This window comes from Autumnicola patrickiae, from assembly GCF_031846525.1.
Classification (GTDB): Bacteria; Bacteroidota; Bacteroidia; order Flavobacteriales; family Flavobacteriaceae; genus Autumnicola; species Autumnicola patrickiae.
This window is the reverse complement of sequence record NZ_JAVRHM010000020.1, coordinates 1-57,671: the sequence shown is the minus strand read 5'-3', so window position 1 is coordinate 57,671 and position 57,671 is coordinate 1. Positions and strand designations below refer to the sequence as shown.

Annotated in this window: 51 protein-coding genes (1 of these 51 running past the window's edge); 34 read left to right on the top strand and 17 right to left on the bottom strand. The window is 39.0% G+C overall.

What is annotated here, in order from left to right:
* Together RM549_RS15435 and RM549_RS15430 are read right to left on the bottom strand one after the other, a co-directional pair.
* A protein-coding gene (locus RM549_RS15435; RefSeq protein WP_311686426.1) for a fumarate reductase/succinate dehydrogenase flavoprotein subunit crosses the window boundary here: on the bottom strand, positions 1–1,582 show its 5' portion. 422 nt of this gene lie to the left of the window's left edge; 1,582 of the gene's 2,004 nt are visible here — the first part of the coding sequence; it begins with the start codon at positions 1,580–1,582; its stop codon lies off the left edge, out of view.
* A gap of 3 nt (positions 1,583–1,585) precedes the next feature.
* Entirely contained in the window at positions 1,586–2,302 is a 717-nt protein-coding gene (locus RM549_RS15430; RefSeq protein WP_311686424.1) for a succinate dehydrogenase cytochrome b subunit, read from the bottom strand.
* 274 nt (positions 2,303–2,576) lie between these two features.
* Here RM549_RS15430 and RM549_RS15425 point away from each other — a divergent pair, with 274 nt between their 5' ends.
* The 5 genes from RM549_RS15425 to RM549_RS15405 all read left to right on the top strand — a co-directional run bounded on the left by RM549_RS15425 (position 2,577) and on the right by RM549_RS15405 (position 6,434).
* On the top strand, positions 2,577–3,488 hold the full coding sequence (locus RM549_RS15425) for a DnaJ C-terminal domain-containing protein (RefSeq protein ID WP_311686422.1): 912 nt from the start codon (positions 2,577–2,579) through the stop codon (positions 3,486–3,488).
* Positions 3,485–3,778, top strand: coding sequence for a chaperone modulator CbpM (locus RM549_RS15420; protein WP_311686420.1), 294 nt, complete (start codon positions 3,485–3,487; stop codon positions 3,776–3,778). Before RM549_RS15425 ends, RM549_RS15420 begins: the two co-directional genes overlap by 4 nt.
* A gap of 188 nt (positions 3,779–3,966) precedes the next feature.
* Entirely contained in the window at positions 3,967–5,259 is a 1,293-nt protein-coding gene (locus RM549_RS15415) for an aminopeptidase P family protein (protein WP_311686418.1), read from the top strand.
* Between the two features lie 79 nt (positions 5,260–5,338).
* Entirely contained in the window at positions 5,339–6,103 is a 765-nt protein-coding gene (locus tag RM549_RS15410; protein WP_311686449.1) for an alpha/beta fold hydrolase, read from the top strand.
* A 73-nt stretch (positions 6,104–6,176) separates the two neighbouring features.
* Complete coding sequence (locus tag RM549_RS15405; RefSeq protein ID WP_311686416.1) at positions 6,177–6,434, top strand: DUF1660 family phage protein; 258 nt, start codon at positions 6,177–6,179, stop codon at positions 6,432–6,434.
* Positions 6,435–6,487: 53 nt separating this feature from the next.
* On the opposite strand, the gene RM549_RS15400 is transcribed toward RM549_RS15405, so the two are convergent.
* Positions 6,488–6,946: a hypothetical protein gene (locus RM549_RS15400; RefSeq protein ID WP_311686415.1), complete on the bottom strand. Its 459-nt coding sequence runs from the start codon at positions 6,944–6,946 to the stop codon at positions 6,488–6,490.
* A gap of 89 nt (positions 6,947–7,035) precedes the next feature.
* Between RM549_RS15400 and RM549_RS15395 the strand changes: the two genes are divergently transcribed.
* Complete coding sequence (locus RM549_RS15395) at positions 7,036–7,896, top strand: hypothetical protein (RefSeq protein WP_311686414.1); 861 nt, start codon at positions 7,036–7,038, stop codon at positions 7,894–7,896.
* A 3-nt stretch (positions 7,897–7,899) separates the two neighbouring features.
* On the opposite strand, the gene thiL is transcribed toward RM549_RS15395, so the two are convergent.
* Entirely contained in the window at positions 7,900–8,961 is a 1,062-nt protein-coding gene (gene thiL, locus RM549_RS15390; RefSeq protein WP_311686412.1) for a thiamine-phosphate kinase, read from the bottom strand.
* A 302-nt stretch (positions 8,962–9,263) separates the two neighbouring features.
* Here thiL and RM549_RS15385 point away from each other — a divergent pair, with 302 nt between their 5' ends.
* From RM549_RS15385 to RM549_RS15320, 14 genes are all read left to right on the top strand, one after another.
* Positions 9,264–9,593 (top strand): HesB/IscA family protein, encoded by a 330-nt coding sequence (locus RM549_RS15385; protein ID WP_311686410.1) that lies wholly within the window; start codon positions 9,264–9,266, stop codon positions 9,591–9,593.
* 90 nt (positions 9,594–9,683) lie between these two features.
* Complete coding sequence (locus tag RM549_RS15380; RefSeq protein WP_432264719.1) at positions 9,684–10,031, top strand: four helix bundle protein; 348 nt, start codon at positions 9,684–9,686, stop codon at positions 10,029–10,031.
* 23 nt (positions 10,032–10,054) lie between these two features.
* Entirely contained in the window at positions 10,055–11,500 is a 1,446-nt protein-coding gene (gene sufB / locus RM549_RS15375; protein WP_311686407.1) for a Fe-S cluster assembly protein SufB, read from the top strand.
* 27 nt (positions 11,501–11,527) lie between these two features.
* The gene (locus tag RM549_RS15370; RefSeq protein WP_311686406.1) at positions 11,528–11,911 is read left to right on the top strand and encodes a hypothetical protein; all 384 of its coding nucleotides are present in this window, start codon (positions 11,528–11,530) and stop codon (positions 11,909–11,911) included.
* Between the two features lie 54 nt (positions 11,912–11,965).
* The gene (gene sufC / locus RM549_RS15365; RefSeq protein WP_311686404.1) at positions 11,966–12,718 is read left to right on the top strand and encodes a Fe-S cluster assembly ATPase SufC; all 753 of its coding nucleotides are present in this window, start codon (positions 11,966–11,968) and stop codon (positions 12,716–12,718) included.
* Positions 12,719–12,820: 102 nt separating this feature from the next.
* Positions 12,821–14,134 (top strand): Fe-S cluster assembly protein SufD, encoded by a 1,314-nt coding sequence (sufD, locus tag RM549_RS15360; RefSeq protein ID WP_311686402.1) that lies wholly within the window; start codon positions 12,821–12,823, stop codon positions 14,132–14,134.
* A 56-nt stretch (positions 14,135–14,190) separates the two neighbouring features.
* The gene (locus tag RM549_RS15355) at positions 14,191–15,429 is read left to right on the top strand and encodes an aminotransferase class V-fold PLP-dependent enzyme (RefSeq protein ID WP_311686400.1); all 1,239 of its coding nucleotides are present in this window, start codon (positions 14,191–14,193) and stop codon (positions 15,427–15,429) included.
* A gap of 10 nt (positions 15,430–15,439) precedes the next feature.
* On the top strand, positions 15,440–15,868 hold the full coding sequence (locus RM549_RS15350; RefSeq protein WP_311686398.1) for an META domain-containing protein: 429 nt from the start codon (positions 15,440–15,442) through the stop codon (positions 15,866–15,868).
* A complete protein-coding gene (locus tag RM549_RS15345) occupies positions 15,861–16,289 on the top strand; it encodes a SufE family protein (RefSeq protein WP_349254677.1) in 429 nt (142 codons plus the stop codon). The genes RM549_RS15350 and RM549_RS15345 overlap by 8 nt, the downstream gene beginning before the upstream one ends.
* Position 16,290: 1 nt before the next feature.
* The gene (locus RM549_RS15340) at positions 16,291–16,614 is read left to right on the top strand and encodes an iron-sulfur cluster assembly protein (protein ID WP_311686396.1); all 324 of its coding nucleotides are present in this window, start codon (positions 16,291–16,293) and stop codon (positions 16,612–16,614) included.
* A gap of 34 nt (positions 16,615–16,648) precedes the next feature.
* The gene (locus RM549_RS15335; protein ID WP_311686394.1) at positions 16,649–17,161 is read left to right on the top strand and encodes a DUF2480 family protein; all 513 of its coding nucleotides are present in this window, start codon (positions 16,649–16,651) and stop codon (positions 17,159–17,161) included.
* Between the two features lie 2 nt (positions 17,162–17,163).
* Positions 17,164–18,063 carry a DUF3078 domain-containing protein gene (locus tag RM549_RS15330; protein WP_311686393.1) on the top strand — a complete coding sequence of 300 codons (900 nt, stop codon included), beginning with the start codon at positions 17,164–17,166 and terminating at the stop codon, positions 18,061–18,063.
* Between the two features lie 123 nt (positions 18,064–18,186).
* Positions 18,187–19,410: a GTPase HflX gene (hflX, locus tag RM549_RS15325; protein WP_311686391.1), complete on the top strand. Its 1,224-nt coding sequence runs from the start codon at positions 18,187–18,189 to the stop codon at positions 19,408–19,410.
* 42 nt (positions 19,411–19,452) lie between these two features.
* Complete coding sequence (locus RM549_RS15320) at positions 19,453–20,178, top strand: DUF4488 domain-containing protein (RefSeq protein ID WP_311686389.1); 726 nt, start codon at positions 19,453–19,455, stop codon at positions 20,176–20,178.
* A gap of 265 nt (positions 20,179–20,443) precedes the next feature.
* On the opposite strand, the gene RM549_RS15315 is transcribed toward RM549_RS15320, so the two are convergent.
* Entirely contained in the window at positions 20,444–21,247 is an 804-nt protein-coding gene (locus tag RM549_RS15315; RefSeq protein ID WP_311686388.1) for a Rossmann-fold NAD(P)-binding domain-containing protein, read from the bottom strand.
* 37 nt (positions 21,248–21,284) lie between these two features.
* The gene (locus RM549_RS15310) at positions 21,285–23,603 is read right to left on the bottom strand and encodes a M28 family peptidase (RefSeq protein ID WP_311686386.1); all 2,319 of its coding nucleotides are present in this window, start codon (positions 23,601–23,603) and stop codon (positions 21,285–21,287) included.
* A 135-nt stretch (positions 23,604–23,738) separates the two neighbouring features.
* On the opposite strand from RM549_RS15310, the gene RM549_RS15305 reads away from it, so the two are divergent.
* Positions 23,739–24,206: a CBS domain-containing protein gene (locus tag RM549_RS15305; protein WP_311686384.1), complete on the top strand. Its 468-nt coding sequence runs from the start codon at positions 23,739–23,741 to the stop codon at positions 24,204–24,206.
* Here RM549_RS15305 and RM549_RS15300 read toward each other — a convergent pair.
* Positions 24,203–24,550, bottom strand: coding sequence for a hypothetical protein (locus RM549_RS15300; protein WP_311686383.1), 348 nt, complete (start codon positions 24,548–24,550; stop codon positions 24,203–24,205). The two genes, RM549_RS15305 and RM549_RS15300, sit on opposite strands and share 4 nt — an antisense overlap.
* Positions 24,551–24,816: 266 nt before the next feature.
* On the opposite strand from RM549_RS15300, the gene RM549_RS15295 reads away from it, so the two are divergent.
* The 4 genes from RM549_RS15295 (at position 24,817) to RM549_RS15280 (ending at position 34,700) form a co-directional block, all read left to right on the top strand.
* Positions 24,817–28,131, top strand: a complete 3,315-nt coding sequence (locus RM549_RS15295) for a CRTAC1 family protein (protein WP_311686381.1) — start codon at positions 24,817–24,819, stop codon at positions 28,129–28,131.
* A gap of 156 nt (positions 28,132–28,287) precedes the next feature.
* Complete coding sequence (locus RM549_RS15290; protein ID WP_311686379.1) at positions 28,288–31,320, top strand: SusC/RagA family TonB-linked outer membrane protein; 3,033 nt, start codon at positions 28,288–28,290, stop codon at positions 31,318–31,320.
* A gap of 12 nt (positions 31,321–31,332) precedes the next feature.
* A complete protein-coding gene (locus RM549_RS15285) occupies positions 31,333–32,799 on the top strand; it encodes a RagB/SusD family nutrient uptake outer membrane protein (RefSeq protein ID WP_311686377.1) in 1,467 nt (488 codons plus the stop codon).
* A gap of 236 nt (positions 32,800–33,035) precedes the next feature.
* Positions 33,036–34,700: a glycoside hydrolase family 2 protein gene (locus RM549_RS15280; protein WP_311686375.1), complete on the top strand. Its 1,665-nt coding sequence runs from the start codon at positions 33,036–33,038 to the stop codon at positions 34,698–34,700.
* Between the two features lie 93 nt (positions 34,701–34,793).
* Here the strand turns inward: RM549_RS15280 and RM549_RS15275 are convergent, their stop codons facing one another.
* The 7 genes from RM549_RS15275 to RM549_RS15245 all read right to left on the bottom strand — a co-directional run bounded on the left by RM549_RS15275 (position 34,794) and on the right by RM549_RS15245 (position 45,354).
* Complete coding sequence (locus RM549_RS15275) at positions 34,794–36,017, bottom strand: redoxin domain-containing protein (RefSeq protein ID WP_311686373.1); 1,224 nt, start codon at positions 36,015–36,017, stop codon at positions 34,794–34,796.
* Positions 36,018–36,077: 60 nt separating this feature from the next.
* A complete protein-coding gene (locus RM549_RS15270) occupies positions 36,078–36,833 on the bottom strand; it encodes a ThuA domain-containing protein (RefSeq protein WP_311686371.1) in 756 nt (251 codons plus the stop codon).
* A 27-nt stretch (positions 36,834–36,860) separates the two neighbouring features.
* A complete protein-coding gene (locus tag RM549_RS15265) occupies positions 36,861–38,201 on the bottom strand; it encodes a glucuronyl esterase domain-containing protein (RefSeq protein ID WP_311686369.1) in 1,341 nt (446 codons plus the stop codon).
* Positions 38,194–40,716, bottom strand: coding sequence for a glycoside hydrolase family 9 protein (locus RM549_RS15260; RefSeq protein ID WP_311686367.1), 2,523 nt, complete (start codon positions 40,714–40,716; stop codon positions 38,194–38,196). Before RM549_RS15260 ends, RM549_RS15265 begins: the two co-directional genes overlap by 8 nt.
* A gap of 219 nt (positions 40,717–40,935) precedes the next feature.
* Positions 40,936–42,093: an MFS transporter gene (locus tag RM549_RS15255; RefSeq protein WP_311686365.1), complete on the bottom strand. Its 1,158-nt coding sequence runs from the start codon at positions 42,091–42,093 to the stop codon at positions 40,936–40,938.
* A 640-nt stretch (positions 42,094–42,733) separates the two neighbouring features.
* Positions 42,734–44,239, bottom strand: a complete 1,506-nt coding sequence (locus RM549_RS15250) for a vWA domain-containing protein (protein ID WP_311686363.1) — start codon at positions 44,237–44,239, stop codon at positions 42,734–42,736.
* 233 nt (positions 44,240–44,472) lie between these two features.
* Positions 44,473–45,354, bottom strand: a complete 882-nt coding sequence (locus tag RM549_RS15245) for an acyltransferase family protein (RefSeq protein WP_311686361.1) — start codon at positions 45,352–45,354, stop codon at positions 44,473–44,475.
* A 180-nt stretch (positions 45,355–45,534) separates the two neighbouring features.
* Between RM549_RS15245 and RM549_RS15240 the strand changes: the two genes are divergently transcribed.
* From RM549_RS15240 to RM549_RS15215, 6 genes are all read left to right on the top strand, one after another.
* On the top strand, positions 45,535–45,999 hold the full coding sequence (locus tag RM549_RS15240) for a (2Fe-2S)-binding protein (RefSeq protein ID WP_311686359.1): 465 nt from the start codon (positions 45,535–45,537) through the stop codon (positions 45,997–45,999).
* 25 nt (positions 46,000–46,024) lie between these two features.
* Positions 46,025–48,301 carry a xanthine dehydrogenase family protein molybdopterin-binding subunit gene (locus RM549_RS15235; protein WP_311686357.1) on the top strand — a complete coding sequence of 759 codons (2,277 nt, stop codon included), beginning with the start codon at positions 46,025–46,027 and terminating at the stop codon, positions 48,299–48,301.
* Between the two features lie 17 nt (positions 48,302–48,318).
* Positions 48,319–48,654: a winged helix-turn-helix domain-containing protein gene (locus RM549_RS15230; RefSeq protein WP_311686355.1), complete on the top strand. Its 336-nt coding sequence runs from the start codon at positions 48,319–48,321 to the stop codon at positions 48,652–48,654.
* A 74-nt stretch (positions 48,655–48,728) separates the two neighbouring features.
* On the top strand, positions 48,729–49,883 hold the full coding sequence (locus RM549_RS15225) for a cysteine desulfurase family protein (protein WP_311686353.1): 1,155 nt from the start codon (positions 48,729–48,731) through the stop codon (positions 49,881–49,883).
* Positions 49,880–51,034 (top strand): XdhC family protein, encoded by a 1,155-nt coding sequence (locus tag RM549_RS15220; protein WP_311686352.1) that lies wholly within the window; start codon positions 49,880–49,882, stop codon positions 51,032–51,034. Before RM549_RS15225 ends, RM549_RS15220 begins: the two co-directional genes overlap by 4 nt.
* Complete coding sequence (locus RM549_RS15215) at positions 51,031–51,639, top strand: nucleotidyltransferase family protein (protein ID WP_311686351.1); 609 nt, start codon at positions 51,031–51,033, stop codon at positions 51,637–51,639. Before RM549_RS15220 ends, RM549_RS15215 begins: the two co-directional genes overlap by 4 nt.
* Positions 51,640–51,659: 20 nt before the next feature.
* On the opposite strand, the gene RM549_RS15210 is transcribed toward RM549_RS15215, so the two are convergent.
* Positions 51,660–52,238 (bottom strand): DUF4468 domain-containing protein, encoded by a 579-nt coding sequence (locus RM549_RS15210; protein ID WP_311686349.1) that lies wholly within the window; start codon positions 52,236–52,238, stop codon positions 51,660–51,662.
* 1,334 nt (positions 52,239–53,572) lie between these two features.
* Between RM549_RS15210 and RM549_RS15205 the strand changes: the two genes are divergently transcribed.
* The 3 genes from RM549_RS15205 to RM549_RS15195 all read left to right on the top strand — a co-directional run bounded on the left by RM549_RS15205 (position 53,573) and on the right by RM549_RS15195 (position 55,034).
* Positions 53,573–53,929 (top strand): BfmA/BtgA family mobilization protein, encoded by a 357-nt coding sequence (locus RM549_RS15205; RefSeq protein WP_311686344.1) that lies wholly within the window; start codon positions 53,573–53,575, stop codon positions 53,927–53,929.
* Positions 53,930–53,993: 64 nt separating this feature from the next.
* A complete protein-coding gene (locus tag RM549_RS15200) occupies positions 53,994–54,272 on the top strand; it encodes a helix-turn-helix domain-containing protein (protein ID WP_311686342.1) in 279 nt (92 codons plus the stop codon).
* A gap of 12 nt (positions 54,273–54,284) precedes the next feature.
* A complete protein-coding gene (locus RM549_RS15195; RefSeq protein WP_311686340.1) occupies positions 54,285–55,034 on the top strand; it encodes a hypothetical protein in 750 nt (249 codons plus the stop codon).
* Between the two features lie 270 nt (positions 55,035–55,304).
* Here RM549_RS15195 and RM549_RS15190 read toward each other — a convergent pair whose 3' ends face one another.
* Together RM549_RS15190 and RM549_RS15185 are read right to left on the bottom strand one after the other, a co-directional pair.
* Positions 55,305–56,195 (bottom strand): outer membrane beta-barrel protein, encoded by an 891-nt coding sequence (locus RM549_RS15190; protein WP_311686338.1) that lies wholly within the window; start codon positions 56,193–56,195, stop codon positions 55,305–55,307.
* A 39-nt stretch (positions 56,196–56,234) separates the two neighbouring features.
* A partial coding sequence (locus tag RM549_RS15185; RefSeq protein WP_311686336.1) for a T9SS type A sorting domain-containing protein occupies positions 56,235–57,671 on the bottom strand: 1,437 nt, incomplete at its 5' end.

Here is a 57,671-nt window from a genome sequence, read left to right as displayed (position 1 = left end):
CAGATTTTGTTCCTTTAGTATTAATTAATTTCTCCAGTCTTGCACGAACTTCCTGCTCTGCAGCTTCGAATTCGGCAGTTTCCGTAGAAATTTTTCCGGTACTGATATCATCTGCAAGATAATTACCAATAGTATATGGAAGAACAAAATATCCATCGGCCAGACCTTGCATTAAAGCCGAAGCTCCTAGTCTGTTTGCGCCGTGATCTGAGAAGTTTGCTTCTCCGGCAGCAAAACAACCAGGAATAGTGGTTTCCAGGTTATAATCTACCCAAATACCGCCCATAGTATAATGTACAGCAGGATAGATCATCATTGGCGTTTCGTAAGGATTTTGATCTACAATTTTCTCGTACATCTGGAAAAGGTTTCCATATTTTGCCTCTACGACCGCTTTTCCAAGCTCTTTAATTTTTTCTTCTGAAGGATTATCAAGGTGCTGTGTATTTGCTTCTTCTCTACCATAGCGCATAAAGGCTGCACCAAAATCAAGAAAAACAGCTTCTCCTGTTTTATTTACTCCGTAACCTGCATCGCAACGTTCTTTTGCAGCTCTGGAGGCTACATCACGAGGTACGAGGTTACCAAAAGCAGGATATCTTCTTTCCAGGTAATAATCCCTGTCTTCTTCTACTATTTCTGTAGGTTTAAGCTTTCCGGACCTTAATCTTTCGGCATCTTCTTTTTTCTTCGGAACCCAGATCCTTCCGTCATTCCGAAGGGATTCAGACATCAAGGTCAATTTTGACTGATGGTCTCCTGAAACCGGAATACAGGTTGGGTGAATTTGCGTGTAACAGGGGTTAGCAAAGTATGCTCCTTTTTTATGAATTTTCCATGAAGCGGTAACATTACTTCCCATCGCGTTTGTGGAAAGGAAAAATACGTTTCCATAACCCCCGGAAGCAATCACCACGGCATGTGCACTGTGTCTTTCAATTTCTCCTGTCACCAGGTTTCTGGCAATAATTCCACGGGCTTTACCGTCTACAATCACAATGTCCAGCATTTCGTGACGGTTGTAAGGCTTAATTTTACCACGGTTAATCTGCCTGTTCATAGCAGAATATGCACCAAGTAATAATTGCTGGCCCGTTTGTCCTTTTGCATAAAAAGTCCGGGAAACGAGTACACCACCAAAAGAGCGGTTGTCAAGTAACCCACCGTATTCACGGGCAAAAGGAACTCCCTGTGCCACACACTGGTCAATAATATTTCCTGAAACTTCAGCTAAACGATAAACGTTGCCTTCGCGGGAACGGTAATCACCACCTTTAACCGTATCGTAGAAAAGACGGTAATTGGAATCACCATCACCCTGGTAGTTTTTTGCAGCGTTAATACCTCCCTGTGCTGCGATAGAGTGCGCACGTCTTGGAGAATCCTGGTAACAAAAAGTTTTAACGTTATAGCCCAGTTCAGCCAATGTTGCGGCAGCGCTACCTCCTGCAAGGCCGGTACCTACAACAATAACATCAATATTTCTTTTATTTGCGGGGTTTACAAGGTTGATTGTATTCTTATGTTTGGTCCACTTATCTGCCAATGGGCCTTTTGGTATTTTTGAATCTAATATTCCCATAGCCTATATTTTATCTAATACAAAGTGAATATATACCGGAATTACTGCAAATGCCAACGGAATTAATATTGCAAAGGCATATCCGAATTTTCTGATGAACCCATTGTATTTAGGATGGTTCACTCCTAAAGACTGAAAACCGCTGCCGAAACCATGAATAAGGTGGAAAGCGATTGCTATCATGGATAGTACGTAGAAAATGACAATTATCAGTCCCCATTCCGAATCCTGAAAAGTTTGAAGTGTTAAGGTGTAAAGATCTTTTACCCTGGCGCCACTTTCCGTGGTGTAAATAGTGTGGTCCAGACTTCCAAATTTCATTTTTGCCCATAAGGCGCTCATATGAACGATAATGAATGCTAAGATAACCGTTCCCAGGATCCCCATGTTTCTCGAAGCCCAGATGGTATTAGTAGAAGGCCTGAAGCTCACGTATTTTTGAGGTCTGGCTTTACGGTTGTTGATTGTTAATACCAGCCCGTCTATGGCATGAAAAAGAATACTTATATAAGTAACATAAGATAGTATAAGTACCAGCGGATTAGTGGTCATGAACACTGCATATTCGTTAAATTGATCACGTGCCGCTTCACTAACAGGTAGTAGAAGCTGTAAATTTCCCAGAAGATGACCTACTAAAAACGTGCAAAGAAAGAGGCCTGTGAAAGCCATCCAGTATTTTTTCGCCAGAGATGACTTTATTAGCGCAGATTTTGCCATAAAATTTCAGATTGTTTTAATAAAAGTGAGGCAAAAATACACCTCATTCTTAATTATAGCAAACTTTAGCTGGTATTTTAGGATGAATTTAGAAAGAGTTTAAAGAATCATGAATTTCTTCTGGATTGTAAGGTTCAGGAAATTATGAATTTCATTTTGAGAAAGCATTATACAGGATCTTCTCTTGTTTTTGCAAAAGCTTAACGGCTAATTATTCCGAATTTCGTAATTTCAGGCTGGGAAAAATTTTCCGAAAATTAAATTCGATTGATAAATGGAATTTATAGACTACTACAAATTACTGGAGTTGGAGAAATCTGCAAGTCAGGCAGATATTAAGAAGGCTTATCGCAGACTGGCTAGAAAATATCATCCAGATCTTAATCCTAATGATAAAGAAGCGCAGGCGATATTTCAGCAAATAAATGAGGCGCATGAAGTTTTAAGTGATCCCGAGAAGCGAAAGAAATATGATGAATATGGAAAGGACTGGCAGCATGCAGATCAATATGAACAGGCAAGAGCCCAACAGCAACAGGCCGGCGGCACAGGTTTTGGCGGAGGTCGGGGCTATTCCTATTCAGGAGATTTTGAAGATGACACTTTTTCAGATTTCTTTGAGCAGATGTTTGGAGGTGGCGCGAGAACCCGCGGAGCAGGTAGAGGAGCCCAGTTTAAGGGACAAGATTTTAATGCCGAACTTCAGTTAAACTTAAGTGATGTTTATACGAGTCAGAAACAAACTCTTACTGTAAATAGAAAGAAAATACGACTTACCATTCCGGCAGGTGTAGAGAATGGCCAGACGATAAGAATCAAAAATCATGGAGCGCCGGGGATTCAGGGTGGTCCAAAAGGAGATCTTTTTATCACCTTCAACATTATCAATAATACAAAATTTAAGAGGGAGGAGGAGAATCTTTACAGTACAGAAGAAATTGATTTGTATACAGCGCTGCTGGGAGGAGAAGTCACTGTAGATACTTTCGACGGAAAGGTGAAATTGAAGGTAAAGCCGGAAACCCAGGCAGATACAAAAGTGAAATTGAAAGGCAAGGGTTTTCCGAAGTACAAAAAGGAAGGCCAGTTTGGAGATCTTTTTATCACTTATAAGATTAAAATGCCTATTCATTTAAGTGAGAGGGAGAAGGAACTTTTTAGAGAACTACAAAAACTACGCGCATGATTTCAGACGATTTAATACCGGCAGAAGAAATTTGCTCACTATATAAAGTGGAACGTACTTTTATAAGTTCCCTTTATGAGAGCGGACTTATCGAAATAGTTACGGTGGAGCGGAAGGAATATCTGCCCTGCAATCACCTGCGGAATTTTGAAAAATTGATGCGGTTGCATAAGGATCTAAATATTAATGTTGAAGGCCTAGAAGTAATACACCATTTACTGGATCAGGTTCAGAAACTGCAGAAACAGAACGTGAGGCTTAGAAATCGTCTTTCTCTATACGAAAGCTGATGAAGTTCCACAATCTGTAGACATTTAGCGGCAGTTTGACAGCATTTAAGTCAGAGGTTTTTATTTTTGTGCAAAAGTGTTCACTTCAAATTAAAAAAGAGAAGGCTGAAAGCTTTTTAGACAAGAGGATTAAAAAAATCTCCTGAACAAATTTTAAATAGTACAATTCGAATATATAAATAAAGTAAATGAAATATCACCAAATTGACTCTCAGCTTTTTATAAAAAACCGCAAAAACTTTATGCAGAAAATGAAGCCGCAGAGTCTTGCAGTTTTTAACTCTAATGATGTTTATCCAATCGGTGCCGATAGCACAATACCCTTTGAGCAAAACAGAGATTTGTTCTACCTGAGTGGTGTGGACCAGGAGGAGAGTATTCTTGTCTTATTTCCGGATGCGCCAAAGAAAGAGCACCGGGAAATCCTCTTTTTAACTGAAACAAACGAGCATATTGCGGTTTGGGAAGGAGAGAAACTTACCAAAGATAGAGCTCTGGAGGTAAGTGGCGTAGAGACGGTCTACTGGATGAAAGATTTTGAAAAAATATTTTTTGAAGTAATGACGCAGTGTGAAATGGTTTATTTTAATACAAATGAACATTATCGTTCTGCACATAAAACGGAAACCCGTGATATGCGCTTTATCAAGTGGTGCAAAGAAAAATATCCTGCGCACCAGGTGGCAAAGAGTAATCCAATACTTCAGCGGTTGCGATCTGTTAAAGATCCTGTTGAACTTGCACTTATGCAAAATGCGTGTGACATCACCGAGAAAGCTTTCCGTAGAACTCTTGGGTTTGTAAAACCCGGTGTTTGGGAATATGAAATCGAGGCGGAATATTATCACGAGATGATCAGGAACCGCTCCCGGGGCTTTGCCTATACACCAATTATCGCCAGCGGAAATAATGCCAATGTTCTTCATTATATAGAGAACAACCAGCAGTGCCAGGCAGGGGATTTGATTCTGCTGGATACAGGAGCCGAGTATGCTAATTATGCCAGCGACCTTACCAGGACGATTCCGGTTTCAGGAAAATATTCCGAAAGGCAAAAGCAGGTTTACAATGCAGTAAACCGGGTAAAGAAAGAGGCGACAAAAATGCTGGTTCCTGGTACCATGTGGGCAGAATATCATAGGGAAGTAGGGAAATTAATGACATCAGAATTATTGGGTCTTGGCTTGTTAGATAAAGCCGATGTGCAAAAAGAGGATCCTGATTGGCCGGCATATAAGAAATACTTCATGCACGGTACTTCTCATAATATAGGTTTGGATACTCATGATTACGGAATTCTTACAGAGCCTATGCAGGCGAATCAGGTTTACACTGTAGAGCCGGGAATTTATCTTCCCGATGAAGGATTTGGTATTCGGCTGGAAGATGACGTGGTTATTCAGAAAAAAGGAGAGCCGTTTAACTTGATGAGAAATATTCCTATTGAAGTAGACGAAATTGAGGAATTAATGAATGCTTAGCATTTACAAATCATAAATTTTTTTATAGCCACGAGCACATTATATTAGTGTTTCGTGGCTTTTCACTTTAATTATGAAGATAACTTACAGAGATACTGAAATATATTTTTCTTCTGAAGGAACAGGAAATCCTCTAATTCTTTTACACGGCTTTATGGAGTCTTCGAAGATCTGGGAAGATTTTGTCCCGTCCCTTGCGGCGAAGAGGCAGGTTGTATGTATTGACCTTCCCGGCCATGGAGGATCGGGATGCTTTAATGAAATTCACAGCATGGAAGAAATGGCAAAGGCGGTAAAAGAAGTTCTTAGGCATTTAGGGATAGAAAAGGCAGCAATTGCGGGTCATTCAATGGGAGGTTACGTTAGTTTGGAATTGTCAAAAATTTTTCCTACCCTGTTAAAAAGTTTAACACTGATTAATTCTACTCCTGAAGGCGATAGCGAGGAGAGGAAGATTAACCGCGACCGCGCGGTGCGGTTGGTAAATAAAAATAAAAGTGCATTCGTAAAAATGGCAATTTCTAATCTTATGCTGCCAGAGAACTCAAAGAAATACCAATCAGAGGTTCAGGATTTAATTTTTGAAGCTTTGAGAATGAGCGTTAAAGGTATAACCGCAGCTACAAAAGGTATGAAAATTCGTTCAGATAATGTTAACCTCTTTTCTTCATTGGAAATTGAAAAAAATATAATTGCAGGAAAAAATGATCCCATTCTTAATTTGGTTGAGTTGAAAAAGGTGGCTATTGAAGGGAATGCAAATCTTTTTTTGTTGGAAGGAGGGCATTTATCTTTTGTTGAAGATAAACGGGCATTAAGAAAAATTTTGCATTTAATCGAGTAATTTTAACTTTTTACCGAATTATTTAACTTTTTTGTTTAATTTTAGAATTAGAAAGAAACAAAATCAAATCTTTATGAAGAATAGCAACCCTAAACTATTTTCATTTTCAAAGGTTTTTTGCAGCATATTTGGACATCAGCTTAAGGTGTCCAAGAATGTTACTGAGCATATTCATGAATATCAATGTGCTAAATGTGGAATGGAAATGACTGATACGGCTAATGGATTTCTAGCCAGGCTTACCCCTAAATTCAAAGAGACCAACAATTATCTGGCGAAGATTCATCAAAAGAGAAGGAATCGCAAAAATTTATTTGCTGAAGCTTCTTAAGCTTCTTTTTATAATTTATTATCTAATTTCCGGCCGGAAAAGAACCTATACAGTTATAAGGAATTAATGGTTTCCTCGCCGGTTTCAAAATTGTAAAAAACAGAGACAGCTTCCGGTGATGATGAGGTATATTTGACGATGGGATAATAATTCACAAGATCATAAATCTGAATAGTTACCTCTTTTATATTCTCTCCTGGAAAGAATTCAATTCCCGTTGTTTTATAAGCTTTTACTGCTACTCGATGAAAATAAGTATTAGGAGATGCCGGGCCGGTAGTCGAGCTATTAAATGCCCAACCTTCCCTAAGGAGCTTATTATATCCATTTGTTTCAAAAGTTACCGTCCTGAAAGAAAAATCGGCTTCTGGATCTTTAAGATTTACCTCTACTTCAATGATATAATCGTCGTGCCGGGAAAGATCCTGAAAATCGTATAAATTATCCCCGCTGCAGGAGCTTAAAATAAAGCTTGCGAGGCAAATATAGAAACAGGTAATTTTCTTTTTCATAGGGATAAAGGAAACCGTGACAAGATAGTATTATTTAGAAGATTCAGAAAATAATGGTATTCTTGTGATTCCATTAAAAATTTCCAGCATTGGGAAAAATACTCACACCATTTTTACCTGCTTTGTTTATTTTCGTTTTTTGTTTACCTGGCAACTGCCGGGCGCAGGAAAACGATTTGCAGGCAGGTTTATTAAATATAGGTGTTGGAAGTGTGATTGGTGGTGTAGGGGCGTTAATCAATAAAAGCCCCGAAGATAAATTCGGCAGGACTTTTCTCAAAGGTTTGGGTCAGGGTGCCTTGGGAGGATACCTGGTTTTTGAAAGTAAAAGGTTAGTAAGGGAATTTGCTGAAACGGGAGACTTCGGTTATGTATGGCCGTCGAAAATTGTCAATTCAGCCGGTAGTTCTATTATAGAAAATGCCGCGGCAAACAGGGATTTCTGGGCAAGATGGCATCTTAATATCGGTTTCAACCGGTTGGAAATAGATACAAAGAATAATTTTAAATTCAGTTACAGGATAATGCCTTATAGCCTTATTGCTACTGCTACAGCTGCCGTAGACTCCAGGCTGGATGTAAATTACAGCTTAAAAACCGGTACCTTTGTTTTCAGATCTTCAGAAATAGATAGAAACATCGACATTTATGGGCAGGTGCGCGTAAATACAATCACCCTTTTAGATGATTACAGAGGTGTTGCTGCCTTGCCTCATGAAGTGCTGCACACCTATCAGTATGAAGAACTCTCAGGGATCAATTCTTTTTTCATTAAACCCATGAACTGGCTTTCAGAGAAAAGTAAAATCGTTAATTTGTATAATCGAATATTTTTCACTGATTTTCATGCTCTGCTTACCGGCGCATTGCACCATTACGGGAAATCCTATTTTGAAGGGGAAGCGGAGTATTATACTGACACGCTTCCAAGGGAAAGAATGATTCGGTAAAGATTAATCTTCTTCCTCTTCTTGTTCCATGGAATTCCAGCCCCGGGCGATCAAAGGAATCTTAGTGTTTGCGCGAGTAATTAGGTGCATGCCCTCATTCTCCTCGGTCATATGGCCGATAATTGTCAAATTTGGATTGGCTTTAATTTTATCAAAATCATCCTGAGAAATGGTAAAAAGCAACTCATAATCTTCCCCGCCGCTTAAAGCTATAGTGGTGCTATCAATATTAAATTCTTCGCACACGGCTATTACCGCCGGATCGAGTGGGATTTTCTCTTCAAAGAGGTTTACACCGGTTTTAGAATTTTTACAGAGATGGATTACTTCAGAAGATAACCCATCGCTGATATCAATCATAGAAGTGGGTTTCACGCCAAGTTCTTTCAGCAACGGCGGAATATCTTTTCTTGCTTCAGGTTTTAATTGTCTCTCAATTAAATAAGAATATTGGTCAAGATCGGGCTGTGAATTTGGATTTGCTTTATAAACCTGTTTTTCCCGTTCCAGTACCTGCAGGCCCATATAAGCAGCTCCCAGATCCCCTGATACAACAAGTAAATCGTTGGGTTGAGCTCCACTTCGATAAACAATATCTTCGCTTTTAGCGGTTCCCAGGGCGGTGATGCTAATTACCAGTCCCGATGTGGAAGATGTGGTATCTCCACCAATAACGTCGATATTATAAATATTTGCTGCCAGTTCTATTCCGGAGTATAATTCCTCCAGGGCTTCTACAGGAAAACGATTGGAAACTGCAATAGAAACTGTAATTTGAGTAGCCTTGCCGTTCATGGCATAAACGTCTGATGCGTTTACCATAACGGCTTTATAACCTAAATGCTTCAATGGCATATAAGCCAGGTCAAAGTGCACTCCTTCCACTAAAAGGTCTGTAGTTACAATGCATTGCTGGTCCTCAAAATCAAGCACCGCGGCGTCATCGCCAATTGCTTTTTTTGTAGATGTCAATTTCGGTACGAAACTTTTTGTAAGATGCTTTATTAGGCCAAACTCTCCTAATTCCGAAAGCTTTGTTCTTGTTTCCTCACTATTTCCAAACATAAGACTCAAATTTAAATTGCAAAATAAGTGAATATTATTTCAACTGAAGCTTCTTCCGCAGAGTTTCTGGGATTAAGGAATTCAGCTTTTAATTTAATGTCCCGGGAAAAAATTTCTAATTATAAAAAGCATAAATTAAATGAATTAACTCTCTGTAGTACAATTAAATAGTCCTTTCTTATCAGAGTTAGCGCTGATTGAATCATCCTATTAACCTATTCTTAAAACATATGCTCATACTATGGTAAACCGCTTGTTTTGTAGTATATTTGTACCCAATTTAGAATTAATCTGTTTAAGCTATGATAAAAGTAAGCGAGGGCGCTAAAAAGAAGATCGCCGCTTTGATGACCGAAGAGGGTTATGACAGTGTCCAGGACTTTGTGCGCGTTGGTGTGAAGAGTGGTGGCTGCTCAGGTTTGTCTTATGAATTAAAATTTGACAAAGCTAAGGCCGAAGAAGATAAGCTTTTTGAAGATAACAACGTAAAAATAGTAGTAGATAAGCGCAGTGTTTTATACCTCGCCGGCACAATTTTAGAATATTCCGGTGGGCTTAATGGAAAAGGCTTTGTCTTTAACAATCCCAATGCCCAGCGTACCTGTGGTTGTGGAGAGAGTTTTTCATTATAGAAGGAAAAGAGGTTAAAGAGGTAAGAGTAAATGAGTGCTTACAAGTCTTTTGAAGATTTAGAAGTTTATAAAAAAGCGATCTCATTTACTGTGAAAATCTTTGAACTTCAAAAGAAGGAAGAATTGAAAACTGAGTTTGCTTTAAAAGATCAGCTTAAAAGAGCAACTCTTTCGATTTCAAATAATATTGCTGAAGGCTTTGAGCGGGAAATGGATAAAGAGTTTATTCGATTTCTATATTTTTCCAAAGGCTCAGCAGGCGAAGTTAGGAACATTTTGAATGTGATGAAAGAAACAGAAGTTTTGGCTGATGAAGAGCATGTTGTTCTGAAAAATGAAATTATATCCATTTCAAAACAGCTTTCTAACTATATAAAATTATCATTAAGAGGAATGGGAAAGTCGCAGGTTAAAATGTTTAGCTCGTTTTCTCTTTAACTCTTTTACTGAATTAGAAAATTATGGCATATACTGAAGATGACTTAAAAAAAGAACTCGAAACCAAAGAGTATGAGTATGGGTTTTATACTGATATAGAATCTGATACTTTTCCTGTTGGTTTAAACGAGGATATTGTTCGGGCAATTTCGAAAAAGAAAGAAGAACCGGAATGGATGACACAATGGAGACTTGACGCTTATCGCGAGTGGGAGAAAATGGAGGAGCCGGAGTGGGCTAACGTGCATTATGAAAAACCCAACTTCCAGAATATATCTTATTATTCAGCTCCCAATAAAAAGCCGAAATATGACAGCCTGGATGAGGTGGATCCGGAATTACTGGACACCTTTAAGAAACTGGGTATTTCTGTAGATGAGCAAAAGAAGCTTGCGGGTGTCGCGGTAGACATCGTAATGGATTCTGTTTCTGTAACCACTACTTTTAAGAAAACACTTGCTGAAAAAGGTATAATTTTCTGCTCAATTTCTGAAGCGATCAGAGAGCACTCAGATTTGGTGAAGAAATACATAGGAAGTGTAGTGCCGCAGAGAGACAATTATTACGCAGCACTTAATTCTGCTGTTTTTAGTGATGGTTCTTTCTGTTACATCCCGAAAGGAGTACGTTGTCCAATGGAGCTTTCCACTTATTTCAGGATAAACCAGGCAGGAACCGGACAATTTGAGCGTACGCTTGTAATTGCCGAACCGGGTAGTTATGTAAGCTATCTGGAAGGCTGTACAGCCCCAACGAGGGATGAAAACCAACTGCATGCTGCCGTTGTAGAGCTAATCGCGCTTGATGATGCTGAAATTAAATACAGTACGGTACAAAACTGGTTCCCGGGGAATAAAGAGGGAAAGGGTGGTGTTTATAATTTCGTAACCAAACGTGGCTTGTGCGAGAAAAACGCTAAGATCTCCTGGACACAGGTAGAGACAGGGTCTGCAGTTACCTGGAAGTATCCTTCCTGTATCCTTAAAGGTGATAATTCTGTAGGGGAATTCTATTCAATTGCAGTAACAAATAATTATCAGCAGGCCGATACCGGAACGAAGATGATTCATTTAGGTAAGAATACAAAAAGTACAATTATTTCAAAAGGTATTTCTGCAGGACATTCCCAGAATTCCTACAGGGGGTTGGTTCAGATAAATGCTCGCGCAGATAATGCCCGTAATTTCTCACAGTGTGATTCTCTGTTGATGGGGAACGAATGTGGAGCGCATACTTTCCCTTATATCGAGGTGAAAAACAAATCTGGGCAGGTAGAGCATGAAGCTACCACCAGTAAAATTGGGGAAGACCAGATATTTTATTGTAACCAAAGAGGTATAGATACAGAAAAAGCGATTGCTTTAATAGTAAATGGTTTCAGTAAGGAGGTGTTGAATAAACTTCCTATGGAATTCGCTGTAGAAGCCCAGAAATTACTGGAAATCTCCCTGGAAGGATCAGTAGGATAATAAACAGCATTTAGGAAAAGAAGGATTATGAAGAAGTTGCTGAGTCTCTTTGCCGTACTGTTAATGATGATTAGCTGTCAGGATGAAGATGAACGGGAAATTATTACCGAAGCTGAACCCGAAGAAGTAGTAGATAGTATTCCCACCCTTACCGGTGAGTTTATTTATGTTGCAGATGCCGGGGTCTTTCGGGGACGGGATTTTGTTTACGGAGTTAGAATCGATTCCATGGCACAAGTGCTGGCTGATGAGGTAAAGCCTTATCAAAAGGAAGATTTTGATATGGTGAAGGTGAAAATTAAAGGAAAAATTGAACCCAGCAGGCGGCAGGAAGGCTGGAAGGAAGTTGTGGAAATTCGGGAGATATTAGAAATACTTGAAGAGAAAGAAGCTTCAGAAATTAATAAATAGAACAAGAATAGTTTAAATCAATTCCGGGTTATCCGGGATGTATATCAGAAAATTATGCTTAAAATAAAGAATTTACACGCGAGTATAGACGATAAAGAAATTTTAAAAGGAATTAATCTTGAAATTAATCCCGGTGAGGTTCATGCTATTATGGGACCAAACGGTTCGGGAAAAAGTACTTTATCTTCTGTTATTGCAGGGAAAGAAGAATTTGAGGTGACAGAAGGAGAGATTCTTTTTGAAGGAAAAGATCTTTCTGAACTTGATCCTGAAGAAAGAGCCCATAAAGGTATTTTTCTATCATTCCAATATCCTACAGAGATTCCCGGAGTATCAGTGACCAACTTTATGCGGACATCCATAAACGCTCATAGAAAGGCGCAGGGACTGGAAGACATGCCGGGAAATGAAATGCTGAAACTTATCCGCGAGAAATCAGAAATGCTGGCAATTGACAGGAAATTTTTGTCAAGGTCTTTGAATGAAGGTTTTTCAGGAGGGGAGAAAAAGCGTAATGAAATTTTTCAGATGGCTATGCTGAATCCAAAGTTATCGATCCTGGATGAAACAGATTCCGGTTTGGATATCGATGCCTTGAAAATAGTTGCAGATGGCGTGAACAAACTTAGGAATGAGAATAACGCTGTTCTGGTAATTACCCACTATCAGCGTCTATTGAACTATATCGTGCCAGATGTGGTACATGTTCTTGTAGATGGCAGAATTGTGAAGACCGGTGGTAAAGAACTGGCTTTTGAACTGGAAGAAAAAGGTTACGACTGGGTTACGCCTGAAAAAGCCGTATAAACAATTTGAAATTTTGAAAATTTTTCAATTTTGAAAATTGAAGAGTTTAAAGTTTGAAAGCGAAGGCTTAGAGCTTTAAACTGAATACTTTAAACTTAAGAAATGGAATTAAAAGATAAATTAGTATCATCATTTATGGCTTTTGAAGAAGATTTTGGAAGCGATAGTGATGTTCACCAAATAAGAAGCCAGGCAATTCGGGATTTCGAGACGCTGGGTTTTCCAAACAGGAAGCAGGAAGATTGGAAATATACTTCCCTTAACTCTGTCTTGAAGCATGATTATAGCGTATTTCCTAAGAAGGAAGAAGCTATAGATTATAAGGATATTAAAAAGTATATTATCCATGATATAGATACTTACGATCTTGTGTTTATTGACGGGATATTTTCATCACATCTTTCTCAAACCACACACGATAAAATTGATGTGTGTTTGATGTCTTCGGCCTTAAATAATCCGAAGTATAAACCGGTGATTGATAATTACTTCAACAAAATCACTCCAAAATCCGGCTTAAATTCGCTTAATACCGCATTTGCCAAAGAAGGAGCATACATTCATATTCATAAGAACAAACTGGCTGATAAGCCAATTCAGATTATAAACTTTTCCACAGGAAATGAGTCTGCATTACTGGTGCAACCACGTAATTTAGTTGTGGTAGATGAGAATTCCCATGTTCAGATAATCGAGCGTCACCAGAGCCTTACAGATCATCCGGTACTGACGAATTCAGTTACTGAAATATTTGCAGACAAAAGAGCAATAGTAGATTACTACAAGATTCAAAACGATAAATCTTCAGCTTCTTTAATTGATAATACCTTTATTGAACAGAAGTCTGAGAGTCATGTGTCTGTCCACACCTTTTCTTTTGGAGGGAAGCTAACCCGTAACAATCTCAATTTCTATCAGAGAGGGGAAAACATCGACTCTACAATGAAAGGGGTGACGATTATAGAAGGTAAGCAGCATGTAGATCATAATACCCTGGTACACCATATCGAGCCTAATTGCGAAAGTCACCAGGATTACAAAGGCATTTTTTCCGAAAAATCTGTTGGTGTTTTTAACGGAAAAGTTGTTGTGGAAAAAGAGGCGCAGAAAACAAATGCGTACCAGTCTAACAATAATATTTTAATCGATGACAAGGCTACAATTAATTCCAAGCCTCAACTGGAGATTTTTGCAGATGATGTAAAATGTAGCCACGGATGTACAATTGGGCAACTGGACGAAGATGCTTTGTTCTATTTACGTTCCAGGGGAATTCCGAAGAAAGAAGCACGCGGATTATTAATGTATGCTTTTGCCAATAACGTATTGGAAAGTGTTAAAATCCCTGAAATCAAGAAAAGGATCAATAAACTTATTGCTCTGAAATTAGGAGTGGAATTAGGTTTTAATCTTTAAGAACTATTGTTTTTTGCAGTAGTCTGAAGCAGATCCTGAAATTTAAAAATGATAGAATGAGTATTGCTACTGAAAAAAATATTTTCGATGTAGAAAAGATCAGGAAAGACTTTCCTATTCTTCAGAGAGAGGTAAATAATTATCCTTTGATCTATTTCGATAATGCGGCTACTTCCCAAACGCCGCAACAGGTTATAGATGCTATAGTTGACTACTATTCCAACTATAATGCAAACATACATCGTGGAGTGCATACACTTTCACAGGAAGCTACAGATAAGTATGAAGCGGCCAGACAGAAGATTCAGAAGCATTTTAATGCGGAAAAGTCTCATGAAATAATTTTCACTTCGGGCGCAACTCACGGGATAAATCTGGTGGCAAGTGGCTTTGGAGCTATTCTTAAAGAAGGAGATGAAATTTTGGTTTCAGCTTTGGAGCACCACTCGAATATTGTGCCATGGCAAATGATTTGCGAAAAAACCGGTGCAAAACTGAAGGTGATCCCGATGAATGAAGACGGAGAATTAATTTATTCCGCTTTTGAAGAATTGCTGTCAGAAAGGACGAAAATTGTCTTTTTAAACCATGTATCTAATGCATTAGGGACGGTAAATCCTATTAAAAAAATTATTGATAAAGCACATGCGGCAGGAGCAGCGGTTTTAATTGATGGAGCACAGGCAGCACCACATATTAAAGCAGATGTTCAGGCTCTGGATGTCGATTTTTACGTAGTTTCTGCGCATAAAATGTGTGGACCAACAGGAGTTGGAGTTCTTTATGGAAAGGAAGAATGGCTAAAGAAACTACCTCCTTATCAGGGAGGTGGTGAAATGATTGCTACAGTTACTTTCGAGAAGACAACGTACGCAGATTTACCACATAAATTTGAAGCCGGAACACCAAATATCTGCGGTGGGATCGCTTTTGGAGCGGCCATTGACTATCTTGATGCTATAGGTTTTGATGCAATTGCTGCCTACGAACAGGATCTGCTCGAATACGCAACTGAAAAATTGCTTAAGATCGATGGGATGAAAATCTATGGAATTTCCAAAGAGAAAACTGCGGTGGTTTCATTTAATATAGAAGGTTTACATCCTTATGATATAGGAACAATTGTAGACAAATTAGGAATTGCAGTACGTACCGGTCACCATTGTGCACAGCCAATTATGGATTTCTATGGAATTCCTGGTACGGTAAGGGCTTCCTTTTCGTTTTATAATACAAAAGCCGAAATAGATCGTTTCATAGAAGCTGTAGAAAAGGCTAAAGCAATGCTTTCTTAAGTAAGGAGTAATGAAAAGAATGATAACCCTACTCAGTATATTTTTAATTATTTCCTGCGAAAATTCAGAAGAGAAATTTTCAGAAGATCCTGCAGATTTAAAGTCCATTGATGCCGCTTACAATTTGGTGGAAATGGATGGGGAGGATATTTCTTCCGAAGGTTTTATCCTTAATTTCGACGGAGAGAACCAACGACTTTCAGGAAAAACAGGCTGTAATAATTTTGTGGCGACCTACAAAAGTGAGGGTTCATCTATTATATTTAATCCGCCACTAGGGACAAAGATGTACTGTGAAGGACAGATGGAATATGAAGATCTTTTTAATGAGATACTGTTGGATATCAGGAATGTAAGGAGTAGCGATAAAAATTTAATATTTTTATCAAAAGATAATCAGGAGCTTTTAAGCCTTGACAAAACAGAGACAAGTGAGTAAAAATATAAAGGAAATACAGGAAGAGATTGTTGATGAATTTGCGATGTTTGACGACTGGATGCAGCGTTATGAATACATGATAGAGCTTGGAAAATCGCTTCCGCTTATCGACGAAAAATATAAGATTGAAGAAAACCTGATTAAAGGCTGCCAGAGTAAAGTATGGGTGCATGCAGAACTGGAAGGTGACAAACTTAGGTTTACGGCAGATAGTGATGCCATTATTACTAAGGGGATCGTTGCAATTTTAATACGGGCATTTTCTAATCAACATCCTGCAGATATAATCAAGGCCGATACGCAGTTTATTGATGAAATCGGATTAAAGGAGCATCTTTCACCCACTCGCGCAAACGGATTGGTGAGTATGATCAAACAGTTAAAAATGTATGCTGTGGCATACCAAACGCAATTAAATTAAGATGGAACAGGAAATAGATACTGATGCATTAGGGGAAAAAATCGTAAAGGTTCTTAAAACTATTTATGATCCGGAAATCCCTGTGGATATATATGAACTTGGGTTGATATACGATGTTATGGTGAGTACAGATTATGAGGTGAAAATCCTCATGACGCTTACCACCCCTAACTGTCCTGTGGCCGAAAGTTTACCTCAGGAAGTGGAAGAAAGGGTAAAATCATTGGATATGGTGAAGGATGCCGAAGTGGAAATCACTTTCGATCCACCATGGACTCAGGATTTAATGAGTGAAGAAGCTAAACTCGAACTGGGACTTTTGTAATTAAAAGTTTTTCAGCAAGTTTAAAATTTAAGATATGTCTACAGAAATAGTAAACAGAGTAGCCAACAGTAAGTTGGTCACCTTTGATCTTGAAGACTATTATCCTTCAGGAGAACGGGTGCTTTTTGATATCAAGGACTGGCTGCTGGAGGGACTTGTCCTTCGGGAAGGTGTATTTAGGGAAAAGGCAGCTCAACACGACTGGAGGCAGTATAAAGATTCTTATGTGGCGCTTACCTGTACAACAGACGCGATAATTCCGGCGTGGGCTTACATGTTGCTGGCTACTTATCTTCAGCCGTACGCAAAAAAAACAGTTTCCGGAAATCTCGAGGACCTGGAAACCGTTTTATATACTGAAATTATTCAGAAAATGGATGTTTCAGAATTAGTAGATAAACCAGTTATTGTCAAGGGATGTTCCCATAAACCAGTACCTAAGAATGCCTATTTACTGCTTATAGAAAAATTGCAACCGGTTGTAAAAAGCCTTCTGTATGGAGAGGCTTGTTCTTCTGTGCCTCTTTACAGGAAACCAAAGAAATAAGAATGGTGAGATTTTTAATTGTAGCTCTAAGTCTAATATCTACATTAATAGTACAGGCACAACAAGAAATGCAAAAGGACTCTGTTCCACCAAACGGTTGGGATACAGAGGGAAATGTTCAGCTACTTTTTAACCAGTCTGCTTTTAATGCTGAATGGACTGGTGGGGGAACTTCCAGTATCGCCGGAAATCTCACAGCAAATTATCATATTAATTACCGGAAGGATCGTTTCACCTGGAGAAACACTATCCTTGGAAATTACGGACTTACAAAAGTGCGAACAGATAAATTTCCGAGGAAAACCAGTGACAGGCTGGATGTAAATTCTATTGCGGGGCTGGAAATCAAAGAATCCGGTTTCTATTATTCGTTCTTCCTTAATTTTAGAACGCAGTTCGACAAGGGTTATAAATTTAGTGAAAATGCTGAAGGGGAAACCACAAGAACAGAAACCACGCATTTTCTGTCCCCGGCATACCTGCAGGCAGGTCCCGGTATGATGTACAAAAAGAACGAAAATTTTGTAATCAATCTCGCACCTGCAACTTCACGTTTTATTTTTGTAGATGATCGTTTTACATCGGGTCCCGACTATAGGGACGGCCAGTATTTTGGAGTGGATAAAGGTGAATCTATGAGATTTGAATTTGGTTCCTCCCTGAATATACTCGCTAATTTTGAGCTGTTGGAAGATGTCGTGATGAGCAATTCCATTAATTTCTACAAAAACTACCTCGATAAACCGGGGAATATTGATATAGACTATTTGATGGATCTGGAGATGGGTATCAATAAATATCTATCTGCAAACCTGCTGTTTCAGGCAATTTATGACGATAATGCCGTAGCAGCTTTCCAAATACGGGAAGTGTTTGGAGTAGGCATAAATTACGGGTTCTAAGATATTCACAAATACATTTGGAAAAAGCCCGTCACAGAAATGGCGGGCTTTTCTGCGTTAAATTTTTGTTGAATAAACAGCACTAAAAATCACAATAACATTCAATTATGTAACTTTGCCTTTATGATTGAAAAAACCGATTTACAATACGAAAAAACGGTTCTTATAGGAATCGTCACCAAAGAACAGGGAGAAGATAAGCTTGAAGAATATCTCGATGAGCTGGAATTTCTTACCTATACGGCCGGAGGTGAAGTTTTAAAACGCTTTACACAAAAAATGGATAAGCCCAATCCAAAAACATTTATTGGTTCGGGTAAGATGAATGATGTAAAGGAATTTGTGGATGAGAATGAAATAGGAACGGCCATTTTTGATGACGAACTTTCTCCCGCACAACAAAAAAATATTGAAAAAATCCTTAAGTGTAAAGTACTGGACAGGACCAACCTTATTCTGGATATTTTCGCGCAAAGGGCACAAACCAGCTATGCAAGGACCCAGGTAGAACTGGCGCAGTACGAATATTTATTACCTCGGCTTGCAGGAATGTGGACCCACCTTGAGCGGCAGCGTGGTGGTATTGGAATGCGTGGTCCCGGTGAGACAGAGATTGAGACAGATAGACGTATCGTCCGTGATAAAATTGCCCTTCTTAAAAAGAAAATCGAGGCCATAGATAAGCAAATGGAAGTGCAGCGTGGTAACCGTGGTCAGTTGGTACGCGTCGCTCTTGTTGGATATACAAACGTGGGGAAATCCACTTTAATGAACGTGATTAGTAAGAGCGAAGTTTTTGCTGAAAATAAATTATTTGCAACGCTGGATACTACTGTACGTAAAGTAGTAATACGAAATTTGCCATTTTTACTAACCGATACTGTAGGTTTTATCCGGAAGCTGCCAACTCAGTTAGTCGAATCGTTTAAAGGAACACTGGATGAAGTGCGTGAAGCAGACTTGCTCTTGCATGTGGTGGATATTTCCCATCCCAATTTTGAAGAACATATAGATTCGGTAAACCAGATCCTGACGGAAATTAAAAGTTCCGATAAGCCAACGTTGATGGTTTTTAATAAAATAGATCAGTACAAGCCTGAAGTTATTGATGAAGATGACCTGGTCACCGAAAAAACTACAGCCCACAATACCCTTACCGATTGGAAAAGGACGTGGATGAACCGTATGGGTGAGGATGTTTTGTTCATTTCGGCACTGGAAAAAGAGAACATAGAAGAATTTCGGAAAAAAGTCTATGAAGCAGTAAGGAAAATCCACATTACAAGATTTCCTTATAACAATTTCCTGTACCCAGAATATGATACCTACGGGGAAGAGCAGGAATAGTCGAGATTTTGCTTAAGCTGAATTTTTTAAAATCCTATAAATATGAAAAAGCTAATTATTCTACCGCTGTTGATCATTTGTTTTTCGCTGAATGCACAAAGTTTGGAAGGTTCCTGGAAACTTGTGGAGGAGAATGGACTGGAAGTTACCGACAAAGAGGTCGTTAGGATTTATCAGGATGGTTATTTTGCTGAAGGTGCCAAAAATTCTGAAACTAATGAATTTCTGTGGGCACTTGGCGGTGAATATTCTGAAGCTGATTACAGGGAAATGTCAGATTTTAACACTAAAAATCCTGAAGCTATAGGAAAAACTTTCGATCCTAAGCTTAGTTTTATGAGCGATAATAGTCAGATTAAGATTGACAATGTAACTGAAGTACAGGTTTGGGAAAGAATATCTTCAGAAGAAGATGATCTTAGCGGCAACTGGGTGATTACCGGTCGTAAGAGGGGTAGAGAAATGAGTACAATGACTCCCGGCAACCGCAGAACGGTAAAAATTCTTGGCGGCGGACGTTTTCAATGGATTGCCTTTAACTCAGCTACAAGAGAATTTAGCGGTACAGGCGGCGGTACTTATTCTGCGGAAGACGGTAAGTATATAGAAAATATTGAATTCTTCTCCCGTGATAGCAACAGGGTAGGAGCCAGTCTCGATTTCGAATATGAAGTAAGAGATAGCGAATGGCATCACCAGGGCAAAAGCTCCAAAGGCGATCCCATCTACGAAATCTGGTCCCCATATTCAGAAGCTTATACGAAGTAGAATTTTAGTATATAAAATAGCGGTCATGCTGAGCCTGCCGAAGCCCATTCACATTTCGGCAAGCTGAAAACCAAACAACGCCAGTCCGGCTGAGCCTGTCGAGGCCTCATTCTGTTTCATTTAGACTCTCCCATTAGCACATTAGCAAATTTTCACATTGTTAAATTAACTTCAGTTCTCGTTCCCGACTCCACTCCTGAATTTACAAAAAGAACTCCAAACAACGAACTTACCGAAGTCGATATTTGGCATTTTCAGGCATCGGCTATATTTTGTGCTTAAATTCAAATCTAAGCACTTCCTCCAATCTTTCAGAAGCTATAATTTTTCCTTTTGAAGCAGATTTTTGATCATATTCTGGTTCGGGAAGTAAGTTTTGAGTGGCCTTTTCGGAATAATAAGATTCTTTTTCAGGATGTTCGGGAAAAACAGCATTAAAAACAGTTCCCCAGGCCTCTCTTTCGATAATTTTCTGAATCATTTCAATGCAATCCTCCTGCTGAAGCAAATTTACGGGTGCTTTGGGATTTTTAATGCCCGTTCTACCGGACAACATGTTCACCGGATGACGATCTGCACCCAGAAGACCTCCAAATCTTACAATTGTAGTGCGAAAATTGCTATTTTCGGTCAGTAGTTTTTCTGCAGCTATAATTTCTACAGCGGCAGGAGAATTGCCGTTTGGAGGCGAAGACTCCAAATAAACCGGAAAACCTTCAGTGTCTTTATAAACCGAAGTGGAACTCACAAAAAGCACATTTTTGATGCTACTTTTTGTCAAATGCTTCAGAAGTTCCTTAATTTTTCCACTAAAATCTGTTTCAGGATCGCGGCGAACTCCCGGTGGAATATCCACAATTAGAATTTCAGATTTAGACAAAAAAGCATCAATATCTCCCTGAATTCCTTCAGGAAAAAGCTCAATCTGATAAGGCAAAATCTGCTCTTCCTGTAAATCAATGACTTTTTCCCTGCGTGTGGTAGATCCTTTTACGGTATGTCCTTTATTTATTAAAGCTTTTGCCAATGGAAGGCCCAGCCAGCCACAACCCAAAATAGAAATATTCATAATTGTAAAATTTTATGTATCACTGAAGTTCCGGTTCTTAATTATTTTTCCTCTTTATGGTCTTCTTTATAATCACTGCATCATTAACCACAAAAGGCCGCGGAATCATCCAATCCTGTCTTTTAGGAACATTTAATTCTGAATTTTCCAGTAAGTCATAACTGGATTCGTAAAGCACGAATTCCGGTTCTTTATCTTTTGGCAGACTAAAATGAATTCGTAAAGTATCTTTACCGGCAGCGTGATAAAGTAATAATTTTTTGTTCCATCTTTTTTTGAAAACGTGAAAGCTTTCTTCCCCAAGCTTAATTCGATCTGCGGTCTTTCCGTTTACCTTAAATTCTTCAAAATCCAGATCAGGATCTGCAAATAGTTCTAGTCTGTTCACCTCTCTGTTTGAAGCGATCTTCAGAGAATAACCGTTTGTATTTGCAGAACTGTTAGTTAACTGAAGCAAAATGCCCGGCTCTTGTAAATCTATTTTTGGCGCAGGTGCCCTATAGGTAAATGTACTGCCGTACTTGCTATCGAAATTGGCCATTTTTGAAGGGTAGATCACCGGCTCTTCACCAAAATAATTTGTGGTCCATTCATCTGGCATACGGTCATAGGAAAACCATCTTGCTTCATCTGTATCTACGTCTAGAAGGTAAACCAGGCTGTTAGGCTTTGGTCTTTCCGTAGAAAAATCAGATTTAAAGTGAGCAATTAAGAAAAGAATATTAAAAACAACAAAAGAAAGTACAGCCAGCGCTTTATTTCTTCGGAAATAGCCAAAAACAGGGAGCAGTAAAGAAAACAGAAGTACAGTTAAAATCGCTGCAACAAATAAAATTTTTAGCCCGAGAGCAACAGGGAATGCATCAACAAACGGCATAAGAATGAGGATTGCCGGTAAGGACAACACCGCCATCAGTAGCAAATTCGGATGTTTTTGCCTTAGCATCACAAATAATTGCAAGATTCCGAAGAAAATCGGAATTATAAAATATGCGGCACCTTTCAGCACAAAGGCAAGCAAGGCGCATAACAGCAGCCAGAAAAATAGCGGAGCAACGAACAGGGAAGCAGTATATTTTGATTCAGAAGTTTTCCGGTAGATATAAAAACAAACGGTTAAACTCAGGAAAATCGAGGCGTAGATGTAGTAATATCCGTTATAGGTGAATCCCTGTTCCATTTCAGAATATTCGGGATAAATCAGCAAACAGAATTGCCAAAGCAAATACACCAGTACTCCTGAAATTGTAAGACTTAGTAAGAATGGTATAAATCCTTTTAAGACCGGCTTTAATTTTAGTCGTTTTGTGGTAAATCCATAAGTAATGAGTGTGAGAAAAAGAATTCCGGCAATTAGTAGCATTGGAAAAATCCACGAGAAAGGATAAGAAATTATTTTCCCGAAGGGCAGATCGAAATAGAGAAAATCTTCAGTAGAATCAAGAGAAAGTTCGGCATCTTTAAAATGGTAGAGCAACGGCATAAGGTAACTCCCCTGTTGCGCCAGACTCTCCTTGTCGAGGTTTTCCGGGATATCTGTAGCGGTGTGATAATCGAAATGATCATCGATAAAAGCAAAATTGAATCCGTTAATGTTTCCCTGCTCACGCAATACCGTCAGGTCAGTATCGTTGGGAAGCATTTTATAAACGCTGTAGGCGAGGGAATTAGTGACCGGAAACTGCGGATTTGCTTCTTTAAAAGCTTTGATTAGAGCCGAATTGGTATTATTGGTTTCCAGCAGCATAAACGAATTTCCTCCACTTCCGCGGGATTCAAAATTGAGCGCCAGTTTTGCATCTTTAACCCATGGATGCTCATTAACAAAAAGCCCGGCGCCATTCAGGCCCAGTTCTTCCGCATCTGTAAACAACAGGATAATATCATTGTCGTGGGAGGTGTTGCCGGCAAGAAAAGCCCTTATTCCTTCAAGGATAGTTGCGACACCACTACCTGCATCGCTGGCTCCAAAAGAAGAATGTGGGTCACTGTCGTAATGGGTCATAAGCACGAGCGCCTCTCCACTTCCGGAGCCTTCTATACGGCTAAGGATATTTTGAGGACGTGCCATTTCTCCGGTATTATTCAGGTTGTAACCTTCCTGTACCTGCACCTGTAAATCCATTTCCTGAAGCTGGTTGATGATATAGTTGCGTACCCGGCTGTGCGCTGCACTTCCAACATAATGCGGCTGTTGGGCGATTTGCTCTACATGGGAAAAAGCACGTGTGGTAGAAAATTCAGTTTCTGGAGTTGCTTCAGATGGATCATAATATGGCTGATTGCTGTAATAATGTAGCCAAATGGCAAGTACAATAAGAAGAAAGGCGAAAACTGCAGAAAATCTATTCAGCATATTATGGAAAGGTTGCTGTTATAATGAGGTCTAAAGTTACTTAAGATTTATATCAAAAAAGAAAAATTTGTTCAGGCAATCAGGCTGTTTAAATTTTCACTATATTTAATTACTTAACAATCAAAAACTTAAACTATGGGTATTAAAAGTTTTCAGGGGAAGCGCGCTGAGCCGGAAAAACCGGTCGAGGAGCCAATACTGGTAGAAGATTACATGACTACTTCGCTTATTACTTTCACGAAAGAAGAAAAAATAACAGATGTTATTGCCAAATTGGTGGCAAACCGGATTTCCGGAGGTCCTGTTGTAAATGAAAAAGATGAACTGTTGGGAATTATTTCTGAAGGTGACTGTCTAAAGCAGATTTGTGATAGCCGATATTATAATATGCCTATGGAAGATTTGACGGTGGAGAAACATATGACCTGCAACGTGGAGACAATAGATGGTAAGATGAATGTGCTGGATGCCGCTAAAAAATTTATAGAATTAAAGCACCGCCGTTTTCCCATAGTCGAAGATGGTAAGCTTGTGGGGCAAATTAGCCAGAGCGATATTTTAAAAGCGGCAATGGAATTAAAAGGGGATACCTGGAGAACCTAATTCCGTTTTACCAGCGCATAGAAGTCATTTTCAAGGGGCAAATATCCCTGGTCATACACGAAATAATACACTGTCCCGGTCTTTGTAGTGTAGATACCTGTTATAAATTCAAATTTAAAACCTTTAGCCAGTAATTTAGATTTGCTGGTTTTTGTTTTATTATCCGGGTTTAATTCCTGTAGAATGCGATAGTTTCTGCGCAATTGATTGTTGGTGTTCCTAACAAGATTATTGCTTTCCTTGTTTACCTTATTATGATGTGCATTGCGGCAATGGTCGCTACAGAATTTTTTATCCTCACGACCTACAAGTTTCTCGCCACATTCTAAACAGGTTTTTTGCATCTACTAAAGGTAGTAAAAAAATTCTTTCGCTGTTTTTTTGCAAATTTTAAACGCTATTCTAAAAAGTTTTCTTAATTAACTTAGAATCCGCAAAATATTACATTTTGCTAGGGTCATAGGAGGAAATGGTACTAATTTTAATCTGGTGTTGGGGATTATATAGTAATCCAATAATTTCAGAAAATTTGCCTGAAAAAATTAGGAATTTCTTACATTACGCCCGTTAATTTAATGTTAATAACATTTCTCTATAAATAGCATCTTAAATGAATATTTTTTCAAAAATTATAGCAATTGCCACTTTAGTTTTACTGAGTAGTTGTAAGCAAGAGGAGGATGTGGCGGCATCTGAAACTTCAGAAAATAAAATTTTCAATAACATTTCTTCGGAAAGTTCCGCAATCGATTTCAGTAATAATTTAACTGAAAACGATTCCCTTAATTATTTTAGCTATTCCTATATATATATGGGGGGAGGTGTAGCTGCCGGGGATATCAATAATGACGGCTTGCAGGATCTTTACTTTACCGGAAACCAGGTGTCCAATAAACTATACCTGAATAAAGGCAACCTTGAATTTGAAGATATTACTGAGGCTGCGGGAGTTGGCGGAGATGAGCGTTGGTATACGGGCGTTACAATGGCAGATGTGAATGGCGATGGTTTTCTGGATATATATCTTTCTGTAGGTGGAAAGTTCGGGCCTAAAAATAATCAGCTTTTTATAAATAACGGCGACGGGACTTTTGAAGAAAAAGCAGAGGAATATGGATTGGATGATGCTGGTAACAGTGTGCAGGCCACTTTTTTCGATTATGACAAAGATGGTGATCTGGATGTCTATATTGCCAATTATCCCCCAACCCGATTTGATTCTCCAAATTTTATCTACGAATATAAAATGAAGAATGTAAGTGATCTTGAATCCGATCACTTACTGCGCAATGACGGTGGTAAGTTTACAGATGTTACCGATGAAGCCGGCGTTAGAAGCTTCGGATTAACCTTATCTGCTACTGTGGGCGATTTAAACAATGATGGCTGGCCGGATATTTATATTTCCAATGATTTTAGTTCTCCCGATTTCTTATACATGAACAACGGGGACGGTTCTTTTAGAGAGGTTGTTAAAGAAGCTACTTCACATACTGCTTTCTATGGTATGGGTGTGGATATTGCCGATTATAATAATGATGGAAATTTGGATATTTATCAAGTCGATATGTCTGCAAAAGATAACCGGCGGAAAAAAGCTAATATGGCAAGTATGAATCCGGATTTGTTCTGGAGTACCGTTGATGCCGGATTCCATTATCAATATATGCAGAATACCCTTCAAACAAATACCGGTGTTTTTGAAGGTGAGGATCCGTTTTTTGCTGATTTGTCCCGGATAACAGGATCTTCTTCTACAGACTGGAGCTGGGGGCCTTTATTTGCCGACTTTAATAATGATGGGCATAAAGATCTCTTTGTGACCAATGGAACGAGAAGGGAAATTAACAATAATGATTATTTTAATAACCTTAAGCAGACGCGGGTAGTAGAAGAAAATCAGCTGGAGAAGAGCCTGAACATTCCTTCTGAAAGGATTGATAATTTTATGTTTCAGAATAATGGGGATCTGTCTTTTGAAATAGCAAATGAAAAATGGGGAATTGAATTTGAAGGATGGTCGAACGGAGTGGTGTATGCAGATTTGGATAACGACGGTGATTTGGAAATTGTCATTAATAATATAGATGATAAAGCTTCTTTCTTTGAAAACACAAGTTCAGACCATAATAATTTTGTTCAGATACAATTTGAAGGTAATGAGGAAAACCGGTTCGGGTTGGGAGCCAGAGCTTATGTAAAGACAGATGAAATGGAACAAATGCAGGAACTTACACTTTCAAGAGGTTTTCAATCTTCTGTTGCTCCCCAGTTGCATTTTGGTTTGGCAAAAACCGAAGTTGTTGATGAAATTAAGATTGTATGGCCAGATGGTAAAGCTGAAAGTATAAAGGATGTTGATGCTAACCAGCGACTCACCTTCAGTCATAAAAATGCAATAGAAGTATCAGAAGATGAAGTTGCCAACAGCAACCTTCTTTTTACAACAATTAAGGATACTACTTCTTTTCCTCTTTACAAGCATGTAGAAAATGAGTATGATGATTTTAAAGAAGAGATTCTTTTACCTCACCGAACATCTACATTTGGACCGGGTGCTGCAGTTGGCGATCTAAATGGAGATGGTAAGGAAGATTTCTTTATTGGTGCTGCTTCTACTTATGAAGCAGGCCTTTATTTCCAGACAGCAACTGGTTTTGAAAAGCAGCAAAGTCAGGCCTTTGAACAGGATAAAAAATATGAGGATTTAGGCGCATTGATTTTTGATGCCAATGGCGATGGATACAATGACATTTATGTAGTTAGTGGTGGAAATGAATTTGAACCTGACTCGGAATTTCTGCAGGACAGGCTCTACATAAATAATGGTGAGGGTAAATTTGTTAGGGATAAGTCGGCATTACCTGAAATGCGTACAAGTGGGTCAAGAGTTTATGAGGCAGACTTTGATAAAGATGGAAAGAAAGATCTTCTGGTGCTGGGGCGCCTGATACCCGGACATTATCCTTTACCTGCAAAATCATACATTTTAAAGAACGTGGGGGGAAATGGAAAAGCAAAATATCGAGATATTACTAAAAATATAGCGCCGGAATTTCAGTCTTTAGGTATGGCGACCAGTGCTGAAATTGTAGATATCGATCAAGACGGTTGGGAAGATATTGTTGTTGTAGGAGAATGGATGCCTATAAGGGTTTTTAAAAATTCAGAAAAAGGCTTTACAGAAATTTCTGAAGACCTTGGATTAGCAGATACTACTGGTTGGTGGTGGAGTGTAAAAGCGGGAGATTTTGATAATGATGGGGATCAGGATTTTCTGGTTGGAAACCTTGGTCGCAATTACAAATACACTGCTAATGAAGATGAAACTTTTGATATCTACTTCAACGACTTCGACGAGAATAGTAAACAGGATATTGTACTAAGTTACTATAACGACGGGGAAAAATTTCCTTTAAGGGGAAGGGAATGTTCTTCGCAACAAATGCCAGGAATAAAAAATAAATTTCCAGATTATCAATCTTTTTCAACTGCAACCCTGGAAGATGTATACACGGAAAAAGAATTAGAAAATTCTCTTCACTACCAGGTTAAGTCCTTTGCGAGTGTTTATCTTGAAAACAGGGACGGAAAACTTGTGCCCCACGAGCTTCCTTCAGGTGCTCAAATCTCGTCAATAAATCAGATACTAATAGATGATTATGATGGAGATGGGAATCTAGATGCTTTAATTGCTGGAAACCTTTTCTGGTCTGAAGTAGAGACCACCAGAAATGATGCTGGCTATGGAATGTTTTTGAAAGGTGATGGAGCTGGTCACTTTACGGAAACCAGGGCGTCAGATAGTGGTTTTTTTGTACCAGGTGATGTAAAGGATATGTTAACCTTGAGATTCCGAAACAAAGATATTGTTGTTGCGGTTAAAAATAATGACGAATTGCAGTATCTGGATTTAAACCGCTAGGAAATATCATAAGTTCAATAAAATCTGCTCGCAGTTGGGGATGTGAAATTAAACAAAGGACAATCTTATGGTTCTGTTAATTTTTTTTCCGAAATCGGTTGCGTATCAGAATATTTTTTCTACTTTTATCGTCAACTAACAATACAAATAATCAATATGAAAGAAAATTACTTTAAAAGTACTCTGTTTTTTCTATGTTTCCTTTGCGTTGGCTTTATTTCGGCCCAGGAAATTATAACAGGAACAGTTACTGATGAAAATGGTCCGCTTCCCGGAGTTAACGTAGTATTAGAAGGAACAACCACAGGTACTACCACAGATTTTGATGGAAATTATACTCTTGAAGTGGAAGAAGATTTAGGGCAGGATGCCCGACTTGTGTTTAGCTACATCAGCTACCAGACACAACAAGTTGCAATTAATGATCGGTCTGTTATTGATGTAAATATGGTTGCCGATGCACAATCATTGGATGATGTTATAGTTGTAGGTTACGGTACACAGTCAAGAGCTGAAGTTACCGGAGCTATTTCATCTATAGATACTGAAGAGATAAACGCTTTGCCAGTAGCAACTGCAGAGCAGGCGCTTCAGGGACGTGCTTCAGGTGTTACAGTTATTAACTCAGGATCTCCTGGTAACTCACCGGCAGTAAGGATTAGAGGATTGGCCTCTCCTAACAATAATGATCCTTTATATGTTATTGATGGTATTATAGCAGGTGGATTGGGTAGTCTTAACCCTAATGATATTGAGAACATTCAGGTTTTAAAAGATGCTTCTACTACAGCTGTTTATGGTTCAAGAGGTGCAAATGGTGTTGTACTTGTTACCACAAAATCTGGAAAAGCTTCTCAAAAAGCTCAGTTAAGCTTAGATTCTTATTCTGGTGTGCAGTTTAACAGTAATCGTTATGATGTTTTAGACCGCGACCAATATATTCAATATGCGAGAGAGATAACAGAGACTACTCCAGAGCGTATTACCAATCCAGAGTATGCAGATTTTATTGACAATGATACAGACTGGCAGGATGAAATTTTCAGAACTGGAATTTTAAGGAGTGTTAACCTTGGACTTTCCGGTGGTAGTGAAAACAGTAATTTCAGATTTTCCGGAGGTTACCTTAATCAGGAAGGAGCAATCATTGAAACCGAGTTTGAACGTTTTAATTTTAGATCAAATAGTAATTTTAATTTTGGAAAGCTTCGTTTTGGACAGACCATGAATGTGGCTTTAACTGTACAAAATCCTGAAAGAGAAGATGGTGGTAGATCTATATTGGAGCACGCTATAAAATCTGCTCCTTATTTAGCTGTTTATAATCCTGAAAACAGAGGTGGGTTCCAGGGTCCAAACTCTGCGTTAGATGGTCAGGATGCTGCAAACCCGGTTCGGGTCCAAACAATAGGAAGTGCTGAAAATAAAGGAATAACTATTTTAGGTAGTCTTTTCGCTGAATATGAAATACTTGATGGACTTGTTTTCAAGACTCAGGCTGGTTTAGATTATTATAAGTTTAATAACGATAATTTTATTCCTTCTTATAATGATGATAGTAACGGTGGTACTCATCAATTTGCTTTTGCTCAAATCACCAAAAACAGTGGTACTAACCAATCCCTTACCCTTACAAATAGTTTGAACTATAAGTTCCAAATTGCAGATTTGCACAACTTCGAACTTTTAGCTTTAGCAGAAGATCAGAGGGTTGATAGTGAGAGTCTAAACGCAAGCAGTCAGAACCCTATTACAGATGATGTAGAAGAAGTTTCTTTAAATCAAGCTGGACTGTCTTCAGCTTCTTCAGAATACAGGAGAGTCGGATTTTTAGGTCGTGTGAATTATAACTTTGATCAAAAATACCTTTTAGCAGGTTCTTTGCGTAGAGATGCATCCACACGTTTTGGTGCTAATAATCGTTGGGGTACTTTCTGGTCTATTGCTGCAGGATGGAATGTTGCCAAAGAGGAATTTTTGCAGGATTCAGACATAAATAACTTGAAGATTAGAGGTAGTTGGGGTACAACCGGTAACGACCAGATTGGAAACTACCGTTATGCTTCCACTTTAGTTACAAGTTTTATTTATCCATTTGGAGGTGCTGCCTTACAAGGTACCACCGCCGAGGGACTTCCCAATCCTAATCTTAAATGGGAGGAAGTAACTATGAAGAATATTGGGTTAGATTTAGGGATTTTTAATAATGCCTTCACCTTATCCTTAGAATATTATAATAATACAAGTGATGATCTTCTTTATGAATTACCATTACCACTTAGTTTAGGTTATAATGTTCCTACTATTGCTTCCAACGTTGGATCTGTTGAAACAGATGGATTTGAGGTTGATCTTGGATATAACGATTATGAAGGTGATTTCACCTGGTCTGCGAATTTAAACCTTGGTACTACCAGGAATGAGGTACTTTCTATTGGAAGTCTTGATCAGGTTCAGGGAGGATTTTTTGAAAACGAATATCTTACCAGAATTTCAGTAGGAGAACCTTTATTTCATTTCTATGGCTTAAGGACTGATGGAATTTATCAAAATCAGGCAGAAGTAGATGAAGTGTTAACAGCCAATCCAGATCAGGAGGCGGTGCAACCGGGAGATGTACGTTTTGTGGATATTAATGGTGATGGTGCTATAAATGCTGCCGACAGAACGGTTATAGGTAATCCTTACCCTTCAGTTACTCTGGGTCTTAATTTAAGCGCTCAATACAAGAGTTTTGATATTTCAGTATTTGTTCAGGGAGCATATGGACAGGAAATTTATAACACTAACTTGTATGACCTTCAAGGAATGCCAAGATTATTTAATAGTGGAGTTGCTGTTCTTGATCGTTGGACTGGTGAGGGTACATCAAATACAATCCCACGTGCTTTGGGTGCTCCACAAAACCTGAATGCATCAGATCGTTTTATAGAAGATGGTTCTTATACCAGGCTTAAGAATTTAAATATAGGTTATACTTTTGATGAAGGAATGTTTGGTGACTCACTTGCAAATTTAAGAATATACCTCAGTGGGCAGAACCTTATTACCTTGACCGATTATTCAGGTCTTGATCCCGAAATTGGTGTTGATAACGTTTTACAACAAGGCACCGGAGGTCTTGGTATAGATAGAGGATTATATCCTCAGCCTACTTCCATTACATTTGGACTTCAACTAGGATTTTAAAAAAAAATAATTATGAAAAAAATAAAAATAATTTTAATGGCCTTTGTCACATTATTCGCTGTAAACGGATGTGATGAAGAAGATTTTGAACTAACAAACCCAAGTGGTCTTTCCCCTGAAACTTATTTTAGGACAGAAGCTCAGGTACAATCGGCTGTAAATGCTGTATATGCCAATTTGCAAACTATAGGGTTGTATACAAGAACTTATTTCTTTGCGATGGATATCATGTCTCGTGAAGCTCTGGGGAATCCGCAGCTGGAAGCAGATAAGAGAGTTTATCAGGAATGGTCGTTCGATGCGAGCCATGCGCCAATTAGCTGGTATTGGGACGCTTGTTACAGAGGTATAAACAAGGCAAATTTTGTTATTAATAATGAAGATAGAATTAATGATATTCCATCTTCGCTTTTAACTGATGACAAAAAGGCTCGTTTTATTGGGGAGGCCAAGTATATGAGAGCTTTCTACTATTTCTTATTAGTAACGCGTTTTGGTGATGTACCATTAATTACTACGATTCCTGAAGATGGATCTGGATTCCCTCGTACACCTTCTGAACAGGTGTATGACCAAATAGTAGCAGATTTAAACGATGCCAGCCAGTCTTTATGGGAAAAAGAGCGTACAGAGGATGGTAGAGCTACTCAGGGTGCTGCTTATGCCCTACTTGGGAAGACACATCTTTACAGAGAACAGTATCAGGAGGCTCTAAATGCATTTGATAATATCTACGGAGAATATTCTCTTGAAGAAGATTACTTCGCTAACTTTAGAGAAGAAGATGAATTTGGTCCTGAATCTATTTTTGAAGTTCAATATGATGATGATTTAGGAAACTCAGCAGTATGGAATTCAAATGCAGCTGGTGAAGATGCAAACGAAGTTACCTTCCGTGGCCAGGAGTATGGTTTTAACGACTGGTTTAATGTATATCCTAATCCCGAGCTTCTTGATGAATATGAAGAAGGTGATATTAGGTATGACGAAACTTTCTATTTTCCTGGTGATACATTTGCCGGTGGAGTAATTGAAGAATTACCTCTTGATAGAAGGGCTGCGTGGAGAAAATATCAGAATTATTATAAGGATGTAAATGAAGATCAGGCTTCTGGTATAAACATGAAAGTTATTCGTTATGCCGATGTTCTTCTAATGATGGCTGAAGCTGAAAATGCATTGGGTAATCAAGCTGAAGCTATTGGGTACATTAACGAGGTAAGGGAAAGAGCAGAGTTAGACCCTCTTCCTATGGATCTTTCTCAGGAAGAAGTATTTGATGCTATTGTTCATGAAAGAATGGTAGAACTTGCTGGAGAGCAGGTACGTTTCCCTGACCTTGTAAGATGGGGACTTGCTGGAGAATATCTTTCTGAATATGGTTTCCAGGAAGGAATCAACGAAATCTGGCCTATACCAAATGACGAAATTTTCGCCAATGAAGGTATAACTCAGGGTGATCAGAATCCTGGTTACTAATAAATTATGTTTTTAATTCAAAGCCCTTTCATTAAATTGGAAGGGCTTTTTTTATTAATCTTTTTTAACAACCTCCAAGCTATGTGTCAGGTAAAACATTTGCAGTTTTTTATCATAATTACCCTTATCTCAATTTGCTCCTTCTCCGGGTTCTCTCAAACCCTTATTCAAAATGTTGAAAGCAGAAAAAAATGAATCTGAATGGAAGATGAAATTATATTGTAGACCCTTATCAAATGGGGTACCTGGACTACAGGCAGAAGCCTTTTGACCAAAGCCCTTTGGGTAAGGGTGGATTTTATGAAAACCTAAATGCGGAAACTGCTCCGGGACGTATTGAATATAATTTTGACCTTTCACCTACATTGCATGTACCTGGGGATTGGAATTCTCAGGCAGAGAATCTGGAGTTATACGAGGGAACCTTGTGGTATAAAAGAGATTTCGCAATTTCTCCAAAAGAGGAAAATCGGTATTTCGTTCATTTTGGTGCTGTGAACTATGAAGCACATGTTTACTTGAATGGTGAAAAATTAGGTGTTCATAAAGGTGGTTTTACGCCTTTTCAATTCGAGGTGTCAGGCAAATTAAAAGATGGTAAGAATTTCCTCGTTGTGATGGTGGATAATACCAGAAAACAAGATGAAGTACCCACTGTAAATACCGACTGGTGGAACTATGGAGGAATTACAAGAGATGTTAACCTTCTTATTACCCCTAAAACTTTCATTTCTGATTACAAGATCCAATTGGCAGATAATGATATGAATGTAATTGAAGGTTATGTGCAAATGGATGGAAACGCATTGGGTAGAACTGTTCAGGTTGCAATTCCCGAACTTAATATAGAAAAATCTCTTACTACAGACGCGTCCGGTAAAGCGGACTTCCAGGTTCCTGTAACTAATATTAAATACTGGTCTCCTGATAATCCGATGCTCTATGCTGTCAACCTTTCCTCAGGGAATGAAAGTGTGGATGACAAGATTGGTTTTAGATCTATTGAAACTGCGGGTAAAAATATCCTGCTTAATGATAAGTCAATCTTCCTGAAAGGAATTTCCATTCATGATGAGAATCCTTTAATTGAAGGGAGATTAAGATCAGAAGGTGATATGAGAATGATGCTGGAATGGGCAAAGGAACTTGGTTGTAATTTCGTTCGTTTGGCTCACTATACACATAATGAAACTATGATTCGTCTGGCAGATGAAATGGGCTTGATGGTTTGGGCGGAAATTCCTGTTTACTGGACAATCTCATGGGAGAATAAAGAAACTTATCAAAATGCCGAAAATCAATTAATGGCAGCAATTGAGCGTGACAAGAACAGGGCGGGTGTTATCATTTGGTACGTTGGCAATGAAACACCGGTCACAGAGGCCAGGAATGAATTTATGGGTAAGCTGGTATCCAAAGTTAAAAATTTTGACGATACACGACTTGTAGCAGCTGCTCTGGAAGTAGAGCGCGATGGTTACACTGTAGAAGTAGATGATCCTCTAGGCGACCAACTGGATCTGGCCAGTTTTAATGAATACGGTGGCTGGTACTGGGACAAACCTGAAGAATTAACCAAATATACATTTGATATTCATTTTGATAAACCTGTAGTGATTACCGAATTTGGAGGAGGGGCTTTAGCTGGTTTTCATGGGGATAAGAATACCATGTGGAGTGAAGAACACCAGGAATTCATTTATGAAGAACAATTAAAGATGTTGAATAAAATTGATGGCTTAAGAGGAATGACTCCGTGGATACTAGTGGATTTTAAGTCGCCTAGGAGACAGCATCCGGTGTATCAAAACTTCTGGAATAGGAAAGGATTAATTTCTGAAACTGGAGAAAAGAAAAAAGCTTTTTTCGTACTACAGGATTATTACGAAAGTTTAGACTAAATACTGAAGAAGAAAAAACTCCGGAGAGTTAAGGGATCCGGAGTTTTCAGTTTGCTCGTATTCTTTAAATTTTAATAAATTTCACAAAATCCATTAATACACTCTTCCCATCATAGGATGCTCAACAATCGTTTTCTTGAGCTCAAGGAAATCTACTTCGCCCTGGTAACTCCATACTACGTCGCCTCCTGGTTCAATAAGCATCGTGTAAGGAAGTGCTCCGTTCCATTCCGGGTCAATTGCTTCGATTAGTTCGTATTTATCATCATTTATTGCGATATAATTTTTTAAAGCGGAATTGGTGCTTATAAGGAAATCAAGTGCACTTTCCTTCTTCGAAAGTTTATCTGCAGATATTGAAATAAACTCAAAGTCTCTTGCGCCAAACATTCGCTGAATAGTAACAAATTCTGGATATTCTATTCTGCAGGGTGCGCACCAGGTTGCCCAGACGTTGATTAGCCGAAGCTTCTCACTGTCATTGGCAATTAGTTTGTTAATTTCATCTGTAGAACTTTCTTCTAAGGCCACCTCTTTCTCTGCCCATTCTGCATCTATTTTTTCACGATTTTTGGTCTTCCAGCCCCATTTTGTGGAACAGCCAAAAGTTTTAGTAACAGGTTCCTTAATCTCTTCATCAGCAAGAATTTTATCAATTGCATTTCTCAAATCTTCACCATTTGTAGTGCCCGGTTTTTCTGTGTCGTCTATCCTGCCCACATACTGTAAGCTTCGCTGCTTATCAAATACAAAGGTATGTGGAGTCGCTGCCGGCCCATAGGCAAGGGAAACCTTCTGGTTGTCACCATCGTACAAATAAGGAAAGTTGAAGTTCATATCCTCATCCCTTATAACCATATCTTCATAAGTATCTCCTAGATCTGAATATCCTAATTCTTCCGGCAACAGCCCTAACGGACTATTAGGAGAAATAGCTACAACCTGAACATTTTTATCTTTATAATCACTGGTTATAGATTTTATCCTTTCTTCATAAGCCTGGGCGGTAGGACAGTGGTTACAGGTAAATATGATCGCTAATACTTCAGCAGAATCATAATCGGAGAGGGAGTGGTCCTTTCCGTCGGTACCGGGAAGATTAAAATCTGGTGCCTTACTCCCTATTTCTAACGTCTTTACCTCCTGTTCCGGTACTTTTACCGGGTTAGAAGAAAAGGCAAAAGTATCCAGGACTTGTGCCTGTTCATTATTTTCCTGTGGATTTTTAGTGTCAGATTTGCATTGACCAAAGAGTGTTACCATCAGCACTGGCAGCAAACACTTTAGTAGAGGATAAGGTGCATGGATTCTTTTCATGAGGAAAAAATTTAGGTTCTTTAATTTCAGAATATTTTTTCAGTAGAAAACCAGTAGCAACTACTTTTTAATTCCATTTCCCGTAGCAGCCCAGTAAATACCTCCATACAGGTGATGCAAAAACCACGGGTCTTTATAAATCTCTGCAATATGTCCTAAACCAGTATAAAAGGATCTGCCGTTATCAAAATTCTGGTACCAGGCTATGGGATGATCACCCGTTCCTTTCCCAACCTTCTCACCCCATTGGGCTTCCGGATCATAAGAATCTTCATCAACATTTAGTAGTATGTTTAGGTTTTCCGAATATTCTTCTGGAAGAAATTCATACCACTCGTCAGTCCATAAAAATCTCTTTGGAAAAATTTCCATGCCGGGGAAATTCGTATCCACTACGTCCACCATAGCAGATTGCTCTAAAGGATGAATATGGAACATTTTCCCTACCAACTCGTTGTACCATGGCCAGTCATACTCCGTGTCTGAAGCACTGTGAACACCCACAAAACCTTTCCCAGATTGGATGAACTTCTTAAAAGCTTCCTGCTGCTCTTCGTTTAAAATATTACCTGTCGTATTCAGGAAAACGATAACATCAAATTGCGCAAGAAAATCATCATTAAACCTGGTGGCATCCTCATGCCATTGAAGATCAAAGCTGTGTCTTTTTGCCATAGATCTCATGGCAGTTACCCCTTCATTTATGGACTCATGGTGCCATCCGTCGGTTTTTGTAAAGAGAAGAACATTAAATTGATTTTGGGCAGATGTCTGTAGTGCAAAAAGCAATACAAAAAGTATAAGTAAATTTTTCACGTTGGAATTTTTGTTGGTTTAATATAGTTAATCTTCTTCAGTTGTAAAGTATTTACTGGCGAATTCAATAAAATACGGCCAGTTTGGAACAACAGTATGTCCACCTCTGTGCTCACGAAAGGCAATTTCGCCATCCAGCAATGCCTTGTGTTCTAAAGGATATTCTTTAGTTCCCATTCCTCCCTTTCCCAGGAGTTCATAAACGGGGGTAGCATGCACACTGCCCAAAAACATTCCTTTTGCATCTATCCATTTTCCTTCTACTTCCGGATCTCCTGAACTAATAAAAACCGGACGTGGTGCTGCCATTGCTATTAGTTGATGTGCATCTACAGGTAAATCGTTTGGTGTGAGAGGTCCGGCGTATTTAATAAAATTTGGAGTGAACCAATGATATTCTCCAGACGAGGCAAGGTTTTCTACCTGCTCGCCGTATTCGCGTCTCAAAATCTTAGTTCCACCTGCTCCGGAAGAGCCTATAAATCCAATGGCAAAACGAGGATCATAAGCAAAAGTTACAATAGCAGCTTTACCATAGCGGGATAATCCTTCAATCCCCACCCGATCTTCATCTACATCACGATCTGTTTCAAAATAATCCAGAGCCCGGCTTGCTCCCCAGGCCCAGGCGCGCAGCGTTCCCCAGTCGTCCAGTTTTCTTGGCTGTCCTTTGTTAACAAGACCAATAATTCCTTCCCGTAATCCGGCACCGTTGTCGGCCTGAAAACTGGTAGGGATCAGGATAGCATAGCCCCACCCTTTTTCAAGTAATTGCTCCTGCCATGGTGTACCTTCAGGAGCGGGTCTGGGTACATGCGAAGGCCAGTTCCAGCCAAATTCCATAATAACAGGCACATGTTCTGTTGTTGCAGGAGTGGTGAGTGTCAATTCAATGTCAACATCTATTTCTGGGTAGGCAGAATTATCGACCCGACCTATCAACTCTTTTTGAATTACAGGGTATTCTCCGATTAAAGTATCTTTTGTTCTTATTACTTTCCAGTGTACATCAGGAATGTTTTCAGGAACACGGCCGTATATTTCACGGTCAAAGTCTTCTTTAATTTCTGCTCTTCGTCGTTCCCAGTCTTGGGTTGATTCTACTTTTGAACCATCTTTAAAAACCAAAGGATTTGGTAAACTGGTATAAGGAGAAGCTTTGGATTCATCTGCATTTGCTGCGTTGGGAGCTTCGGGATTACCAGATGGACCTGGCCTCAATTCATTAATGCCCAGCTTCTTCATCATTAGTTGATGATCTTTGTTGCTTAGCTGGTTTATACTATCCCGGTCCTGTTGCGAAAATTGTGCGAAGGACTGAAAAGTAATTAGCAGTATAGAAATTAAGGTGAAGAGTGCTTTATTCATTTAGCAGGGAATTTACGGCGTTTACGAGGTAGATATAACTTGAACCAACATTTACGACATATTCATTTTGTCCCCAAAGGAAAGGCCAATCTTCCCTGTTTTCGGGAAAGTCCGGATTTAAAATTAAAACCCCAGGTACAACTCCTCCTGCAATAAAAGAAAAATCTGCCCGGTTCATTCCGTACGCCACTTTTTTAGATTTTGTACCAACTCCAGAGACAAAAGAAATAGAGGAATCGGGATGTGTTCCGTAGATATAGTTTAGGCTTTTAAAAACATATTCCTTATCAATCAGATCAGGAAATGCTTTGTGGAGCAGGTAATTATTTATTGCAAATTCAATAACCTGACCATTTCCTGCCCAGCCGCCCCGGCCGATTGGTACACCAAAAGGATTTTCCTGATAATGTTTATCCAGTTCAGTTTGATAAGCCTTTGTTCTTTTTCTCATCTTTTCTCTAAAAGAATTGTTCATGAGAGGAAGCGCCTTTGTAGCACGACCGGCATGAGAAGCAAAATTAGCATCAATAACCGGCCACATCTCTTCAATACGCTTAGCGTATTTTTGATCTTTTGTTGCAAGTAAAAGTTCTACAGCTGCTTTTAATTTTTCATCTTCTAATGTTCCACCGGTGGTATTACCATGATGAAAAAGATCTGGTTCTTTAGCGTTCTCTTCCTCCCATACATTTTTTGCTGTTTCTATAGATTCTTGTGCCAACGAATCATTATATCCTTTAAGAACTCTGCTGGCAGCAGCAAGAGCAGCTATGGAACCATAGTTGAGAGGTGTGGATTTACTTGTGAACGCCCATCTGTCATCAAACTTCCCGCTTCTGTAGCCGTCAGATTCCAGAGAATCCATAGTTTCTTCGTAAATAAGATTATCTGTCATTGTTAATCCGTCGCCAAGGTGCGTGTATTGGGAAATATCAGGTACGATTATTCCCGGGATAGCATGCCCTACCGCTCTGTGCTGTGCAATTAAAGCCAGGGTCCCATGTTCGATTTGCTGAAGCATATCCGGCTTTCCGTCGGGATTATGAATATCAACGTATTTTGCGTCATAGTCTACCAAAGTTTGATCACGCTGAAGATTAAAATCTTCATAAGCATATACCAGGTTGTTAACTACGTGGTATTGAGTTTGTGTCCGGATATCGTAATCTCCGGCGTCGTACCAGCCTCCAATATTTAATCCGGGAATATGTTCCCCGGGCTCATATTGCGTATCTGTAGTTGGTCCCTGGGCATATAGATCAAAATGTTCATGGTTTACGGGTGCCTGCAAAGCATCATCCAGATGGGATGCACCGTGCCATACGCGATAAGCTTCGTTAACCAGCATGTGGTCCATTTGTACAGGAAAATATATATCATTTGTAGGGTGCCATGCATCTTCATAAATGTTTTCGCCTATACTGAATGGAGCAGAGGTTTCTTCACCGTAGCTAATTACGTAAGTTCCCGGTTCTCTTACTTCAGAAAAATCGTAATGGAAATAGTTGTAGCGGGTATATTGGCCCCATTCGGAAAGGTTGCTGGTTTGCACGTCAATTTTTTCTCCTTCTTCGGAAATTTTCTGAAGAGTTGCTGTTTGCTCAGGAGTAGCATTTTTATCAAGTTCAATTACAGCTACCTTTTTCTGCTCTGGATGATATCCCACCTGGGAATGAGCAATTACTGGCTTGCGTATCCATCCGGGAATTGAATTTGCTGAAATAAACCATTCCATGACTTTTCCTGTTTCACCTTCAGGGAGCAGGCTTCTCACTACATACCAGCCATTCTGGGCTTTGTCCCTTCCATCGTGCAACATTAATTCTGCATCTTCTGAAACTATTGTTACCCTGCGCTCTGCATCTTCCGGTGCCAGCACAAGTTTGTGACCTGTAGCCATAGGTTTTGGTGAAGTATAACCAGAATCATCCTTCTTCATATCACTACTTGGGTATAGCGGAAAAACATCACTCTTCCCGTCCATGTAATAAGTTTTTTCCCAGTAAGCCGAAGGAATAAATTCCATATTTAAGCCAGCTCTGCCAATAAGGGCTTCGGGCATTTCTTTGTCCAGGTGCACACTTAGAAGAACTCCATCATCTTTGGCTTCGGCACGAATCATATATTCAAAATTATAATCCGGATATTTTTGGTAAGTATCTATACGGCCGTTTGTTTGATCAACTTTTCTTTCAGAAAAAGTAGGAATTGCATCCCACTGCTCAGGAGTGGCATGTAAGCGCACATCTCCGTTGGTTGCCGTGCGCACCCCGTGATGTATAATTTCTATTCCGCTTATTTTTGAATCGCTGAAGAGCCCGTTGTACCAGTTGCTAAAAGCCAGAATATTTACACCCGGTGCCTCAAAATATTCTTCATCGTTTAATTCCAGTTCGGTATCCTGGGCACAGAGTGAAGAAAAGGTAAATAAAAATATAAAGAGAGGAAGGCTTATTTTCCGCCATTTAAATATTACAGTCTGCTTTTCTGTGAAATTAAAGTAGTCGTGTTGCATAAAGGGATTTGGTTTGTTGTTGGTCTTATTAATATTTAACATGCCGATGTAAAGAATGCAATCGGTTTCGTTAAATGTAAGCAATTTTTTGAAAAAAGTGAAGATAGATTTAATCTTCACCGTAAGATATTGTCCCGTTGTTCACAGTTAAATACCTATTCCTAGAAGTCGAGGACAGAGGGGGTGAAGGGTTACAACAATTAGAATTTAAATGTAATTTCAAGCAATATCTTCTTCTTTCATTTTACTTTCATGTCTGAAGAAGAGTTGTGAAACCGGAATTAGCATTAATCCGGCAATGACAAATAAAATGAACGAAAGTTGTAAATTGAAGGCATTAGCAAGGTAACCTATAAGTGGCGGCCCAAGAAGCATCCCAACAATGGCATAAGTAGCAATAATAGAAACTGCCATTCCTGCTGAATATTTAGATGATCTTCCGGCCAATGTAAAAGTCATTGGAATAATAGAAGCCACACCCATCCCTACAAGGCTGAATCCAACAATTGCAGGCCAGAAATAAGGGAAAATAATTACCATAATAATCCCGACTGAAATAAAAATGGAGCTGTAAATGTACATCCTTTTCATTCCGAAGCGATCCACCAGGATATCAGAAATAAACCGGGAACCAGCCATAAAAAGCATGAAAATAAAATACCCCAGCGTAAAAATTTCTTCTCCAATTACCTCCTTAAAATATACTCCGCTCCAGTCAAACATTCCGCCTTCACAAAGCGCAGCGAAAAATACCAGCAATCCCAGGTAAAGGATGAACTTATCTGGTTTTCCAAGTTTTAATTTGTTGCCCTGCGGCGCACGATCATTGGTAAGCAGGAATCTGTAAGAGACAATTGCGGCAATAAAGGTCACCGCAGAGACCATCGCCAGGTGTTCCAGCATCGGGACGTCCAGTTTAAGCATTAAAGTAGAAAATCCCACGCCGGTGAGTCCGCCGGTACTCCAGAGACCGTGAAAAGAACCGTTTATTTTTTTTCCGTAGCCTTTTTGAAGGGTTATTGCCTGGGTGTTCATAGATATATTCAGGATCCTCATGCAAAAGGAAAACATAAATATGGAAATTATCAATAAGAGGAGAGTGTCTGCATAACCAATTCCTATAAGTGCGATCGAAAAAAATAGAATAGAAGCCAGCAAAGGCGGCCGGCTATTAAAACGCGACACCAGCCATCCGGAAATTGGTAATCCAATAAGAGAACTTACCGGCATGGTTAGCAGCAGGTTTCCAAGTTCGGCTTCGTTAAGATCAAAAGAGGATTTAATGGTAGGAATACGGGAAGCCCAGGTTGAAAAACAGACGCCTGAGAGAAAAAAATAAATACTCAATGCTATGCGCTGCTGCTTCTTGGTTTCCATGTTTCAATTTGACAAGATGCAAATATCAGAGGTAATTCTGAAACTGAAAAGTAATGCAACGTTATTTTATTCTGAAGCAGTAAATAATCATAAAAATCTACTTCTTCAGAGTAAAAAAGCTCCCAAAAACTGATTTATGAGATAATAACTGAATAATGGAAGAGCAATAAGTATCTGTTTCTTAATATAAGGCCGAAAATTGTCATTTTTGAAGGTAGGCTTTGGAAAAGCCTATCGTAACTTATTACTATAGCAAAAAGCATTTTCAGATTAAAACCTCCTATTTTGCCCTCCTGAAGCTCTTTTCTTCCTTAAAAAATGATTTTTTATCCTTTTTTGAGGTTTTTACCACTTCAGAATCGAAAGAAACTGATTCTTACTTCTAGAATAACCTTTATAGTTGCTTTTTAGTTAAAATCTCGCCTCCTGAACTGACTTATTTATTTCAAATTTGGACATTTTTATGGGTGACGTTCTTACAAATGTTCTGAAAAAATTGAAATGCACCATAAAAATGTCAATTGCCATTAATAATATTCAACCTATCCTGAAAATTGGCAAATTTATCTATTCCTTTAGCTAAAAGAAATTTTCTGAAGGATTCGATATTTAATATTGTTATATTAAATTTAAACCCTGTTTAAAGACTGCGGGCTTTTTCAACAATCTGTTTAAATTCAGCCTTAAATCCATGCTCATCTCTTAAATTCGTAGCGCTTAGCCATTGAAGGATTTTATCATAGCTACTTGTCCCTTTAAATTGAGAATCTGATAGCAACATAGAAAATGAAGCCACACTTGCTGTAAATTTTAAATAATCTGATGACTGGTCAAACGAATTTCCTTCATCAAAAATTTCCAGTTGAATTGGAATGCTCGTATCGCTGTCGGGATTTTTATATCTAAAATCAACAGCCAAAGCCGCAAGGCTAATGTCTGGGTTATGGGCAGGGATAATTTCATAAAGCGCAGTTATATTTTGCCCGGCACCAATTTCCCCGGCATCTTTTTCATCATCCTCAAAATCTTCTTCTTCCAAAACCCGGTTTTCATAACCTATAAGGCGGTAAGCTTCAACAACTTTCGGATTAAAATCTATCTGAATTTTTACATCTTTTGCTACGGTATAAAATTTGTTATAATCATAAATAAATACCTTCCTAAGCTGCTCAAGGTTGTCTATATATTCATAAGTGCCATTACCGTTATTGGCTATTTGTTCCAGGGCTGCATCGTTTAAGTTACCACGGCCAACCCCAAGCACAGTAATAAAAACACCGGATTCTCTTTTTTCCTCAATCAAACTTATCAAATCTTCCTGGCTGGAAATTCCTACATTAAAATCTCCGTCGGTTCCAATAACCACCCTGTTATTTCCATTTTCAATAAAATTTTCCTGGGCAATTTTATACGCGGTAACAATACCTTCTGCACCGGCAGTGCTGCCTCCAGCTCCTAATTGATCTATAGCGCTTTTAATCTTCTGCTTTTCACTACCCGGAGTAGATTCTAAAATAACACCCGCAGAGCCGGCATAGGTTACAAGCGCTACTTTGTCATTATCATCCAGCTCATCAACAAAATACTTAAACCCGTTTTTTAATAACTGAAGTTTATCTTCACTTCCCATAGAACCGGAAACATCTATAAGAAAAACAAAGTTAGAAGGTGGTAAATTTTCTTTTTCTATAGGTTTTGCTTTTATGCCTATCCTCACCAGTTTATTTGCATTATTCCATGGACTGCGACTAACTTCCCCGTTCAGGGCGATTGGATGAGGATCATTGTCAAAATTATAGTCCAGGTCAAAATAATTGATCAATTCTTCAGTTCTGATCGCTCCTTTAGGAGGTAACTGATTTTCCTGCATTATAAACCTGCGTACATTTCCATAAGATGCGCCATCAGCATCAATAGAAAAAGTTGAAACAGGCTCCTCTGCAGTATAAATAAACTGGTTTTCTTCATATTCATTGTAAGAATCGCCTGGTAGTGAAACCTCTCCAGGATCAAAATAATCTCCACCATTAAGAGCATTATTAAGGTATTGGTTTCTGCCTGTTGTTTCTGTTTGTTCTGGTAGCTCTGTTTCACAAGAAAACTGAATTAAGCTGAAAAAGATCAGAAAATATTTTAAGTTTTTCATAATTAGTGGATTAGTGTATTTATTAGATACAGGTGCTGCGGAATGGTTGCGTAGAAAATCCATCTTTTTTAGAATAATTTTTTCCAATTATTATCAGCTGATTTTTTGAGAAGGTGAATTAATTGAAATTTTAGAGTGTAATGGTATGTCATTCCTGCTCTACCGGATAATAATTTTTGCTTTATTGCTTAAGATCACAAAATTTTGAGCAAAAAAAGGAGGAATTTAAATTGTTACACCTCTGCTACCACACCTGCCTTAGTTGATTTTGATTCTTCAGTTTTTAGTCCGAACAGGGGACGTAGAAACCCGATTCTTCTAATGAGGAATTCATACAAAATCCAGGAGGTAATAAAAGTTCCGGCTACCATAAAATCGGCTTTCTGCCAAAACCCGAAATCAAAATCCTTTAGGGAATACCCAAGGCAGATGATCACCGTTTGATGCAGAATGTAAAACGGATACACCGTCTCGTTTGCATAAGATAATGCTGTGCTTTTCTTGTTAAGATATCTTGCTGCAAATCCAAAAAGAGCCAGAATCCAGCTCCAGGAATTAATATCAACAATCAAAGGAATCAGATAATCTGCCAAAAATATATCAGTAGATCTGAGAACCAGCAGCAGGTAAACACTGAAGAAAACCATTCCGGAAAGCAGAAAGATTCTTATGTTATCAAGTACAATCTTCCAGAATATTTCTTTGATAGTAATAAGAACAAACCCATAGAAGAACAGAAGGCTATAATTCACCAGCGTGTACCAATCCCCTACAAACGCATGGGTTTCCGGGAAATATGGCTTTAACAGGATCTGCGCCAAATACAGCGGCAATAAAAACCAGAGGAAGCCAACGGGCGCTTTTACCTGTTCCTTAATCCAGTTTAAGAATTGATTATCCGGATTATTTCTGAAGTAAAGGAATAGCGGAGTCAGTGCAAGGGAAAATGCCAGCAGGTACGGAAGAAACCACAGGTGGTGCCAGCTGAAGTTGCCTTCGGGATAAATTCCGCGGAAAGCATGGGAAGACCAGAAATCTAAATTACTTCCTGAATATTCTGCATTATTTAATCTCTCGATATAAACCTGGGGCGGTACCACTAAAATTATTCCCACTACAAGGGGAGTCAATTCAGAAAATATCTAATATTTATACACCGCTCAATAAAGAAAGCATCAAATAATAATTGATATTAGCCCTGGTACACATTTAAGATTTTAAGTGGTTTCAATTTATTTATTTGAAAATACCTTGGTTTATCAGAAAAAACAGTAATTTTTAGAAAAATTTGCTTTATGTCAGTATATACACTTAATGTAAACGGAGAAAGTTTAGAAGTAGATGTGGCTTCGGATACTCCGATATTGTGGGTTTTACGTGATCATTTAAAATTAGTGGGAACAAAATATGGGTGTGGTATTGCACAGTGTGGCGCCTGCACAATCCATTTGAATGGCTCCGCCGTTAGATCCTGCCAGCTTCCTGTCTCATCTGTAAGGGACAACAAAATCACAACTATTGAAGGACTTTCCAAAGAAGGTGATCATCCCGTTCAAAAAGCATGGCTGGAGCATGATGTGCCTCAATGCGGTTATTGCCAGGCAGGCCAGATCATGTCTGCCTCCTCCTTGCTAAACAGAAATCCGAGTCCCAGTGATACTGAAATAGAAAATGCCATGAACGGTAATATTTGCCGCTGCGGAACATATACCAGGATAAAGGCTGCTATTAAAACAGCTTCAAATTCTAAGATCGTATAAAGTCAGTTAATAAACCCGAAAAGAGATGAGTAAAGTAAAAACAGGAATGGGCAGAAGATCATTTATAAAAAATGTTTCTCTTGCCGGCGGCGGATTGCTGATTGGTTTTAACTGGCTGGCATGTAAACGTTCAGCAGAGGAAAGCGGCAGCGAAGTTGCACTGGAAATGCCAGATGAATGGTTTGAAATAAATGGTTACCTCAAAATTGGTGATAATGGAGTGGTGACTATATTTTCCCCAAATCCGGAAATAGGGCAAAATGTGAAGACGGCCATGCCAATGCTCGTAGCCGAAGAACTGGATGTGGACTGGAACAATGTGATCGTAGAACAGGCGCCTTTAAATACTGATATTTTCTCCAGGCAAATTGCCGGGGGAAGCCAGTCTATTCGTCAAAGCTGGGAGCCGCTAAGAATGGCAGGGGCTACAGCACGACAAATGTTGATTATGGCTGCGGCAAAGGAATGGGATGTTCCGGTTTCTGAACTTTCTGTAGAAAAAGGAATTATAACACATGCAGGTAGTGACAGATCTATAGGTTACGGAGAGATCGCCAAAGCTGCCGCACAAGTTGATGTTCCAGAAGAAGTAGTACTAAAAGAAAATAATAATTTTAAAATAATTGGCACCTCGCGTAAGAACGTAGATGCCAAGAAAATAGTAACAGGTCAGCCATTATTTGGTCTTGATGTTCACCGGGATGATATGCTCATTGCGATGATCGTTCAACCGCCCGCTTTTGGAATGCAATTCAAGTCCATGGATGCAGATGAGGTAAAGGATATGCCGGGGATAAAGGATGTTTTTGTGATAAATACTTATCCTGATGATATGGAGCGGGAATGGAGTGACACTACTTCCTTTCCAAAATTAGTAGCAGTGGTAGGTGATTCCACCTGGCAGGTGATGCAGGCCAAGAAAGCCTTAAAGGTAGAATGGGATCTAAAACCTGAACTGGTAGAAGAAATAGAAATCCTCGAAAAATCCCAGGCCTTAAGAGATTCTGGCGGACTCGAAAATTCGGAAATACATCGTACTATAATGAACGAAGTTGCTTCTGAAAAGTCAGAAATGATAAGAAAGGACGGTGATCCAGAAAAGGCTTTTAAGAATGCAGCCCGGGTAATCGAGCGGACATACAGCTGCCCGTTCCTTGCGCATAATTGCATGGAACCAATGAACTTTTTTGCAAATGTCACCGATGAGAAAGCAGAGTTACTGGGCCCTATCCAAACCCCCGAGTTTGCTGAGAAAAGCATAAGCAAACGCTTTGGAATGGACCTGGAGAATATAGATATTCAAATGACCCGTATGGGTGGTGGTTTTGGTCGCCGGCTTTATGGAAATTTTCTTGTGGAAGCCGCCGTTATTTCCCATAAAGTAGGAGCACCGGTAAAACTTGTGTACAGCCGGGAGGACGACATGACCAACGGAGTCTATAGACCGGCCTATCAGGTAACCTATAAGGCTGCACTGGATGTCAACAACAATCTCACCGCCTTCCACGTAAATGCCGGGGGAGTGGGGGAGAGCCCGCTTTTTGCCAATCGTTTCCCGGCGGGAGCTATAGATAATTATCTGGCGGAAAGTTGGATAACAGATTCGCAGATTTCTATTGGAGCCTTTCGTGCACCAAGATCTAATTTCATTGCAGGAGCAGAACAATCTTTTCTGGATGAACTGGCTGAAGAAATGGGACAGGATCCTATTCAGTTCCGTCTTGATATGCTTAAACGTGCAGGTAATAATCCTGTGGGTGAAAATAATGATTATGATCCCGCCCGATATGCGGGAGTATTGGAGCTGGTAAGGGATAAAGCGGGATGGGAGAGCAGCAATGCTTCTTCAGGCAAAGGTGTTGCTGCCTATTACTGTCATGATTCCTATGTAGCCCAGGTTCTGGAAATGGATTTAAAAGATAATGAACCCGTAATTAATAAAGTGACCTGTGCAGTGGACTGCGGAATTGTGGTAAATCCAGATGCAGCAATAAATATGGTTGAAGGCGGTACTATAGATGGTATTGGACATGCCCTTTACAGTGAATTAACTTTTGAAGACGGTGTAACACAACAAAGTAATTTTGATTCTTACAGGCTGATTCGTCATCGTGAAGCTCCAAAGAAAATTGATGTGCATTTTGTAGAGAACGGTATAGATCCCACAGGTCTGGGAGAACCTCCATTTCCTCCTGTGCAGGGCGCGTTGGCCAATGCACTCTATAAAGCAACCGGAAAAAGGATTTACAGACAACCTTTCTTCCCTGAAATAGGAACTGAGAGCAAGGAAATAAAAACCTGATCAAGGAGCTTGTTACGATGAAAAATATCAGATTCAAATGTTGGGTGGAGGAGGAAGGTCAAAAATTCTACGGCCCCGGCCCAAACGAATTGGTTAAGCGTATCCAGACGGAAGGATCGCTTTCAAAAGCTGCGGGACAAATGAATATGTCTTATAAAAAAGCCTGGGATCTGGTTCAGAGGTTAAATAATCATTCTGAAAAGCCATGGGTGATATTGAGAAAAGGCGGGCAACATGGAGGCGGAGCAGAAGTTACTCCACATGCTGTAAAAGCCATGCAGGAATATGACAGCCTGCAGCAGAAAATCAGGGAACTGCTGGAGCAACAGGAAGATATGATCAGGATCTTTTAGTACATTTAAGAAGGGAATTTCGTTGAAGTTCCCTTTAATTGTAAAACCGTTATATACAGGAATACATAACGCGCGTGACAGAAAAAAAGAAAATATATCTCGACTACAATGCCACTACTCCGGTAGACCAGAGAGTTGTTGATGCTATGTTGCCTTATTTCACCGAAAAATTTGGAAACGCCAGCAGTGATCATATATATGGTTGGGATGCAGCGGAGGCGGTTGAAATTGCCCGGGAGCAAATTGGCAGGTTAATATCCTGTAAGTCAAATGAAATTACATTCACCTCTGGAGCTACCGAAGCTGCTAATCTTGCCTTGTCCGGATATTGTGAGGGAAACAGATCTAAAGGTAATCATATTATTACCTGCAAAACCGAGCATAAAGCTGTGCTGGATACGATGGAAGCTTTGGAAACAAAAGGTTTTGAAGTCACTTACCTGGGAGTTGACGCTAATGGAAATATTAATCTTCAGGAATTAGAGGAAGCTATTACTTCTAAAACGATTCTGGTTTGCCTGATGCTGGCTAATAATGAAACAGGTTTGATCCCTCCTATTCAGGCAATTGAAAGAATAGTAAATTCTAAAGACGTGAAACTTATGAGTGACATCACACAGGCTGTGGGTAAGATTCCGGTGGATTTAAGAAAGTTGAATCTGGACCTGGCTTTTTTCTCTTCCCATAAGATTTACGGACCCAAAGGTGTTGGAGCCTTGTATATAAATAAACAGAATAAAGTTGAAATGGATCCGTACATTTTTGGTGGCGGGCAGGAAAAGGGAATCCGCCCCGGCACATTAAATGTTCCGGGGATTGTAGGTTTTGGAAAAGCTGCTGACATTGCTTTTTCTGATATGGAAATGGAATCAGAAAGGATGGTGAAGTTGAGAAACAAGCTGGATGATGATCTTAAGCATATTGCAGGAGCAATAATTAATGCTGGAAGTTGTGAGCGGCTTCCGAATACTACCAATATCTCGTTTAAAAATATCGATGGTAATCTGTTTCTAAGAAAACTGAATAGCCTCGCTATATCCCGCAGTTCAGCCTGCACCTCTAATACAGTTCAACCCTCACATGTCTTAAGAGCAATGGGATTAAAGGATGACCTTGCTCTGTCTTCATTTCGCTTTAGCTTGGGAAGGAATACCAGTACAGAAGATATTGAGTTTGCGGTAAAAGAGATAACCAAAAATATTGGTCAGTTAAATAGGGCTATGGTATGAGAGAGTTGGATGCCATTATAGCTAAATATAATTCTCTAAAAAAGACAGAGACCGAATGCGTATTGGCCACCGTGGTGCACGTGGATGGTTCCTCCTATAGAAGAGAGGGAGCAAGGATGCTGATTGATGAATACGGCAATATTACCGGCGCAATAAGTGGTGGTTGTTTGGAAGGAGATGCGCTGCGAAAGGCGCTTCACGCATTGCATCAGCAAAAAAATAAGTTGGTAACCTATGACACCAGCGATGAAGAAGATGCCATCATTGGCGCACAACTGGGGTGTAACGGGATCATTCAGGTTTTGTTTGAACCTTTGGATTATCGGGATGGTTTTAATCCCTGTGAATTGCTGAAGAAAACATTAAATCAGAAGAATCCTCTGGCAATTGTGGTTCGGTTTAACCTCAATAAATTAAAAGAGCAATTGGGAACAAAACTGATAATTTCGGGAGATTCAGAAATCTATGGTAGAAAGTCGGAAAAGGAAGTATTTAACCATATCCTGGACCAGGCTAATCTTGCTTTAAAAAACAGGACAAACCAGTTTGCCGAATTTTTAGTCGGTGAGGATACACATTATATTTTTACTGAAGTTTATCTGCCGCCTGTAAAACTGATTATTGTTGGTGCCGGAAATGATGCTCAGATCCTGGTGCAGCAAGCTGATTTGCTGGGATGGGATGTGGTGGTAACAGATGGCCGGCCCACCCATGCAAATAAAGAACGCTTTACCTCCTCCTGCCAGATCATTGTCTCAAAACCGGAAGAAACCTTGAATAATATTGAAGTAGATGACCACAGCTTTTTTGTGTTGATGAGCCATAATTACAATTATGACCTGGCGGTGCTTAAGTTGCTTTTAAAGGAGAAGACAATTCCCTACATCGGAATCCTTGGTCCGCTGAAAAAATACCAACGGATGCTGAAGAATTTAGAGGAGGAAGGATTAGATCTTAACCGGAAAATTTTAAATAAAGTATATGCTCCCGTGGGCCTGGAGATTGGTGCAGAAACCCCTGCAGAAATCGGACTCTCCATTCTAGCTGAAATCCAGTCGATTTTAACTGGAAAGCCTGCAAGTCCGTTAAGGGAAAAATCTGCTCCCATTCATGAGCGACGTAACAATCAGTTTAAAGCAGTCCGGATTTGAAAGGCGATACAAAAATCGGGGTTATCATACTGGCAGCAGGATCTTCCAGTCGGCTTGGTTATCCAAAACAGCTGGTGGAATTCAGGGGGAAATCTTTACTTCAGCATAGTATTGATGTTGCAGACTCGTTACACTTTGACGTTCAAATCCTGTTAATGGGCGCAAAGGCAGGAGAAATCCTCAAAAAAATTGAGTGCAGAAATTTCGAAATAGTAATCAATGATAATTGGAAAGAAGGAATTGGGACAAGCATCAGCAAAGGGATTTTTGAAGCTCTGCATCTTCAGAATGATCTGGATTATGTTCTTATTTTACTTTCAGATCAGCCTTTTATAACCACAGAGAAGATCCGGGAAATAATAAGAGTTAAACTGGAAAGCAAAAAGTCGGCAACATTTTCAGAATACTTGGGGGAGGCCGGGGTTCCTGCAATCTTTTCAAAAGAAACCTTTTCGGACTTACAAGAGCTAAAAAAAGATCAGGGAGCTAAAAAGTTAATATTGAAGAATCGAATAGAATTTGAATTGGTGAAATTTGAAGGTGGTAATTTTGATGTGGATACTGCTGCAGATGTTGATTTTTTAAAGCGACTGGAAGAAGAATAGATCGACTTGAAGTAGCTATCCTAAGTCTTTTGGATGTAAAACGCCAAATCTTCTGCCATTGCTAAAATTTCCTTCTTTACATCTTCAACCATTAGATGTTGAACCTGAATTCCCTGAGAATAAATCTTTCGAAGTTTCTTCTTATTCCTTAAAAGTCTGCGGTTTGCCTTCTGCAAGTTTTTGGATTCATTTTCGAGAGCTTTCTCAAACGCCTCCTTCCAACTTGCATAAGGTAAGGGTCCATTATCCGCTATAGGGCTGTTTTGGGTAGAAAGATTACTAATTAGAAGCTTATATCTTCCGTCGAGAAAATGCATTATGATGCTGAAATTTATTTTTTTCTCCACCTGTGCGCCTGATAAGCCTTGATAAACTAATAAATGCTTATTGGTAAATATGCGATTATCAGTATTTTTATTAGCATTGTCAGCATCTTGAAAGGTTATGGCAATCCATTCATAAGCTTTATCCTTTAATTCCTTTTGCTGCATACCTTCTACTTGAAATACTTTTTCATAATAGAGGTGGCCGGAATCGTTGCTTTTGAATTGAGCAAGTCCCATTAAAGGAAAAAGTATCAGGAGTAAAAATTTGTTCATTGCTGTGGGATTTGCAATTTCGATTCCTTTAAATAGGTATGTGGCAAGCTATATTTTTTAAAAAATTCTCTTCCATTTTTAGTTGTTGAAAGAGAAGTGTAAAAACGCGAAAACCCCTTTAAATGCAGGGGTTTTCACTTCTAGTACTCGAGGCGGGAGTGCATTTAAATCGGAATTCCCTGCTATTCCTGCGGTTTCAAAGCGCATCCAAATGGAGTGCCACCGAATTAGACACCTTTAACTTAATCTTAACTTTTTTCTGTTTTTAGAAATAGAACAGGATTCGGCCTTTCAGATGATCTGGAATTCTAATCCTATTGTTTTGATTTACTTTAGGCCAATGCAGTAAGAGCGAGAAAAATAGCTTCTAAGAACCCTCACCACATTTCCTTTCATTCCGCTGCTCTTCATTCCAGGAAAAGCGCTTCGTCAAAAAAAGATCATGGACCCATATCTAAAAATTATTCCTCTCCTCATAACTTTTAGGTATGCGTCCGTAGTGTTGAGCTTCATATTTTTAATTGTGCTAAACTACCCGCTCTTTTCATTTCAGCTCTACTACTCCCAGATCCTTTACCGGCGTTACCATTTTTCGGGATGCAAATGTATGGGATTTAGAACTTAGCCGGACTTATAGGTAAGAGCTACTTTGGTTGAATATTTGTCACTACGTCCTATCCTAATTCTAAATCCCATGTGCTATAGGCAACAAAAAATGGTAACGGCGAAGGCTCTGCAGGAAGTAAATAGAAATAGATGAAATCATGTTCAACTCGCTCTTTTTTCCTCTAAAATCTCAAAAAATGGAAAACGCTCAGGATATAGAAAGTAAATAGAAGTTTTTATTTAATACTGTTTGAGCTGATTTAGTACTGTTGATTTGCTTCTCTGATCTTGAAAAATATTGTTTCAAAGCAAATGATATCAAAGATAATTTAACAGAAAAAAGTAGCTGTAACCTCTTTGATAATAAGCCTTTTATGTATTTTTAAATTATTGAACTACAGTAGTTTTTAAAGTATTATTGTCTAATTTTTTGATTTGACTTTCCTGACAATAATACGCATCTAAAGAATTTGTATTGGAAATTTCCTGCCCTGTAAACCGGTATTGGTTTATGGCAGGATGGTATTAAATTTTTGCCCTTTGGGGCAAAAGTGGAATAGCAAGAGGGTAACGGGCAGCGCCCCGTTACATATTCCACTTTTGGTTATAAATAATTGATTGTCAATTATTTAAACAACCACGTAACAGCTTAAAAATAAGCCTTTGCAATAATTTTTAACTAAAAACCTCCGGTAGCTCAACAAAACCGAAAAAAAATTTACTAAAAAATGGATAGAGGATATGAAAAAGAGGCATTTGTGACGATAAGCATCAAAACCTCTGTAGCTAAAAAATTCAGGAAGTACAGCAAAGAAATTTCGAAATCCCACTCGATGACTTTGCTGCTGATGTTGGAATTTTTTGAACATAACGGGATAGCTCCAACGGAGGATTTCGGTCCCCGGATGCAGACGCTTGAACATTTAATCAAGAAAAGGATCAATGGCGTGATAGCAATTCTAAAAGACATTGAGAAAACCCAAACCAAACCAACAACTGGGATGCTCATGGCTTTATTGGAACCTCCGGAAAAGAAACCGCTGCTGTTGGAGAAAAGACAATTTTCTGATAAGGAAAATTATTAAAGGTTCTTGATCACAATAGGTTTAGGATTGTAATAAATAATATGTCAATGGAAATAACAACAAGATGAAAAAGACTCCACATCCGATTATGGTTAGTATCCATTCCCTTGAAGCCAAAATCGATCAGCTGACAAGGGAGTTTAGAATCAGGCAGATCCAGGACCCGGGATACATTCTGCTGGATAATGCTGATTTTATCCAGATGTTCAAAATAAGTGCAAAAACAGCCCAGAACTGGCGAGAAGAAGGGCTGATAGAATATGCACAGGTTAAAGGAAAAATCTACTACAGGCTAGAGGATATCAAAAACTTTATAAACCGTCACAGAAAAAGCAGGAAGTAAACTTCTAAAAAGATGAATCAGGAAATATCAGTTCCCATAGAGCTCTTTATAAATGCACAGCAGAAAGGCTATGCTAAAAAGCTGAAATTCTTTTTGTCTTTAAAGCTACTGTACCGTTGCGGAAAAACAAAACTGAATGATGGGGAGCTGTTGTTTTTGGAACTCACCGAGCAAATCAGCTCAAGAAAAACTACCTTGAATTATATAAAATTTCTGATAGAAAAGGGATGGCTACAGTACAATACAAAAACGGGATATTACATCATCAAATCCTTTGACAGGATACGCAGGGAGAACAACTGGAGAGTAAGGCTTTCTTTCCCGGTGGATTTTAATTCGTACAGGAACATCAAAGCAATTACAGGGGCAATTCTTTATGGATATCTTCATATAGACTTCTGGAGAAAAGTAAGGAGAAAGAAAAGCGTACAGATAAAAGGCAGTACCTATCATTTTCTCTCCCCTCACTTTAATTATAAAGAAGCACCTGCTCCGCTTTCTGTATTAGGAATTTGTAACATCTTTAAAATTTCAGCATCCACCGCTTCCAGATTAAAAGATTGTGCCCAGAAGCACCACCTGCTGGAGGTTCGAAAGAACTACGGGACAACAGTGCCCAACAAAAAGGCTATGGAGCTGTGTTTAAAGTACAATGATAAGGGTAGCAATATTGTTTATCACCAAGGAAATTACCGTTTTCAGTTAATTGACACTATTTTACCTCTTTTTCTTTTTAAAAAGCGGCAAAAACTGAAAACATAAAGGAAAGGTTATATGGAAAAAAATTTAAAAAAATTATAAGGGGGGCGACAGGTTATTTTTAAAAAATAACCTGTGTTTCATCTGTTTTAAGCGCGATAGCGCGTTTGTTATTTTCGCGGCCGAACCGTCCCATAGCTGGTTCACCACTAGACCGGTACTGGTACAGTACTAGTCCATTTTTTGGCCTAAGTTGAAGGATTAGTTATAGAAAAAAACAACCTCTTTATTTTAATAAAGAGGCTGAATTACATTAACTAAATCCTACCAGTGTCAGAACTGAAGTGCATATTGGATTTTCAAACCAAATGCCAATGTATTTAATTCTTCTACATATTGAGTAGAGTCAGTGTTATTTTCTGACGAGAGCAGGCTACCATTTATGAAATTCATTGGATCTTCAGTGTTGTAGGCAATAAGGTTCTGCTGGTCTTGTTCGGGTCTTATATTATTTAAGCCATAGTCTACGAACAAGCCCATGTAAAGAGCTTTATCATTTTCTAGCATAAATTTAACTCCTGTTTCGAGATTAAATATAAAATTGGTTTTAAGTCCGAGTTTAGATTTTGTTGTTTGCATAGGGCCAAAATCTCCAAATCCGGCAAACTTTGGATCACTAAGTTCTGCATCATACTGTTTATAATATCCACTAGTAGTTAAAGAAGAAGCCTCTGCTTCGTATTCAGACTGAATTACAAAGCCTGCTTTAAAACCTCCTGCTGCATAGAACCTGGTAATTCCCTTAGTTTCGTATTGAACCTGAAGTGGTATGTTCAGAAAATATACATACTGATTCTCAAAAAAATCTTCAGCACGGTATCGAAACTCAAATTCTTCACCTTCCATATCCGTAGTGGTATCAGCATCTTCTATATCCGACAGGTAAGCGGAGCCTTCGATATATTGTAATTCGGTACCTGTACCAATACTCCAGGAATCAGAAAGATAGTAGAAGTAACCCACTCCAATTTTCAATCCGTTTTCCATATTGTTTTTTTGCCCAAGTACTTCGTAGTCAAGTTTGGAAAACAATCCCCCCAGGGAGAAGGAAACCTCATTCTTGGATTGGCCATATGAAGTCGATATGGCACCGAAAACCAGCATGAGCAGTAAGAACTTCACTCTTGTTTTACCCACGTAAGTATTTATATTATTGATTTTCATTAGATTTTATTTGATTGTTTAAATTATGCAGTGGTTGAATTAGCGGACAATAAACTTGACAGATTTATTTCGTTTACTTGTTCTTATGCTAAGAATATAAACTCCTGCCTGCATGTTGACTGGTAATTCAATTGTAGTGATTTTTTTATTTGAACTTAGTCGTTTTACAAGTCCGCCGTTAAGGGTGTGTATCGCCAGCACCATTGTTTTCAATTCCTCCTTAGGATAATCTGCAAAAAGCTCTAATGATTCTCCTGCATTAACCGGATTTGGGGTAAGCACTACTTTATACGAACTCCTAAGTTGAATGGCCGTGGAGCAGGTTCTTAATATTTCCCCATCTTCTGTTGTCATTTCTACGGAGTAAGTACTCTCAGAATTTAACTGATCGCTGGCATTATCACCTTCAGAAAAATATTGATCTGTTCCCACCAATGATCCATTTTTAAACCATTTGTAGCTCACAAATTTATAGCCTCCATTAGTTTCAGGATTGTTGTTTACCAGCAAGACATTATTGAATTTTTGAATCACGATATCTTCAAAATTGAAAGTTTTTTCGATGGTGATATTGTAGGACCTGGTGATACTTCCATCTTCTGAAGTTACAGTGACATTCTCGTGATAAAATCCTGGAGCAGGTGTGGCGATGGTAAACACTTCAGCGTTATCTGCGGAAGAGCCCCGGTTTGGCTCCAGTTCTATCTGTACGTCGTTTTCATCACTGCCACAACCAATTAGGTAGTAAATCTCTGCGGAAGGATTATCGTAGTTAGTACCGTTGATAACTACATAGTCCAGCTTTGCTTCACTGCTTGCTATATTGAGAATTCGGGTAATAGGAGCCGCAGCTTTATAATTCTGATTTCCTTCCTGAGTAGCAGTAATGTTGATTTGCCCTGTAGTAATCAATCTCACAAAGCCACGTGCACTAACTGAAGCCGCAGGTTCAGCATCTTCCGAAGTATAAGAATACGTCACAGCCAATCCTGAAGTTGAAGTAGCGGACAGATGGAAATCTTCATCGATTTGAAGGTTTCTATCACTAAGCTCATCAAAAATGATTTCCTGCGAAGCCTTTTCAATAGTCAGAGCAGCAGTCAACACTTTATCACTAAAGTTCTCCTGACTTACAATAGCAGTAACGGTATAAGTTCCTGCATTTGTCTTCGAATTATTGCTGTAGGTCACACTGGCACCTTCAGGCATTCCGCTTACAGCTAAGCTGTGTGGCTGACCATCGTAAGTGAAGGTGGCATCATCAAAACTTAGCTCTTCAATTTCTGTGGAAGTAATTACCAGTCTTATTTCCCTGGAAGCGGACATATAGTTTTCAGTCTCTTCGGAAGTAATAGTAACATCATAAGTGCCTGCATTGGTATATCCTTGTTGAGGAGTATAGATCAGTGCAGTCTCTGAATGGTTCAGAGTAGCTGTAATATTCTTCACAGTACCGTCATAGTTGAAAGTTTGAAC

Bases quoted from the DNA above. Each gene is read 5' to 3' on its own strand.
- RM549_RS15285 (WP_311686377.1), top strand. From the start codon at position 31,333: ATGAAAAAAATAAAAATAATTTTAATGGCCTTTGTCACATTATTCGCT.
- RM549_RS15420 (WP_311686420.1), top strand. From the start codon at position 3,485: ATGATTTCAGACGATTTAATACCGGCAGAAGAAATTTGCTCACTATAT.
- RM549_RS15425 (WP_311686422.1), top strand. From the start codon at position 2,577: ATGGAATTTATAGACTACTACAAATTACTGGAGTTGGAGAAATCTGCA.
- RM549_RS15405 (WP_311686416.1), top strand. From the start codon at position 6,177: ATGAAGAATAGCAACCCTAAACTATTTTCATTTTCAAAGGTTTTTTGC.
- thiL (WP_311686412.1), bottom strand. From the start codon at position 8,961: ATGTTTGGAAATAGTGAGGAAACAAGAACAAAGCTTTCGGAATTAGGA.
- hflX (WP_311686391.1), top strand. From the start codon at position 18,187: ATGATTGAAAAAACCGATTTACAATACGAAAAAACGGTTCTTATAGGA.
- RM549_RS15300 (WP_311686383.1), bottom strand. From the start codon at position 24,550: ATGCAAAAAACCTGTTTAGAATGTGGCGAGAAACTTGTAGGTCGTGAG.
- RM549_RS15370 (WP_311686406.1), top strand. From the start codon at position 11,528: ATGAAGAAGTTGCTGAGTCTCTTTGCCGTACTGTTAATGATGATTAGC.
- RM549_RS15310 (WP_311686386.1), bottom strand. From the start codon at position 23,603: ATGCTGAATAGATTTTCTGCAGTTTTCGCCTTTCTTCTTATTGTACTT.
- RM549_RS15330 (WP_311686393.1), top strand. From the start codon at position 17,164: ATGGTGAGATTTTTAATTGTAGCTCTAAGTCTAATATCTACATTAATA.
- RM549_RS15265 (WP_311686369.1), bottom strand. From the start codon at position 38,201: ATGAATAAAGCACTCTTCACCTTAATTTCTATACTGCTAATTACTTTT.
- RM549_RS15240 (WP_311686359.1), top strand. From the start codon at position 45,535: ATGTCAGTATATACACTTAATGTAAACGGAGAAAGTTTAGAAGTAGAT.
- sufD (WP_311686402.1), top strand. From the start codon at position 12,821: ATGGAATTAAAAGATAAATTAGTATCATCATTTATGGCTTTTGAAGAA.
- RM549_RS15355 (WP_311686400.1), top strand. From the start codon at position 14,191: ATGAGTATTGCTACTGAAAAAAATATTTTCGATGTAGAAAAGATCAGG.
- RM549_RS15235 (WP_311686357.1), top strand. From the start codon at position 46,025: ATGAGTAAAGTAAAAACAGGAATGGGCAGAAGATCATTTATAAAAAAT.
- RM549_RS15430 (WP_311686424.1), bottom strand. From the start codon at position 2,302: ATGGCAAAATCTGCGCTAATAAAGTCATCTCTGGCGAAAAAATACTGG.
- RM549_RS15210 (WP_311686349.1), bottom strand. From the start codon at position 52,238: ATGAACAAATTTTTACTCCTGATACTTTTTCCTTTAATGGGACTTGCT.
- RM549_RS15195 (WP_311686340.1), top strand. From the start codon at position 54,285: ATGAATCAGGAAATATCAGTTCCCATAGAGCTCTTTATAAATGCACAG.
- RM549_RS15230 (WP_311686355.1), top strand. From the start codon at position 48,319: ATGAAAAATATCAGATTCAAATGTTGGGTGGAGGAGGAAGGTCAAAAA.
- RM549_RS15335 (WP_311686394.1), top strand. From the start codon at position 16,649: ATGTCTACAGAAATAGTAAACAGAGTAGCCAACAGTAAGTTGGTCACC.
- RM549_RS15250 (WP_311686363.1), bottom strand. From the start codon at position 44,239: ATGAAAAACTTAAAATATTTTCTGATCTTTTTCAGCTTAATTCAGTTT.
- sufB (WP_311686407.1), top strand. From the start codon at position 10,055: ATGGCATATACTGAAGATGACTTAAAAAAAGAACTCGAAACCAAAGAG.
- RM549_RS15400 (WP_311686415.1), bottom strand. From the start codon at position 6,946: ATGAAAAAGAAAATTACCTGTTTCTATATTTGCCTCGCAAGCTTTATT.
- RM549_RS15205 (WP_311686344.1), top strand. From the start codon at position 53,573: ATGGATAGAGGATATGAAAAAGAGGCATTTGTGACGATAAGCATCAAA.
- RM549_RS15315 (WP_311686388.1), bottom strand. From the start codon at position 21,247: ATGAATATTTCTATTTTGGGTTGTGGCTGGCTGGGCCTTCCATTGGCA.
- RM549_RS15275 (WP_311686373.1), bottom strand. From the start codon at position 36,017: ATGAAAAGAATCCATGCACCTTATCCTCTACTAAAGTGTTTGCTGCCA.
- RM549_RS15320 (WP_311686389.1), top strand. From the start codon at position 19,453: ATGAAAAAGCTAATTATTCTACCGCTGTTGATCATTTGTTTTTCGCTG.
- RM549_RS15340 (WP_311686396.1), top strand. From the start codon at position 16,291: ATGGAACAGGAAATAGATACTGATGCATTAGGGGAAAAAATCGTAAAG.
- RM549_RS15220 (WP_311686352.1), top strand. From the start codon at position 49,880: ATGAGAGAGTTGGATGCCATTATAGCTAAATATAATTCTCTAAAAAAG.
- RM549_RS15255 (WP_311686365.1), bottom strand. From the start codon at position 42,093: ATGGAAACCAAGAAGCAGCAGCGCATAGCATTGAGTATTTATTTTTTT.
- RM549_RS15305 (WP_311686384.1), top strand. From the start codon at position 23,739: ATGGGTATTAAAAGTTTTCAGGGGAAGCGCGCTGAGCCGGAAAAACCG.
- RM549_RS15415 (WP_311686418.1), top strand. From the start codon at position 3,967: ATGAAATATCACCAAATTGACTCTCAGCTTTTTATAAAAAACCGCAAA.
- RM549_RS15350 (WP_311686398.1), top strand. From the start codon at position 15,440: ATGAAAAGAATGATAACCCTACTCAGTATATTTTTAATTATTTCCTGC.
- sufC (WP_311686404.1), top strand. From the start codon at position 11,966: ATGCTTAAAATAAAGAATTTACACGCGAGTATAGACGATAAAGAAATT.
- RM549_RS15385 (WP_311686410.1), top strand. From the start codon at position 9,264: ATGATAAAAGTAAGCGAGGGCGCTAAAAAGAAGATCGCCGCTTTGATG.
- RM549_RS15290 (WP_311686379.1), top strand. From the start codon at position 28,288: ATGAAAGAAAATTACTTTAAAAGTACTCTGTTTTTTCTATGTTTCCTT.
- RM549_RS15280 (WP_311686375.1), top strand. From the start codon at position 33,036: ATGGGGTACCTGGACTACAGGCAGAAGCCTTTTGACCAAAGCCCTTTG.
- RM549_RS15190 (WP_311686338.1), bottom strand. From the start codon at position 56,195: ATGAAAATCAATAATATAAATACTTACGTGGGTAAAACAAGAGTGAAG.
- RM549_RS15295 (WP_311686381.1), top strand. From the start codon at position 24,817: ATGAATATTTTTTCAAAAATTATAGCAATTGCCACTTTAGTTTTACTG.
- RM549_RS15260 (WP_311686367.1), bottom strand. From the start codon at position 40,716: ATGCAACACGACTACTTTAATTTCACAGAAAAGCAGACTGTAATATTT.
- RM549_RS15200 (WP_311686342.1), top strand. From the start codon at position 53,994: ATGAAAAAGACTCCACATCCGATTATGGTTAGTATCCATTCCCTTGAA.